55 protein-coding genes, 2 tRNA genes and 4 pseudogenes (1 of these 61 cut by a window edge) are annotated in these 57413 nt (G+C 63.4%); 28 read left to right on the forward strand and 33 right to left on the reverse strand.

The window, feature by feature from the left end:
• Positions 1-437: 437 nt before the first annotated feature.
• Positions 438-827, reverse strand: a pseudogene (locus E3N86_RS15995) (transposase); the annotation flags it as partial.
• Positions 823-1089 (reverse strand): annotated as a pseudogene (locus tag E3N86_RS16000) (recombinase family protein); the annotation flags it as partial. The pseudogenes E3N86_RS15995 and E3N86_RS16000, both read right to left, overlap by 5 nt.
• 416 nt (positions 1090-1505) lie before the next feature.
• On the opposite strand from E3N86_RS16000, the gene E3N86_RS16005 reads away from it, so the two are divergent.
• Entirely contained in the window at positions 1506-1766 is a 261-nt protein-coding gene (locus tag E3N86_RS16005; RefSeq protein ID WP_134512277.1) for a hypothetical protein, read from the forward strand.
• A 271-nt stretch (positions 1767-2037) separates the two neighbouring features.
• Here E3N86_RS16005 and E3N86_RS16010 read toward each other — a convergent pair whose 3' ends face one another.
• From E3N86_RS16010 to E3N86_RS17930, 4 genes are all read right to left on the reverse strand, one after another.
• Complete coding sequence (locus E3N86_RS16010) at positions 2038-2436, reverse strand: ester cyclase (RefSeq protein ID WP_198411506.1); 399 nt, start codon at positions 2434-2436, stop codon at positions 2038-2040.
• Between the two features lie 87 nt (positions 2437-2523).
• Complete coding sequence (locus E3N86_RS16015) at positions 2524-2991, reverse strand: GtrA family protein (RefSeq protein WP_158250215.1); 468 nt, start codon at positions 2989-2991, stop codon at positions 2524-2526.
• A 100-nt stretch (positions 2992-3091) separates the two neighbouring features.
• Complete coding sequence (locus tag E3N86_RS16020) at positions 3092-3568, reverse strand: glycosyltransferase (protein WP_134512278.1); 477 nt, start codon at positions 3566-3568, stop codon at positions 3092-3094.
• Positions 3569-3658: 90 nt separating this feature from the next.
• Positions 3659-3733 (reverse strand): hypothetical protein, encoded by a 75-nt coding sequence (locus E3N86_RS17930; protein WP_338145491.1) that lies wholly within the window; start codon positions 3731-3733, stop codon positions 3659-3661.
• A 396-nt stretch (positions 3734-4129) separates the two neighbouring features.
• Here E3N86_RS17930 and E3N86_RS16030 point away from each other — a divergent pair, with 396 nt between their 5' ends.
• The 4 genes and pseudogenes from E3N86_RS16030 (at position 4130) to E3N86_RS17690 (ending at position 6626) form a co-directional block, all read left to right on the forward strand.
• The gene (locus tag E3N86_RS16030) at positions 4130-4564 is read left to right on the forward strand and encodes a YkvA family protein (protein ID WP_104099776.1); all 435 of its coding nucleotides are present in this window, start codon (positions 4130-4132) and stop codon (positions 4562-4564) included.
• 233 nt (positions 4565-4797) lie between these two features.
• Positions 4798-5781: an acyltransferase family protein gene (locus E3N86_RS16035; RefSeq protein WP_255453081.1), complete on the forward strand. Its 984-nt coding sequence runs from the start codon at positions 4798-4800 to the stop codon at positions 5779-5781.
• A 275-nt stretch (positions 5782-6056) separates the two neighbouring features.
• Positions 6057-6440: pseudogene (locus E3N86_RS17685) on the forward strand (recombinase family protein); the annotation flags it as partial.
• Entirely contained in the window at positions 6438-6626 is a 189-nt protein-coding gene (locus E3N86_RS17690) for a helix-turn-helix domain-containing protein (protein WP_255453082.1), read from the forward strand. The pseudogene E3N86_RS17685 and the gene E3N86_RS17690, both read left to right, overlap by 3 nt.
• Positions 6627-7475: 849 nt before the next feature.
• Here E3N86_RS17690 and E3N86_RS16045 read toward each other — a convergent pair.
• On the reverse strand, positions 7476-8597 hold the full coding sequence (locus E3N86_RS16045; protein ID WP_304990913.1) for an IS30 family transposase: 1122 nt from the start codon (positions 8595-8597) through the stop codon (positions 7476-7478).
• A gap of 346 nt (positions 8598-8943) precedes the next feature.
• On the opposite strand from E3N86_RS16045, the gene E3N86_RS16050 reads away from it, so the two are divergent.
• Complete coding sequence (locus tag E3N86_RS16050; protein ID WP_134512280.1) at positions 8944-9630, forward strand: hypothetical protein; 687 nt, start codon at positions 8944-8946, stop codon at positions 9628-9630.
• Between the two features lie 204 nt (positions 9631-9834).
• Here E3N86_RS16050 and E3N86_RS16055 read toward each other — a convergent pair whose 3' ends face one another.
• The 10 genes and pseudogenes from E3N86_RS16055 to E3N86_RS16100 form a co-directional block, all read right to left on the reverse strand.
• Positions 9835-11919, reverse strand: a complete 2085-nt coding sequence (locus E3N86_RS16055) for a fructose-specific PTS transporter subunit EIIC (RefSeq protein WP_134512281.1) — start codon at positions 11917-11919, stop codon at positions 9835-9837.
• A 249-nt stretch (positions 11920-12168) separates the two neighbouring features.
• Positions 12169-12495 (reverse strand): ATP-dependent DNA ligase, encoded by a 327-nt coding sequence (locus E3N86_RS16060; RefSeq protein ID WP_134375295.1) that lies wholly within the window; start codon positions 12493-12495, stop codon positions 12169-12171.
• Positions 12488-12859 carry a hypothetical protein gene (locus tag E3N86_RS16065; RefSeq protein WP_134375293.1) on the reverse strand — a complete coding sequence of 124 codons (372 nt, stop codon included), beginning with the start codon at positions 12857-12859 and terminating at the stop codon, positions 12488-12490. The genes E3N86_RS16060 and E3N86_RS16065 overlap by 8 nt, the downstream gene beginning before the upstream one ends.
• Before the next feature lie 299 nt (positions 12860-13158).
• Entirely contained in the window at positions 13159-14550 is a 1392-nt protein-coding gene (dnaB, locus tag E3N86_RS16070) for a replicative DNA helicase (protein WP_104100664.1), read from the reverse strand.
• Between the two features lie 443 nt (positions 14551-14993).
• Positions 14994-15443 carry a 50S ribosomal protein L9 gene (gene rplI / locus E3N86_RS16075; RefSeq protein WP_104100663.1) on the reverse strand — a complete coding sequence of 150 codons (450 nt, stop codon included), beginning with the start codon at positions 15441-15443 and terminating at the stop codon, positions 14994-14996.
• An 8-nt stretch (positions 15444-15451) separates the two neighbouring features.
• Positions 15452-15715: a 30S ribosomal protein S18 gene (gene rpsR / locus E3N86_RS16080; RefSeq protein ID WP_035835236.1), complete on the reverse strand. Its 264-nt coding sequence runs from the start codon at positions 15713-15715 to the stop codon at positions 15452-15454.
• Between the two features lie 56 nt (positions 15716-15771).
• Positions 15772-16275, reverse strand: a complete 504-nt coding sequence (locus E3N86_RS16085; RefSeq protein ID WP_104100662.1) for a single-stranded DNA-binding protein — start codon at positions 16273-16275, stop codon at positions 15772-15774.
• Positions 16276-16470: 195 nt separating this feature from the next.
• Positions 16471-16839, reverse strand: a pseudogene (rpsF, locus tag E3N86_RS16090) (30S ribosomal protein S6); the annotation flags it as partial.
• 268 nt (positions 16840-17107) lie between these two features.
• Positions 17108-18112 carry a hypothetical protein gene (locus tag E3N86_RS16095; protein ID WP_134512283.1) on the reverse strand — a complete coding sequence of 335 codons (1005 nt, stop codon included), beginning with the start codon at positions 18110-18112 and terminating at the stop codon, positions 17108-17110.
• A gap of 226 nt (positions 18113-18338) precedes the next feature.
• A complete protein-coding gene (locus tag E3N86_RS16100; protein WP_134512284.1) occupies positions 18339-19769 on the reverse strand; it encodes a CCA tRNA nucleotidyltransferase in 1431 nt (476 codons plus the stop codon).
• An 80-nt stretch (positions 19770-19849) separates the two neighbouring features.
• Between E3N86_RS16100 and E3N86_RS16105 the strand changes: the two genes are divergently transcribed.
• The 6 genes from E3N86_RS16105 to E3N86_RS16130 all read left to right on the forward strand — a co-directional run bounded on the left by E3N86_RS16105 (position 19850) and on the right by E3N86_RS16130 (position 27731).
• Positions 19850-22243, forward strand: a complete 2394-nt coding sequence (locus tag E3N86_RS16105) for a DUF6049 family protein (RefSeq protein ID WP_134512285.1) — start codon at positions 19850-19852, stop codon at positions 22241-22243.
• A complete protein-coding gene (gene murJ, locus E3N86_RS16110; protein WP_347232697.1) occupies positions 22236-23855 on the forward strand; it encodes a lipid II flippase MurJ in 1620 nt (539 codons plus the stop codon). Before E3N86_RS16105 ends, murJ begins: the two co-directional genes overlap by 8 nt.
• Positions 23856-23956: 101 nt before the next feature.
• A complete protein-coding gene (gene trxB, locus E3N86_RS16115; RefSeq protein WP_104100657.1) occupies positions 23957-24919 on the forward strand; it encodes a thioredoxin-disulfide reductase in 963 nt (320 codons plus the stop codon).
• A gap of 43 nt (positions 24920-24962) precedes the next feature.
• Positions 24963-25286, forward strand: coding sequence for a thioredoxin (gene trxA / locus E3N86_RS16120; RefSeq protein ID WP_104100656.1), 324 nt, complete (start codon positions 24963-24965; stop codon positions 25284-25286).
• A 118-nt stretch (positions 25287-25404) separates the two neighbouring features.
• Positions 25405-26724: a PLP-dependent aminotransferase family protein gene (locus E3N86_RS16125; protein WP_134512286.1), complete on the forward strand. Its 1320-nt coding sequence runs from the start codon at positions 25405-25407 to the stop codon at positions 26722-26724.
• A 50-nt stretch (positions 26725-26774) separates the two neighbouring features.
• On the forward strand, positions 26775-27731 hold the full coding sequence (locus E3N86_RS16130) for an ATP-grasp domain-containing protein (RefSeq protein WP_134342732.1): 957 nt from the start codon (positions 26775-26777) through the stop codon (positions 27729-27731).
• Between the two features lie 2074 nt (positions 27732-29805).
• Here the strand turns inward: E3N86_RS16130 and E3N86_RS16135 are convergent.
• From E3N86_RS16135 to rpmH, 8 genes are all read right to left on the reverse strand, one after another.
• Positions 29806-30756, reverse strand: a complete 951-nt coding sequence (locus E3N86_RS16135; protein ID WP_134342733.1) for a ParB/RepB/Spo0J family partition protein — start codon at positions 30754-30756, stop codon at positions 29806-29808.
• Positions 30756-31694: a ParA family protein gene (locus E3N86_RS16140; protein ID WP_277613330.1), complete on the reverse strand. Its 939-nt coding sequence runs from the start codon at positions 31692-31694 to the stop codon at positions 30756-30758. The genes E3N86_RS16135 and E3N86_RS16140 overlap by 1 nt, the downstream gene beginning before the upstream one ends.
• 87 nt (positions 31695-31781) lie before the next feature.
• Positions 31782-32414 carry a 16S rRNA (guanine(527)-N(7))-methyltransferase RsmG gene (gene rsmG, locus E3N86_RS16145; protein ID WP_104194723.1) on the reverse strand — a complete coding sequence of 211 codons (633 nt, stop codon included), beginning with the start codon at positions 32412-32414 and terminating at the stop codon, positions 31782-31784.
• A gap of 11 nt (positions 32415-32425) precedes the next feature.
• Entirely contained in the window at positions 32426-32941 is a 516-nt protein-coding gene (locus tag E3N86_RS16150) for a R3H domain-containing nucleic acid-binding protein (RefSeq protein ID WP_104100650.1), read from the reverse strand.
• A 13-nt stretch (positions 32942-32954) separates the two neighbouring features.
• Complete coding sequence (gene yidC / locus E3N86_RS16155; protein WP_104100649.1) at positions 32955-33926, reverse strand: membrane protein insertase YidC; 972 nt, start codon at positions 33924-33926, stop codon at positions 32955-32957.
• Positions 33927-33933: 7 nt separating this feature from the next.
• Complete coding sequence (yidD, locus tag E3N86_RS16160) at positions 33934-34245, reverse strand: membrane protein insertion efficiency factor YidD (protein WP_134512288.1); 312 nt, start codon at positions 34243-34245, stop codon at positions 33934-33936.
• 3 nt (positions 34246-34248) lie between these two features.
• Positions 34249-34638 (reverse strand): ribonuclease P protein component, encoded by a 390-nt coding sequence (rnpA, locus tag E3N86_RS16165; RefSeq protein ID WP_134512289.1) that lies wholly within the window; start codon positions 34636-34638, stop codon positions 34249-34251.
• Positions 34639-34646: 8 nt separating this feature from the next.
• On the reverse strand, positions 34647-34784 hold the full coding sequence (gene rpmH, locus E3N86_RS16170; protein WP_104100646.1) for a 50S ribosomal protein L34: 138 nt from the start codon (positions 34782-34784) through the stop codon (positions 34647-34649).
• Positions 34785-35184: 400 nt separating this feature from the next.
• On the opposite strand from rpmH, the gene dnaA reads away from it, so the two are divergent.
• The 11 genes from dnaA to E3N86_RS16225 all read left to right on the forward strand — a co-directional run bounded on the left by dnaA (position 35185) and on the right by E3N86_RS16225 (position 46519).
• Positions 35185-36603, forward strand: coding sequence for a chromosomal replication initiator protein DnaA (gene dnaA, locus E3N86_RS16175; RefSeq protein WP_104100645.1), 1419 nt, complete (start codon positions 35185-35187; stop codon positions 36601-36603).
• Positions 36604-36966: 363 nt separating this feature from the next.
• Complete coding sequence (gene dnaN / locus E3N86_RS16180; protein ID WP_104100644.1) at positions 36967-38115, forward strand: DNA polymerase III subunit beta; 1149 nt, start codon at positions 36967-36969, stop codon at positions 38113-38115.
• A 22-nt stretch (positions 38116-38137) separates the two neighbouring features.
• Complete coding sequence (gene gnd, locus E3N86_RS16185) at positions 38138-39025, forward strand: phosphogluconate dehydrogenase (NAD(+)-dependent, decarboxylating) (RefSeq protein WP_134512290.1); 888 nt, start codon at positions 38138-38140, stop codon at positions 39023-39025.
• 5 nt (positions 39026-39030) lie between these two features.
• Positions 39031-40218 (forward strand): DNA replication/repair protein RecF, encoded by a 1188-nt coding sequence (recF, locus tag E3N86_RS16190; protein WP_134512291.1) that lies wholly within the window; start codon positions 39031-39033, stop codon positions 40216-40218.
• Positions 40211-40699, forward strand: a complete 489-nt coding sequence (locus E3N86_RS16195) for a DUF721 domain-containing protein (RefSeq protein WP_233194112.1) — start codon at positions 40211-40213, stop codon at positions 40697-40699. Before recF ends, E3N86_RS16195 begins: the two co-directional genes overlap by 8 nt.
• Before the next feature lie 121 nt (positions 40700-40820).
• Positions 40821-42797, forward strand: coding sequence for a DNA topoisomerase (ATP-hydrolyzing) subunit B (gyrB, locus tag E3N86_RS16200; RefSeq protein ID WP_134512292.1), 1977 nt, complete (start codon positions 40821-40823; stop codon positions 42795-42797).
• 49 nt (positions 42798-42846) lie between these two features.
• Entirely contained in the window at positions 42847-45405 is a 2559-nt protein-coding gene (gyrA, locus tag E3N86_RS16205) for a DNA gyrase subunit A (protein ID WP_104100675.1), read from the forward strand.
• Positions 45398-45805, forward strand: a complete 408-nt coding sequence (locus tag E3N86_RS16210) for a DUF3566 domain-containing protein (protein ID WP_104100639.1) — start codon at positions 45398-45400, stop codon at positions 45803-45805. The genes gyrA and E3N86_RS16210 overlap by 8 nt, the downstream gene beginning before the upstream one ends.
• Positions 45806-45889: 84 nt before the next feature.
• Positions 45890-45963, forward strand: a tRNA-Ile gene (locus tag E3N86_RS16215).
• Between the two features lie 47 nt (positions 45964-46010).
• Positions 46011-46083: transfer RNA gene (locus E3N86_RS16220), tRNA-Ala, on the forward strand.
• A gap of 106 nt (positions 46084-46189) precedes the next feature.
• Positions 46190-46519, forward strand: a complete 330-nt coding sequence (locus E3N86_RS16225; protein WP_134512293.1) for a hypothetical protein — start codon at positions 46190-46192, stop codon at positions 46517-46519.
• 77 nt (positions 46520-46596) lie between these two features.
• Here the strand turns inward: E3N86_RS16225 and E3N86_RS16230 are convergent, their stop codons facing one another.
• A complete protein-coding gene (locus tag E3N86_RS16230) occupies positions 46597-47136 on the reverse strand; it encodes a hypothetical protein (protein ID WP_134512294.1) in 540 nt (179 codons plus the stop codon).
• A 125-nt stretch (positions 47137-47261) separates the two neighbouring features.
• On the opposite strand from E3N86_RS16230, the gene E3N86_RS16235 reads away from it, so the two are divergent.
• The gene (locus tag E3N86_RS16235) at positions 47262-47801 is read left to right on the forward strand and encodes a peptidylprolyl isomerase (protein ID WP_104100636.1); all 540 of its coding nucleotides are present in this window, start codon (positions 47262-47264) and stop codon (positions 47799-47801) included.
• 12 nt (positions 47802-47813) lie between these two features.
• Positions 47814-48644, forward strand: coding sequence for a rhomboid family intramembrane serine protease (locus E3N86_RS16240; protein ID WP_104100635.1), 831 nt, complete (start codon positions 47814-47816; stop codon positions 48642-48644).
• A gap of 355 nt (positions 48645-48999) precedes the next feature.
• Here E3N86_RS16240 and E3N86_RS16245 read toward each other — a convergent pair whose 3' ends face one another.
• From E3N86_RS16245 to E3N86_RS16265, 5 genes are all read right to left on the reverse strand, one after another.
• Positions 49000-49719, reverse strand: coding sequence for a glycosyltransferase family A protein (locus E3N86_RS16245; protein ID WP_134512295.1), 720 nt, complete (start codon positions 49717-49719; stop codon positions 49000-49002).
• Positions 49716-51101: a bifunctional PIG-L family deacetylase/class I SAM-dependent methyltransferase gene (locus E3N86_RS16250; protein ID WP_134512296.1), complete on the reverse strand. Its 1386-nt coding sequence runs from the start codon at positions 51099-51101 to the stop codon at positions 49716-49718. Before E3N86_RS16250 ends, E3N86_RS16245 begins: the two co-directional genes overlap by 4 nt.
• Complete coding sequence (locus tag E3N86_RS16255; RefSeq protein WP_134512297.1) at positions 51095-52171, reverse strand: acyl-CoA dehydrogenase; 1077 nt, start codon at positions 52169-52171, stop codon at positions 51095-51097. The genes E3N86_RS16250 and E3N86_RS16255 overlap by 7 nt, the downstream gene beginning before the upstream one ends.
• A gap of 76 nt (positions 52172-52247) precedes the next feature.
• Positions 52248-52742 (reverse strand): Dps family protein, encoded by a 495-nt coding sequence (locus E3N86_RS16260; protein ID WP_104100631.1) that lies wholly within the window; start codon positions 52740-52742, stop codon positions 52248-52250.
• 267 nt (positions 52743-53009) lie between these two features.
• Positions 53010-53255: a cell division protein CrgA gene (locus tag E3N86_RS16265; RefSeq protein ID WP_134512298.1), complete on the reverse strand. Its 246-nt coding sequence runs from the start codon at positions 53253-53255 to the stop codon at positions 53010-53012.
• An 83-nt stretch (positions 53256-53338) separates the two neighbouring features.
• Here E3N86_RS16265 and E3N86_RS16270 point away from each other — a divergent pair, with 83 nt between their 5' ends.
• Genes E3N86_RS16270 through E3N86_RS16275 form a run of 3 tightly spaced genes read left to right on the forward strand, consistent with a single transcriptional unit; the run spans position 53339 to position 54978 of the window.
• On the forward strand, positions 53339-54172 hold the full coding sequence (locus E3N86_RS16270) for a class E sortase (protein WP_134375261.1): 834 nt from the start codon (positions 53339-53341) through the stop codon (positions 54170-54172).
• A gap of 9 nt (positions 54173-54181) precedes the next feature.
• Positions 54182-54343, forward strand: a complete 162-nt coding sequence (locus E3N86_RS16955) for a DUF4175 domain-containing protein (RefSeq protein WP_146067669.1) — start codon at positions 54182-54184, stop codon at positions 54341-54343.
• Entirely contained in the window at positions 54340-54978 is a 639-nt protein-coding gene (locus tag E3N86_RS16275; RefSeq protein ID WP_134342744.1) for an aminodeoxychorismate/anthranilate synthase component II, read from the forward strand. The genes E3N86_RS16955 and E3N86_RS16275 overlap by 4 nt, the downstream gene beginning before the upstream one ends.
• A gap of 24 nt (positions 54979-55002) precedes the next feature.
• On the opposite strand, the gene pknB is transcribed toward E3N86_RS16275, so the two are convergent.
• Both pknB and E3N86_RS16285 read right to left on the reverse strand, forming a co-directional pair.
• Entirely contained in the window at positions 55003-56712 is a 1710-nt protein-coding gene (gene pknB / locus E3N86_RS16280) for a Stk1 family PASTA domain-containing Ser/Thr kinase (protein WP_104100627.1), read from the reverse strand.
• Between the two features lie 63 nt (positions 56713-56775).
• Positions 56776-57413, reverse strand: partial view of a protein kinase gene (locus tag E3N86_RS16285; RefSeq protein WP_104100626.1) — the final stretch only. 1066 nt of this gene lie beyond the right edge of the window; the window shows 638 of its 1704 coding nt (coding positions 1067-1704); its start codon lies off the right edge, out of view — the gene reads right to left on this strand; its stop codon occupies positions 56776-56778.

Genomic DNA, 57413 nt, shown 5'->3' on the forward strand with positions numbered 1-57413 from the left:
TTTCGGGCGACGACCACAAGGAAGTGGCTGGATTCCATGTTCCTTAAATTGCCGAGAAAGCGTGGTTCTTCCGAATCCGGCGTCCTGTGCAATCCGGGTAAGAGTGTTCCCGGCGGCGGTCTCTGCGACGAAAGCACTCACCGTGAAAACTTCCCTCGCTGCGAGGTTACGGTGCCAATTCGAAGGGCGTTATTTCGGATCTCTGAAGCCGACGGCCGGTGGTTCGAGTTATCAAGCCCAATACCGTTCATTTAAGCGGTTGAGTGGCGATTTCTGGCTCGTGGAGGGGTTGTGGCCAGTGCGCGTGGTGGAAGCGTTTGGCGGGCCATTTTGAGACCTTGCGTTTGATGACGCGAGGGTTTGAACGCCGTCGTCGCGCGGGGTTCAGCCGTCGGATCAGGGCGCGTACCGCATGGCGCCAGACCGCTTTGGCGTAGTCAGGGCGCGGAGGGGAAAAAAGCGCCCTGAGCCACGGAACGGCGGGCGATGCGGAGTGCGGCGATGAAGGAGACCCGGTCAGGGTCGCGGTGAGCATGCTGGGCGGCCTCGACCATGAGGGTGCGGATCGCGTAGTGGCAACAGAGGTGCCCCCAGATTTCCTGCTTGACCAGGTCGGGGAATTTGGACCGCATCACCATGCGCGGACCGCGTTGGTGAGACTTCAGCTCGTCGAACACGGACTCGATCTCCCACCGTTCGGAATACACGGTCGCGAGTTCTTCCGCGGAGGCCTCGGCCGGATCAAGGATCGTGGTCAGCAGCCGGTCGGCGTCAGGGTTGTCGCGTCCGTCGTCGATCGTGTAGCCCACGACCCGCACGGTCAGTGGTGGTGTCGATTGCCGCCCCGGGCCCGAGGTCGGGATGATCGTGGTCTCGGCCGAGCCGGTCCAGCTTCCGAACCAGGAGCGTGTCACCATGACGCAGCGCCTTCAGGCGGGCCGCCAGGTGTGGCCGTCCGTCCTTCTTGCCGGATACCCGGTCCTCGTAGAGATCCCCTGCAGGGACGCCGGCAGCCAGGAGTGCGTCTCGTTGTAGATCAGTGCTCTGCGAACCATCAGCTTTTGACACGCGCATGCATCCGACGTGCATGCTCGACCCCTGTCATCTAAACGTTCGATTACGTGACATCACGTCCGTATCACCCAGAAACCCGAAATTTGTCACATAATCCGCCAGGCATTTCACGTGTTGCAAAGGATCAGCGCGCAAGCCAAATTGACGAGAATTACTAATGTCCTGCAGATGCTGAAACCGAGGCCTGTGAGTCTCAATGGTCAAGGGCGTTGTTTCGGCAGTTATTTGTGACCGATTTCTGAGTCATCAACCGGCTTGACACACCCCATTTGAGTCACATAGATTTTTTGCGTTGCTCTAGGCCCTGTCAGCGGATTCACTCACCACATCCAGGGAGTGCCTTGTCTACACTCGTCATTCGAGCGTCCGGGACCGCACCATGGCCAGCGCCGAGACGGAGCCGCGTCCCCCGTGACGGTGCAGGCGACCATTTGCTTCTCGAACAAGTAGCCGCCGGTGACGCACTCGCCTTCGGCTCCGTGTATGACGCCTCCGTCGCCGAAACCTATGCAATCTGCATGTACAAGTTTGCAATGCCGTCGTCGGCCGACACAGCCATGGTCAAAATATGGATCTTCCTTTGGAGCCACGCCGCCGCACTCAACGAACTGGCGGGTACAACAAAATCCATCGTGCTGTGTCCACTGCCTGGGCCGTCATCTCGCAGCGCCGCAGAAGCCTCCGTCAGCTGATTACCCGTAAGATCCGCTAGGTCAGCTCGTCCTCATAAGACCAACAAAACGCGCGGCAAAACGATACGCGCAATGTTGGTAGCGGCAACGAATTTACGAGCCACCCCTACCTACGCGCCAGCGTTGACGGATCGGAGGCGCTACCAGGCACACCAGTACAGTTCTGCCTGCGTGCCCAGTGCGCGATCAAGGCCGTCTCGCGTCATAAACCATAGTCAAATAAGCGTCCTCCGCCCTACTCCTTCTGATTAGGCACGCCAGTTATCGCAGGTTACGGTGCCAGGCCGAGTTGTTGGAGCATGCCCTGTTCGTCGCTGCTACCCCAACGCTCGACAAGTTTCCCGTTCTCGAACCGGCTGATTTGCATGCCACGAACAGACATCGTTTTCCCGCTAGCCGGGTGGCCCATGAGAGGGCCCTGGTGGGTGCCGGTGAGAGTGTACGCGAATGCGACGTCGGTGTCGTTCGCGACGAGGCGCTCGACTTCGATGTGCAGGTCGGGGAAAGCGGCAATCATCTCGCCGAAGAACGCTTTGTAGCCTGCGTGGCCCGGGCCCTGGCCCGGGGCCGGGTCGTTGTCGACTGCGTCTTCGGCCACGAGGTCATTGAGAAGGTCGAGTTCTCCGCTGTTCACGGCGTCACCAAACTTCTGCTGTGCAGCAATATTCACTTCTTGACTCATGTGTTCGCTCTCTTCCCAGAATTAATCATGGATGGGTTTGTGTGGGCCACGAGGTGACCATACCGCCGTTGACGTTCAACGTTGGGAGTGGTGAAAGAATCTGAGCATGAATCCGATGCCGATGAGGACGGCCTGCATTGCAATTCCTGGCAGTGTCGTTGTCTCGACGACGGCCCAGAGCACAGCGGTGCGAACCGTCGCCTCGACGCCGTTGAAGGCGAAGGATCGGGCAAATCGGATACATCCGGATGCGGCAGGTCCTCGGAGGTCTCGGAAGTCGAATCGCTCTTGGAGGAGGAAATTGCCGACGATTGTGACGGCTGCAGAGATGATTGCAGCAGCGATGTACCACACGCCGAGAGCCTGCAGTCCTGCCATGATGAGCAGGTTCGTTACCGCGCCAGCTGCGCCGATGTTGACAAAGCCGGAAAGGTGACCGAAGCGGAGTGCGGCAAGTTGCGTGACGAAGCGGACCCCTTGCTGGAAGTCGGCTCTGGATACACCGGCTTGTCGTTCGTCGAAAACGAACGGTTCCTCCACCACGGTGCCGTATTGCGGGCCAGAATCTCGAGCAGTATTTTGAATCCTCGTGGCTGCAACGCTGATATATCTATGGTGGCGCGGTGTACGGCGAAAAAGCCTGTCATCGGGTCGGTGCAGTTCTGCAGCCTGACGGGAGCATTGCGCGTGCCAGGAGGTTTGCTGCGGTGGAGACGATATGGCGGGATGCGCCTGCGAGCCCGCCGGATGAACCGTCGTCAAGGTTCCGGGAGGCGACAACCACATCTTCGTGTTCGCTAGCAGCTGCGGCTAGCAGAATCGGAATCATCTCGGGAGGGTGCCGCAGATCACCGTCCATCACGATGCACCCCTTCCCGTCGCTGGCGGCAATGCCCTCGAGGACCGCGCCCGCTAAGCCGCCGGTGGGTGTAATTCGGTGGATGATGCGGACGGGGAGGCGGGCGGTGTTGCCGACGTGAACTATTACCTGCGGTGTGTCGTCCGAAGAGACGAAGATGATTTCCGCGTCGTAATTGGTTGTGGCGTCACTAATCCGTGCGGCGAGCTCAGCGATGCTCGGTGCCACATTGTAGGTGGGTATCACGATCGAAACGGCCATCAGCGGGTCATTCCTTTCCTGTCCGGGGCGAGGCGAGCGTTCTTGTTCGCCGCTAGCGGGAGGCGAGGTAGAGCCGGTGGGCGGTGATGATTATCGCGAGCTACGCCAGTCCGACGTGGTCTTGCCCGCCCCGTTGTGCCCGAGCAACCCGAATACTTCTCCCATCGGCACCTCGAGAGCGAGGTCGGCTAACGCCGCCGGGAACCGAAGGACCGCAACAGGCCCCTGATAGTTATTGCCATCTTTGTCATAAAACTGACGCTATTGACACCACCGTGAGAAGAAAGTGAGAGAGCCAACGCTCACCGAGAGAGCCATCGACGCCCGTGTCAAGGGCGGGCTCCCCAGCGGTCGGCTCGACAAACGCCAAGCAGCACCGAGTGGGACACACTTGAGTCGGTACAACTGGTGGACCCCATCTCGGTTCACAGCAATAACCGCCAAGGCCGACGAGGAAGTGGGTGATAGTCGGTTGGAATGCGATTGGAGTTGGAATACTTTGCTGCGACGAACGCTAAGACGCTCGTGGTTTTCGTCACGGGGGGCGTGAATGATGACTGAATGGTGGCAGTTCGCGCTAGCGCCCTGGGAAGCCTCGCACTCTTCTGGCTCGCGCTCGTGCTTTTCCTCTGGATTGAATCCACGCGTCACCTAAGAGGTGCATCGCTCAAGGATTTGTTGCGGCTCGTGCCCGATACTTCGCATCTCCTTCGGCGGCTCGCGAGCGATCATTCAGTGTCCATGGGCGTGCGAATATGGCTCCACATTCTTCTCTTTCACCTTCTATTTCCCATTGATGTGATCCCTGACTTCATCCCGGTTCTGGGATATGCTGACGGAGCCCTTATTGTCGCGATCGCGCTGCAGTTCGCGACCCAACAAGCAGGTAGCGTCGCGATCAAACGCCACTGGCCTGGTGCGCCGGAAGGACTAGCCGCGGTACTGCGACTAGCTGGCCTGCACCAAGGGGAGGCATCTGATCATCATGGGGTTTGAGGCGCCGAAGGTACGATGCATCCGCACCGATAGTTGCGCTGGACAGTTTGTTGGACATTACCTATGTCCTCGTCCATGGTCGAACGATGACGACTTCCCAGTGAATATTGGGAGGAAGATCTATCAGCAGTAGCGGGCAAGACGACGGTGGGACCAACGAGAAAAAATTCCTATCGACGGGAGCGCGCGTCCGTGCTGGCTTCCACGGAGGCCGCTCCGTGTCCCTCGACGCTGTGCGCGTGTTCGCAATGCTCGCAATCGTGGCCGGCCACATCTGGGTAGACGGTCCAGCACGACCATTTCTTTACAGTTGGCATGTACCGATCTTTTTTTTGCTCTCCGGCTATCTCTGGAAGGTCGGTCGGTCGTTCAACCGGGAGGTTAGGAACCGGGTCAGGTCCCTCCTCATCCCCTACGCGGTCTGGCTCGTGCTGCTTGGAACGGTCACCTTAGGGACCGAAAGTGTGGAGGGCGGCTTCGATCCGATCAGGCTCGCGCACCTTCTCTGGGGCGGCCAGTTCGCGACCGATGGGCCCTTTTGGGCGATGTGGTTTGTGACAGCGTTGTTCTTCGCCGCTGTCATCTATTGGCCTGTGTCACGGTTGCCGCTACCCGGGCAGTGGGCCATCGCCGCGATACTTTTCATCGCGGCGGCGTACATCCCGGGACATCCTGCACGATTCCTGCCGTTGAGCCTGGGGCTCGCCCTTGCGTGCATCATCTTCATCGTTGCCGGGCGTTCGATGCGGCGGGCCCGGGGTATGGTGCGGCACCCGATTGTCACTGGTGTCGTGTTGCTTGCGGTTTCCTTTACCCTCATCGTTCTGGGATGGTCGCAGCCGCTTGATTTGAAGCGGCTCGATGTGGGTACCCCGGTCGTGAGCATAGTGGTGGCCGTCGCACTTTCCTTCGGCTTCATTCTCATTACAGAGGGTCTGCTGGGCGGCGATTCTGTTGGGGAGGATGCCAAACCCAGTGTCAGACGAAAGAGCCGAGTCGACGGCATTGGCCAGCTCTCGCGAGTGGTCACTCAACTTGCCCGGGCGTCATTAACGGTGCTCTTTATCCACCCTGCGGTGGTCACAGGCCTCCACTCATTGGGTCTATCGAAACCCGTGGTCTACCTGCTCACGATCGGAATCGCTTGGCCGGTGGGACTGCTGTTGCTGCGCCTCCCCCACAGCCGCGCTATCACCGGCCTCAAGCCAGCACACTGACCAGAGGAGAATGGCGTAAACATGCGAGCTCGGAACGCTGCGCCGCGGACGCCGCAACGACTTTCAATCCGAGTGCCGAACTGAACGTAAAACCTCGAAGCCGAACCGCTCCATATCCTTGAAAGTGGAACGCCTCCTACGGCGGAGTTTAGAATTTCGACACGCTGTGGAAATTCGTTCCAAAAGTTAGGTTCGAAAAGGTCTTTCGTTTCTCTCGTACAAAAACGACTTCCGGTACGGCCGCTGTGGATATTGGCTAAACTCGCGTCTCGACTGCCAAGCAAGACCTCGACCGGCAGCTCGACGCGCTCGGCACCGTCGGGATCCCCGCCGATCAGGTCTACGTCGACAAGAAATCAGGCTCGACGACAAACCGACCGGGGCTAACGGCGGCTCTCAAAGTCGCTCGATACGGCAATGTAATCGTGGTGCACACCCTGGACCGTCTCGGCCGAACTGTTCGAGACACGCTAAACATGATCCACGACCTGCGCGAACGTGGCGTCGGGGAACGAAACCTAGCCGATCCGATTCGGGTCGACTCCGCCAATCCGGATGATTCGATGTCGCAGCTAGCCGTAGTCATGCTCGCCTTATTCGGACAGATGGAGCGCATCTATTCGCTCGAACGTGCTGCCCATGCCCGTGCAGTTGCGATGAGCAAGGGCCGGCGCATCGGGCGCCCCAGCGTCGTGGATCCCACAAAACTCGCCTACGCTGATCACCTGCGCAACGCGGGGCACACAATCCCCGACATTGTTTCTAAGACCGGCATCACGAAATCGAGCCTGTACCGCATTCTGCCTCCACGACGGGCTGACCCTGCTCCAGGTGCAGACGAGTAGAACGCAAGATCGACGAACCTGATGCAAAAGATTTGCCCATGATCCCGAATGAAATAGCCGACGTCTTCAGCAAAATCGACGTTCCCGTGCTCGTCGCTCTCATCACGACTCTCGTCGTAGAGTACTTTGCTACGCCCGATTGGAGGCCAAAAAATCACGGCTCATCCGTGATCGCCAGCAGATCGATGAGGTCATCTTCGCATTTCAGAAGGCAGCGATGCTCGCTCCGGCATTGCTTCCCGACGAATACATAACTCATCACCCAAACACGAGCGCGGTGAAACGACGCCAAATTGAAAGGCTCGCGCCAGCGGTCGACGCGCTTTTCGACGCGACAGCGCGGTTGCCCTCGCAATTCATAGCCAGACATTCCTGGCAGGTGGGAGCGGCGAGCTTCTTCGTGGCCTACTTTGCTGGCTTAGTTTGGTCAGAGCTGGAGTCTGAACGGCCCAACGGCGATCACCTCCGCGCAGCTGGCAGTGACATCAGCGAGTTCGACGCGAGTTCGCGGCACACGCGAGTTTTCACGACAGTCAGGAGCCGTGGATCAAATGGGCCTTCTCGAGGCGCTTCATGCGGGTTGATTACAAAGAGCAAGCGGAGGCCGTAATTGCCAAACACGGCCTCGAACTATCCAAGTAGCGCTCACGCCGGGCGGAGGGGTGACGAATCCTTTAATGAGCAGGGTCTGAGACCCTTGCGTGTCAGTGCCAAGAAGATCGAGCTTGAACCCCATCTGGCAGGGTTTCTGTGGAGTTTGGAGATAAATGGCGGCGCCCTGTGAAGCTCGATGTCGCATTATCGGGCTTCGAGTCGTCTTACATCTCATGTGTTTCGACACAGGCGGATTCAAGTGGTGTCTGCAACACCGGTTTGATTTGTTGGGTTCGAGATTAGCGTGGCGAGGACTTCTGCGGGCGTTCGGTAGCCATGGCGTTTGCGGGGCCGGGGGTTGAGCTCCGCGGCAACGTTTTCCAGTATCCCGGGCCCGTGGAAGGACAGGTCGGTACCCTTCGGAAAGTACTCGCGCAGGAGCCCGTTGGTGTTCTCGTTGCTGCCACGCTGCCAGGGCGAGTGCGGATCGCAGAAATAGATCGGCATCCCGGTCGCCATCGTGATTTCCTGGTGTCGGGGCATCTCCGCTCCCTGATCCCAGGTGGTCGAACGGCGCAGCTGTTCCGGGAGAGTGTTCATCGCGACGATCATCGCGTCGGCCACCGTGCGAGCGGTGTGATCCCCGGGCAGATGCAGCAGCATCACGTATCCCGTGGTCCGTTCGACGAGTGTTCCGATCGCGGACTTCGACGAGGTCGAGCCGATGATCAGGTCGCCCTCCCAGTGCCCAGGAACGGCGCGGTCCTCGATCTCCAGCGGGCGGTCGGAGATCATCACCATCTCCCGGAATCTCTGCGGCCGCGGACCCTCCGGCCTCTGCGGCCGCCGTGTTACGCGCCCTGAGCGCAACGCGGTGGCAACTTCCAGGCGCAACGATCCGCGGCCCTGCACGTAGAGGGCCTGGTAGATCGTCTCGTGTGACACCTGCATCTCCGGATTCTCCGGATGCTCGACTTTCAGTCGGCCCGTGACTTGTTCCGGGCTGAACCGATCGGTGAGCATCGTGGTGACCTGTTCCCGTAACGCTAACCCGTCCAGCTTCTGGGCTCTGGGCCGGCGAGCCCGCGCCCAGGTTTGCTCCTGCGCGAGCGACGGCACGTAGCGGCCAGTGACCTTGTTTCTGGCCACCTCCCGGCTGATCGTTGATGGCGCCCGGCCCAGAGCCGCGGCGATGCGGCGCACCCCTTGACCGCGGGCGAGCTGGAATCCGATCTCTTCGCGCTCTCGCAACGATAAGAGTCCGGCACGGGCAACACTGAAATCCTGAACCGGTGATGGCAGCACCTTCTGATGCTGGCTTAACCAACGATACCCAGTCGGTCGCGACACCCCAGCAGCCTGCGCCGCGACGGCCACCGATAGCCCCGCGTCCAGCCCATCCCAAAACGACAAACGGACGCTCAAAGGCGACCACGGTCGAGCCATCGACAACACCCCACAGAACTCAGGGTGTTGCTCTCACCACCTGAACTCGACACACCGAGGTTACGGGACACCCCACACATGAATCTGACTGCATTTGGCGAATTGGGCGGTGCCTAGTGTCTCAAGGGTTGCCGGACGCAATCTCACCGCTGCCCCCATCACCTTGGTGAGCAGCAATGCTGCCGCGTCATGACCGCATCACCAGCCCTAACGGCGTGTGATTTCCGACCCCTGTTGTTGCTACCGCTCCGGGTCACCCCATGGGTAGGCTCGGCTCATGACCTCTGGAGCGGTAGTCAACACGTCGTCGCTCGGCAAAGCCGTGCGGTTTGTCGACGTGCCCACCTCGCTGCCAATGAAGATCGGGATCTGGGGCCTTGCAATCATCGCGATCGGGTTCATCGCCGTGGTCCTCAGCGACCTGTTGGTTGGCGCAGATGGCCAGTTCGCCGATCGAATGTCGTTCCAACAAACAGGCCGGATCGGGCTGGTGGGGCTTGGAGTGCTTGTCGCCCTGATTTTCTTGGGCACCGCCGTATTCCAGCGCGCCAAGTTGCGAGCGGCAAAGGCGGTTCGACCCGACGCCTTTGTCTTCATGACGCAGCGCACCCCGGCACTCATCGACGCCCTGAAGACGATTGGGACCGACCGACCGCGACTGCGCCAGCATTTCGTGGTCACGCTCGGACCGAAAGGAATCGAGCTTTGGGGTCGCGGACGAACCGATGTCCCTCGAATGGCCCTGCCCTGGAACGACATTGATTACGCCCATCCCGGCCGACACATGGTCGAAATAGGAAATATCAGCGTCGCGGTTCTGGCCCTCCGCATTTTTCAGACTGTCGATGGGCGCCGGCTAGATCTACCGTTTCCGATTTTCGGTCCGCAAGGCATCAATCGCGCAGGAACTCATGATGCCAACAAGGTGCTCGATGCCTGCTCCCGCTATACGAGCATCGCCTGACCGACCGCAGCGACCTGAATCAGTCGCGGTTCCCGACAACAAATTCGGTAAACGAAAACATCAGCCAGTGCCCCGCTAGACGTTCCTTCGTGACACCCAACCTGGCAGGCCGAAATCGTTGAGTTTTCGACCCGAAGCCGCGGCGTTTCTGGTCTGCTGGAGACTAAGCGCTCGGGTTTGCCGATGCGTACCATCGGCAGGCTCCTAGAACGCGTCGGGTGCGACCGTCTTCGCGCCGACTTGCAGGGCCAGCGCCTCGAGTACGTGCGCGGGGGTCGTGGCGGCCTGGAGGGCGTCGCGGAAGGTGGGCTTTATCAGGGCGCGGGATAGCTGGGCGAGTACCTTCAGGTGCTCGGTTCCGGCCTCCGCCTCCGGGACGGCGATCATGAAGATCAGCGTGGCCTTGGAGCCGTCGGCTGAGTTCCAGTCGATGCCTTGCGTGCTGCGGGCGAAGGCGAGTACCGGGGCGGTTACACCGTCCGACTTTGCGTGGGGGATCGCGATGCCGTCGCCGATGCCCGTCGTGCCGTGCTTCTCGCGGGCGAGGGCGGCCTGGGTCACCAGGGTCTCGTCGGTGACGCGGCCGGTCTTGCTCATCAGGCTGGCGAGGGTGCTGATCATCGCATCCCGGTCGGTCTCGTCGACGTCGAGCACGATCGTGCGTTCGTCGATATAGTCGAGCACCGTCTTCTTCGCCGGGGGCATAGGCGACGATTCGGACTCGGACGCGACCGAGCCGACCGTGCCGGCATCCGCGTCCGATGGGCCCGTGGGCGCGGGGACAGGACCGGAAGCCCCGGCGGCGGTGCCCGTGGCCGCACCCGTCGCTGCAGCGTGGCGGGTCGACTTGCGCGCGGAAATGCCGAGCAGCAGCACCGAAACGAGGGCGGTGACGACGGCGCCGGTGAGCAAGGCCGCGAAGTACATCGGCACCCCGGAGACCGCACCGAAGACGGCGACGATTGGGCCACCGTGCGGTACGGAGTTGGTGACCCCGAACAGGGCGGCAATGCCTCCGGCCATGGCGCCACCGATCATGTTCGCCGGGATGACCTGCAGCGGCTTGGCCGCGGCGAGCGGAATCGCGCCCTCGGTGATGCCGAAGAATCCCAGGAACAGTGCGGCGATGCCGGCTTCACGCTCTGGTTTGGAAAAGTAGCGGCCGCGGATCAGGGTGGCCAAGCCCATCCCGAGCGGCGGGACGGCGATCGCGGCGGCGACCATGCCCATCGGGGCTGAGTTCCCCTCCGCGATCAATGCTCCACCAAAGAGGAATGCGGTCTTGTTGATCGGGCCGCCCATGTCGAAGGCGACCATGGCGCCGAGAATCAGGCCAAGCACGATCGCGCTGCCACCCTGCAGGCCGGTGAGGAACGTGGTCATGCTGGAGAAGACCCAGCTGATCGGCTGGCCGAGGGCGAGCACGAAGGCGCCGCCGACGATCACGGTGGTGAGCACGGGGATCACGAGGATCGGCATGATCGGCTTGATAAAGCGGTGTACGGGAATTTTCTTGATGCCGAGGGCGACGAAGCCGACCAGGAAACCGGTGATGATGCCGCCAATAAAGCCGGCGCCTGATTCGGAATTGTAGAAGGCCCCGGTCGTGGCGATCCAGCCACAGATCATGCCCGGTGCGAGCCCGGGCCGGTCGGCGATGGCGTAGGCGATGAAGCCAGAGAGGATCGGCACCATCAGGGTGAAACCGAGTCCGCCGATCTGGTTGAGCGTCAGCCAGAAACTGCCCTCCGGGATGACGAGCCCATTCGGGGTCGCCTCGCCGCCGAAGGAGAGCGAGATGGCGATCAGGAGCCCGCCGACCACAACGAACGGGATCATGTACGACACGCCGTTCATCAGTGCGCGGTACAGGGTGCTTCCGAAGTCGGCCTTGCCGCTGTTCGAGGGCGTGGCGTCCCGGCTGGAACTGTCGCCGACGGTGGACGGCTCGGCGGCGAGGGCGTCCCGGATCAGGGCGGCGGGGCGGTGAATGCCGTCGGCGACCCCGACGGAGACGATCCGCTTGCCCACGAAGCGCGAGGCATCGATCTTGGTGTCGGCCGCGATCACGATTGCGTCCGAACGGTCGATGTCGTCCTGGCTGAAGGTGCCTTCGACGCCGACCGAGCCGTGCGTCTCGACCTTCATCTCGTAGCCCAACTCAGCCGCTGCGCTCTCGAGCTTCTCGGCCGCCATGTAGGTGTGCGCTATGCCCGTGGGGCAGGCGGTGATCCCGAGAATCAAGAGTCTCGGTGGCACCGTGCTCGCTTCGAAGAGAGGTTGGGACATGGCTAAGCCGTCCTTCCGGGGCGAGGCCGACCGGAACTTCCGCGGACACCACAGCCCAAGTTCATAAATTTAGCCGAGTTTATCACTGCCACGAAAGTGGGTGCGTGCCCTAGCCCTTTGACCTGATGGAGCCCCTGAGGGCGAGTGCGTCCGTCGCAATCCGGGCCATCGACACGACGTCACGCATCCATTGGCCCTGACCCCGCTGGCAGGCTTCACGCCGGGAGCCAGGGTGGAGTAGTCAGGCAATTATCGATCGCGTGCGGGCGTCTCCAACTCGGCCGGTTCCGGCGTTACCCGCAGGCCGCCTGGTGTGTTTGACAGACGCACCAATTCCTCGACCCAAGCACGGTTTAGGAGAGGTTCCTTATTGCCGAAAAAGTCGAATTGAAGCGGAATCGTTGGGTGGATCCAAATGGTGCTGTGACCGTGTCCTGATGCCGCCGAGTATTCCCACGAAAACGTGAAACTTTCCCCTCGGCGTACCTTGGACAAAATGACGATCTTGAGGTGAGCGAGCACCCGGTCGTCGAAATCGACGGAGATCGACGGAGTCCCGTAGATAAATTTACCCATGAATGCTCCCAAGTCCGTTGTCGATTTCGTTAGCGACAAGGTTAAAGTCCTTGGCCGTCCGACCAGCGTCGCCTGTGGTTTCGACGGTGCCGGTAATTCCGATCATCGGCATTTCAGGTAACGGGAAACGCGTCGCCTCATCTTCCTCCGTCATCCCTTCGACGTCGACATCGACGACGTCGAATTGACTGGTTGGGCTGAGAGTTAGCGTGTGCACGGATGTCTCGTCGTTCTCGTCGAGCACGGTGACATCCACAGCCACACTATTGTCGCTATCGGCCACTGAGGTGACGTAGTCGAGAAGCGCTGATGTGATGCTGTTGCTCGTGACAATGGAGCCGCCGATATATGTTATGCGCTTCATGCGGTGATGCTAGCTGATTGTTGTGCCCCGCGCACGCCGATGGTCCACCGGCGCAGGCCAGCGGGAGAAGGCTGGCCTCGCGAAAGGCTGCCCCGACGCCGGCGGGCCCTGGCGATTCCCGCGAGTGAAGGTTGAAGCCGTGCGGCGCTCCAGTCCATCCACAGGGCCGCTACTGACTGACGCGGTGGGCGAGTCACGCCAAGCTGTTTCGACTTTCGAGGTTTGCTAGTTGTCATCACTGACAAGCGATGGACAACAAGATCAGGATTATGACATGTAGATCAGGAACCTAAAGGGTGTCAGGCGCCCGGCACCATATCGGCGAAGCGGGAGTAGTGGCCGTGGAACGCGACCGTGACGGTGCGCGTGGGGCCGTTACGGTGCTTGGCGACGATCAGGTCCGCCTCGCCGGCGCGCGGATTGTCCTTCTCGTACGCGCTCTCGCGGTGCAGCAGGATGACCATGTCGGCGTCCTGCTCGAGCGAACCGGACTCGCGCAGGTCTGAGATGGCCGGCATCTTGTCCGCGCGCTGTTCGGGACCACGGTTGAGCTGGGAGAGGGCAATAACGGGAACCTGTAGCTCCTTGGCCATCAACTTGAGCGCGCGGGAGAACTCACTGACCTCCTGCTGGCGCGACTCGACTTTCTTGCCCGACGTCATCAGCTGCAGGTAGTCGATGATGACCATCTTGAGGCCGACCCGTTGCTTCAGCCGGCGGCACTTGGCCCGGATCTCGACCAGGGTCATGTTGGGGCTGTCGTCGATGTAGAGCGGGGCGTCGTTGATGCGACCGCGGGTGGCGGCAATGGTGGTCCAGTCGCGCGCGTCGACGGCGCCCTTGCGCATGCTCTGCAAGGGCACGGATGCTTCGGCCGCGAGCAGACGCATCGCGATTTCGCTGCGGCCCATTTCCAGGGAGAAGAAAATGCTGGGCATGTCGTGCTTGATGGAGGCTGCCCGGGCGAAGTCGAGGGCGAGCGTGGACTTACCCAGCGCCGGACGCGCCGCCACGATGATCAGCTGGCCGGGATGGAAGCCGTTGGTGAGCTCGTCCATATCGGCGAAGCCGGTGGGAACACCGGTCATCTGACCGTCTTTGAGCTTGGCAGCCTCGATCTCCTCGATCGCGGCTGTGACCGCGTCGGTCAGCGGCACATAGTCTTCGGTTTCGCTGCCACCCGTGACGGCATAGACCTCGGCCTGGGCGGTATTGACCAGATCCAGCACCTCGCCCTCACCGGAGTAACCCATCTGGGCGATGCGGGTGCCGACCTCGACGAGGCGCCGGAGGAGAGCGCGTTCGGCGACGATCGAAGAGTAGAAACCGGCGTTGGCCGCGGTCGGCACGAGGCTCGTGAGCGTGTGCAGGTAGTCCGCGCCGCCGGCCCGGGACAGCTCGCCGAGCTTGGTGAGCTCGTCGGTGACGGCGATAACGTCGGTCGGCTCGCCCTGCGCGTAGAGCGACAGGATCGCGTCGAAGATGATCTCGTGCTTGGGGATGTAAAAGTCTGCGGCGCGCACGGTCTCGACGACGTCGGCGACGGCATCCTTGCTCAGCATCATGCCGCCGAGCGCGCTCTGCTCGGCCAGGAGATCGTGCGGGAGCGTGCGCTCGGTGTGCCGGGCTTCCAGTCCGCCGCGTGAGTCTGCCCCGCGTTTGTCCGCCAGACCCAAGTGAGAGATCGACACTCGTGCCTCCTTTACTCGTGGTGCAGTTCTATCAGGGCCCACCGACATCGCTGCCGGGCACTGTGCACACCTCGATTGCGGTCGCGTGCCCACCATACGGACCCGGCTCGGCAGAGAACAAACCGCCCTGTGGATAAGCCTGTGGGCAATCTGGGCGAAACGCCGCGTGTCTTGTGCACAACCTGTGGAATCAACTGTGGACAACTTAAGTTTTTTGTCGGATAAATACAGTTTGATCAGGTATTAATTTTATTCACAGTGTCGTGTAGAAAACCTGTCTAAAGTACGTGTTGAATCTTGTCGAGCTGTGAGAAAACCTGTGTACAGCGCCTCATGTTTTGGGACTAAAATCACCCCCGATTGGGTGTGTGGCATCGCTTAAACAGGTGTGGCGGTGGGTTCCTTTCGGAACCCACCGCCACACGGGTGTAAAGCTGTAGAGCTTACTTGGCAGCTACCACCAGCAGTGTGATGGTCGCACTCAGTTCGTCACGAAGACGAACCGTTGCCTGGTGTTCACCCGTCATCTTGATCGGGCTGAGCTCGATTTTGCGCCTGTCGAGGGCACCGAGACCCGCTGCGGCAACTGCATCCGCAACATCCGTGGTCTTGACGGAGCCGAAAAGGCGTCCGCCTTCGCCGGCCTTGACGACCAGCTTGACCTTGGCGTTCTCGAGTGCAGCCTTGAGAGCCTGCGCCTCTTCGAGGGTGGCGTGCTCGCGGGCTACGCGAGCGGCCTTGATCTGCTGAATCTGCTTCTCGCCACCGCGAGTCCAGGAAACAGCAAATCCCTGCGGGTAGAGGTAGTTGCGGGCGTACCCGTTCTTGACCTCGACGATGTCACCGGGTGCACCGAGGCCGGAGACCTCGTGCGTCAGAATGATTTTTGACATGAGGTGTCCTACCTGCCTGAACCGGCGTAGGGCAGCAGCGCCATTTCGCGAGCGTTCTTGACGGCGCGGGCGATAAGACGCTGCTCCTGAACGGAAACACCGGTGATACGACGGGCGCGGATCTTTCCACGCTCGGAGATGAACTTGCGGAGGGTGGGGACATCTTTGTAATCGATGACACCAACCCGGATCGACTTCGCGGGAGCGGCATTCTTGCCACCCTTAGCACCGCGGAGCGGCTTGCGGCGGTCGCCGCTCGACTTTCCAGCCATGATTTCCTTACTTTCTCAAAGAAGTGTTTTTCAGCCAACAGCCTGTAGGGCTCGGCTTAGAAGGGTGTCTCGTCGCTGAAGTTTCCCGGAGTGTTCCAGACATCTCCACCGGTGTTCGCGGCGGGGGCGCTGGCAGCCCAGGGCTCGTCGTTCGAGGCAACGGCAGGTGAGCCACCGCCTCGAGGAGAAGACGATGACTGCGCGCGAGTGAGCTGAGCGGTGGCGTATTTCAGCGAAGGACCGATTTCATCGATCTCGAGCTCCATGCTCGTTCGCTTCTCGCCTTCCTTCGTCTCATACGAACGCTGCTTGAGACGCCCGGAAGCGATGACACGGGTACCCTTAGTCAGTGAACCAGCTACGTGCTCGGCGAATTCACGCCAAACGCTCGCGCGCAGGAAGAGCGACTCGCCATCTTTCCACTCACTGGTCGCGCGATCGAAATTGCGCGGAGTGGATGCGATGGTGAAGTTGGCAACCGCCAGCCCGTTCTGCGTGTACCGCAGCTCCGGATCGCTGGTCAGGTTGCCCACCACGGTAATTACGGTCTCGCCGGCCACGGGCTACTTGACGCTTGCCTTGTCGGCGGACGCGGCCGGCGCGGGAGCAACAGCTTCTGCCGTGGCAGGAGCGTCGACAACCGGGGCTTCGACCTTGGTCGGAGCAGCCTTGACTGCGGCGGCAGCAGCTGCCGATGCGGGCTTCACGGACGCGGCGACCTTGGCGGTCGGGGCGGCAGCAGCGGCTTCAGCCTTCGCAGCGATTACCTTCGGGTTGGCTGCCTTGCGGGCGGCCTTCTCGGCGGCGAGTTTGCTCGCGACGGCGACCTGGGCAATGCCTTCTTCTGCTCGAAGCACTTTGGTGCGCATGACGGCTTCCGACAGCTTCAGCTGGCGGTCGAGCTCGGCCGTGGCAGAAGCGTTGGCGGTGAAGTCGACAACGGCGTAGATGCCTTCGGACTTCTTGTTGATCTCGTAAGCGAGACGGCGGCGACCCCAAACGTCAACCTTGTCAATGGTTCCACCATCGTTGCGAACAACGTTGAGGAACTTGTCAAGGCTGGGAGCTACGGTGCGCTCATCGATCTCGGGATCGAGGATAACCATCAACTCGTACTGATGCATGACTAACCCACCTCCTTCGGACTAAACGGCTGCAGAATCTCTGCAACAGGAGGGTTGTGCATGTGTTGTAAGCGGAGGCCGGGAATCCGGCGCACAGACAACCTGCCAAGGCTACCCGAAACGGCGGCCCTCCGCCACCGCCTCCGCCCGTTCACCCGTTTGGCGCCCTCGTCGCCGCCGAGTCCGTCACCGCTGTCGCGAGAATCGCCAACTGTGCCGACCATCGCCGTTCTATCGGAGATTATGGGCACGAACGGCGACGGTCGCTTCACCTGTTGGGGCATTTCCCTGGTTCGGGAAGCAGTCCGGCGGCGACCAGGAGCCGTTTCAGGCTCTCCCGGCGCAGCGCTACCGCCCAGATCCAGAGCGCCATTCCGTGCCCCGTCCCGCGAAGCCGGTCCTCGCGAAGCTTTTCTGACCACACAGCTTCTTCACTGGTACGCCCATACAAGAAGGCGTCCCGCGTGTACTTGACTTTGCCGTCAAATTCGACGAGGAGGCGAAGTGTGCGGTTCCCCTGTTTCTGAACCCACCGGAAGTCCGTGATGTCTTCCTGCCCGTCCTCACGCGCGAAGGACACCTGCAATTCGGGGGGCGGGAATCCGCACAGGTGAATCTGTCCTCGGCTGAGGGACTCGCCCACCGAACCGGATCGACTGTCGCAGAAGACAATGGCGATCCGAGCGGCTCGTGCCCCACGGGTTGGTCCGTCGGAGTCGAGTCGATCAAGCAGAATGTCGCGGTCGATCCCGAGCGCAGCCATGCCGTTCGGCAGGATGAATTTAGGTTTCGTTCCGTAATCGAGCGTGGCGACTGCCGACAGGAATCCTGCCGTTCGTGCAACATCGATCAGCGTACGCAGCAGACCCGTGACCAGCATCCCTTCGATCTCCACGACGTCTTCGTCGGGCAATCGGTCGTGATGCCAGGTGACCCCGTTCTTCGAATGCACGCCGGTTTTACCGGCAGCCATGAGGTGGACCTCGTCGGGCCATCTGCCGACGATGGGCAGTCCCCACAAAACAGCAGCCGATTCATAAGAGTAGACGGGCTGGGACTTTCTGGTGGCCTCCACGGCGCGCATACGCAAGAAGTACCGATCACGATCGCTGATGGTGTCCCAGCCGGTCGCGTCAACGGCAACGCCACGTCGTAGGCGAACGGCTTGACCGGATCCGACCAGCCGTTGAACAGGACGCCCATCGCTGCCGAGAAACCGAGCGTCACGACCGAGATACAAGGGCCGCCAGTCATGCGGGGAGTAGAGATTCATAGCGCCATGCTGGTGGTGCGGCCTACTGGCTCCGATCGCAAGGGCGGCTCCTGTGGCCAAGATCGGCGGCGGAGGTCCTGTGGCGGGATGGTGACACATCCGCTCGCGAAGTGCCACCGGGTCTCGACGCTCGCCGTTTGTGCCGAGAGTCGTCACCCGTGCGGCGACTCTCGGCACAAACGGCGAGCCTCGGCGAATAGACGGGCCCGGAAGGCGCCGGGAGGGCCTACTGTGCGCGCTCGGCCCACCAGGCGATAAGGCGGCGGGTGGCCTCGTCTTCGCCGAGCGGCCCATCATCCAGCCGCTGCTCGAGCAGGTACCGGTAGGCCTCGCCGACGTCACGGCCCGGACCCACTCCGAGGACGGCCATGATCTGCTCACCGTCGAGATCGGGGCGCACCGCCGCCATCTCTTCCTGTTCGTTCAGCTCCTCGACGCGCTGTTCCAGGTCGTCATAGGCGAAGCCGAGCCGGTCCGCCTTGCGGCGGTTACGGGTGGTGACGTCCGCACGAGTCAAGATGTGCAGTCGTTCGAGCTGGTCCCCCGCGTCCCGCACGTAGCGCCGCACCGCAGAGTCCGTCCAGGCACCCTCGGTGTAGCCGAAAAAACGCAGGTGCAGTTCGATCAGGCGTGCCACGGCGGCGGTCGTGTCGTTGTCGAAACGGAGGGCTCGTAGCCGCTTCTTCGCCAGCTTCGCGCCGACCAGGTCGTGGTGGTGGAAACTGACCACGCCGCCCGGCTCGAGCTTGCGAGTCGCGGGCTTGCCGATGTCGTGCAGCAGCGCCGCCAGGCGCACAATCAGGTCGGGGCCGTCGAAGCTGCCGCGGGACTTCTCGTAGCCGATGGCCTGGTCCAGCACCGTCAGGGTGTGCTGGTAGACATCCTTGTGGTGGTGGTGCTCGTCGACTTCGAGGCGCAGGGCGGGGATCTCCGGCAGCACCCGGCTGCAGAGCCCGGAGTCCACCAGCAGCTCGAGCCCGGCATGCGGGTTGTCCGCACACAGCAGCTTCGAGAGCTCGTCGCCGATGCGTTCGGCCGAGATATTACGGATGCGGTCCGCCATCGCTTCCATCGCTTCCGCGGTGTCGGCGTGGAGGGCGAATCCGAGCTGGGCGGCGAACCGGGCCGCCCGCATCATGCGCAGCGGGTCGTCGCCGAACGAGATCTCCGGGGAAATCGGCGTGCGCAGAACGCCGGCCAGGAGGTCGTCGATGCCGTTCGCGGGGTCGACCAGAGTCAGCCCCGGAAGGCGCAGAGCCAGTGCGTTCACCGTGAAATCGCGGCGTAGCAGGTCATCCTCCAGGCGGTGGCCGAAAACCACCTCGGGCTTGCGCGTCTGGCCGTCGTAGCTCTCCGACCGGTAAGTCGTGATCTCGACCTTTTCGCCGGCGATTTGGGCGCCGATTGTTCCGAAGGCGCGGCCGATATCCCAGTGGGCATCCGAGATTGGCTTCACGAGCTGCAGGATTTGGTCCGGCGTGGCATCCGTCGTGAAATCGAGGTCGTTGAACGGCCGGTCGAGGAAGGCGTCGCGGACCGGTCCGCCGACGAGGGCCAGTTCGTGTCCAGCCGTCTGGAACGCGGTCGCCAATCGGGAAACGGTCGGGGTGGCAGCCAGGTCGCCCAGCCGCTTGAGGGCTGTCGCAACGCTTTGCATGACCCCATGTTAGTTGCTGGAGCTACGCCGGCTGCCCCGGTGCGGCGTTACCCCCGCGTCGAAGCCGTAGAATCCCCTACATGGTGGCCGAGTCTGTTCTCAAGCGTCGGCCCGCGCTCCCTGGAGCGATGCGCGGCCTCTGGTCACGCACGAAGAGGCCGATCGGCGCCGTTCTGATCGGCCTGCTGGCCGGGGTTCTGCCGGTCGCCTCCGCCGGTCTACCCGCATCCGCAACCGCGTCTGAAATCACATCTGCATCTGCCCCAGCGGCCCCGACAGCGAAGACCCCCGCCGCAGTAACGGCCAATGCGGTGAACCTGCGCGTGTCGCCCGCGACACTGGCGCCCCTCCAGGCCGGCCAGGACCTCACGGTCACTGTCACCGTCGAGAACGCGACCCTTGACACCATCTCACCGGGCACCATCAACCTCTTCCTCGCGGAACGGGCATTGATCAACCGCAACGCCCTCAACAGCTGGCTGGATCCGGAGAAGAACAGCAAACCCGGCGATCTCATGCTGAGCGAGCCCACGATGGCGTCCATTCAGCCGGACAGCACCGAGATCTTCACCTTGACCGTGCCGGCCGGCTCCGTGGGCCTCACCAGCGGCAACGCGTGGGGTGCCCGCGGCATTGCCGCCACCCTGAGTACAGACGACAGGGTGCGGGCAGAGGGCAGAGGCACCTTCGTCTGGTATTCCGACGAAGAGGTCACCCCCGTCAACATGTCGGTGATCATGCCGATCACCGTCCCCGCGCAGTCGACGGGCCTGATTACGTCAAAGGCACTGGAAACGTTTACGGCGCCGACCGGTGTTCTGAGCCGCCAGCTCGACGGCGTCGTCGGCCGCCCGGTCACCGTTGCCATCGACCCGCTGATCATTGTTTCCATCCGAATCCTCGGTTCGGCGGCACCGCCCAGCGCAATCACGTGGCTGAACCGGCTGGACGAGGCTCCGAACGATATATTCCCGCTCAGCTATGCTGATGCCGACCTTGCCCTGCAGGCGCAAGCCGGCGCCGGGCCGCTGCTGACGCCCACCACGTTCGGCCAGGCGATCGACCCTGCCTTGTTCGCCGCGACGGACCAGTCCGCGACGCCGAACTCCGACCCTGCCCTCCCGCCTGGTGCCGAGACACCGGCGCCGTCAACGGACCAGCCCGCACCCCCCAGCGATGGCACACCACCCACCACGGAAGAATTGCTTGCTTGGGAATATAGCGCCACTGACATCGGCTGGCCGGCCGAGGGTGACGTTGCGAGTGCAGACCTGGACGTATTCGCGGCCAGTGGCCTCAACACAACCATTTTGGGCGGATCGAACGCATCCGGGGCCGCCGGCGACTTCACCCCGAATGCATCCCTTGATCTCGGCACCGGCCACGGTTTGGGTCTGGTCGTCGATGATTCGTTGGCCGCCGCCCTGCGCACCGCCGCGGCCGCGACAACGGATGACGCGTGGCGCGAAGCCATGTCCCAGGTCAGCTCGCAGCTGGCGGTCGTCTCGGCCGAGCGCCCCGGAACCGCGCGCACCCTCCTGGCCACTTTCGACCGCGGGTGGCCGCCCAACGCAGACCGACTCACCGAGACCATCGACGCGCTGGCCGGGTTGCGGTGGTACGCGCCGTCCACCCTGCCGGAGGTGCGGGCATCCGTCCCAGCCGAGGAGGTCGAGTTTGACAGCCAGGCCGAGCCGGAGGATCGCGTGGCCCTGGCCGCCGAGCTCTTCGAGGCCGAGAAGACAATCACCGACTTTTCCTCCGTACTGTCCGACCCGGCGATCGTCACAGGCACGCAGCGCCTGGACCTGATGGCTCTGCTATCCAATTCCTGGGCATCCCAGGAGGCCAGTTGGGCGGATGCCGTCGGCACCAGCCTCGCGAACTCCTCGGCGCTTGTGGGCTCCATCACGGTCGCGACCAAGGGCCCCATCAACGTGGTCGGCAGCCAGGTCGACATTCCGGTGACCCTGGACAACGCCCTGAGCCAGGCCGTGACGGTGATGGTGCAGGTCGTTCCCTCCAACGGGCGCCTCCTGGTCGGCGAGGCGGTGGAGTCCACCATCGAAGCCCAATCCGCCCGCACCGTGACCATCCCGGTGACGGCCGCAGTGGGAAACGGCGCCGTCACCCTGCGCGTGACCCTGCTCACTCCGGCGGGAACGGTCATCTCGCAGCCCGCCCTCATCCCGATCAACGTGCGCGCAGACTGGGAAGGCCTCGGATCCCTCCTGTTCGCCGCGTTCGTGGTGCTGTTCTTCGGGTTCGGGGTGTGGCGCAACATTCTGCGACGCCGACGGGAACGTGCCGAAACTGAGACTGCGGACGCCCCCGAGCCAGAGGCAGAACCGGCCACAGTCCCTGAAGCCGAAGCACCCCCAGAAGAAGATCCCGAATCCGGGGCCGCCGGCGCTGCGCCCGGCCCGCTGACCCCCGCCAGCGCGGCCGATGCCCCGACGGAGCCCCGTGCCTAAGACCGACAGCATCGGCCGGGCGAGCGCATTCCTCGCCTCCGGAACCATTGTTTCTCGCATCCTCGGCTTCGTGAAGCTGATTGTGCTGGCGGGGGTGATCGGCCAGGTCGGTCAGAGCACCAACGCGTTCGCCGTGGCGAATCAGCTTCCGAACACGGTCTACGTCATCGTGGCCGGTGGGGTGCTGACGGCCGTCCTGGTGCCGCAGATCGTGCGCGCCAGCCTGCACGCCGACGGTGGCACGGCGTACATCAACAAACTCCTCACGCTGGCCCTGGTCATCCTCGCCGCGACCACCATCGCAGCCACCGCCCTTGCTCCGCTGTTGACCCTGCTCTACGGGTCCAACATGAAGCCGGAATCGCTGGCCCTCGCCACGGCGTTCGCCTTCTGGTGCCTGCCACAAATCTTTTTCTACGGCCTGTATACGGTCCTCGGAGAGGTTCTGAACGCCCGCAAGTCCTTCGGCCCGTTCACCTGGGTTCCCGTGATCAACAACGTCGTGGCCATCGCGGGCCTACTCACCTTCTCGGCGTTCTACGGAGCCGACCCGAACGGGACCCGGCTGGCCACCGAGTTCACGCCCGCGATGATCGCCGTCCTCGCCGGGAGCGCCACGCTCGGCGTCGTGCTGCAGGCCGTCGTGCTGTTCTATTTCTGGCACCGCATCGGTCTGCGCTTCCGCCCCGACTTCCGCTTCCGCGGCGTCGGGCTCGGCGTGGCCGGCCGGATGGCGAGCTGGACCTTCGGGATGCTCCTGCTGACCACCCTGGCCGGCGTCGTCGAAACCCGGGTGGTCACCCTCGCCGGCGACTCCGACGCCTCGGTCGCCGCACTCAACACGGCCTGGCTCATCTTCATGCTCCCGCATTCGGTGATCACCGTCTCAGTCACCACCGCCTACTTCACCCGGATGAGCGAGCACGCCTCAGTGGGCAAGCTGGCCCTGGTCAGAACGGATGCCTCCTCCGCCATCCGCGGCACCACCCTGATCATCGTGCTCGCCTCCGCCGTCATCGCGGTCTGCGCCTACCCGTTCGCCCGGGTCTTCGTCGCCCCCTACGAACAGGTGCAGAGCATCGGCAACGTCATCGTCGCCTACGTGCTCGGCCTCGTTGCGTTCTGCGTCCTGTTCGTCGTACAACGCACCTTCTACGCGCTCGGCGACACCCGTACGCCGTTCTACTTCACCCTGTTCCAGGTGACGCTGGTCATCATCGGCGTCCTTGCCTGCTCGCTCCTGCCCAGCGCCTGGATCGCCGCGGGCGTCGCGCTCACGGTCACCGTGTCCGGCATTGCGCAGGCCCTGCTGGCGGCAGGGCTGCTCCGTGGGCGCCTCGGCGGCATCGACGGGCGGCGCATCCTGCGCAGCCTCGTGAAGTACTTAGTCGCCGCCGTGCCCGCGATCACGGCCGGCGTTCTCCTCCTGCTCGTGCTTGGTGGCACCCAGGAGGCTGGATTCGCCCTGTCCGGGAAGCTCCAGGCCGTTCTCACCATGATCGTCATCGGCCTCGCCATGTCAGGCGTCTACTTCGGCCTGCTGCTGCTCATGCGCACCGCTGAGCTGCGCGGCTTCATCGACCCGGTGATCGACCGCATCCGTCGTCGTTGACCGGTCCCCAGCCGGCGTGGAATAGCATCCGATTAGGATGTGTTGTATCCGGAAGCGAGGCAATCGAGATCGCTGCCCCCACAATCTGAAGGAGTCTACGCGTGCGTCAGATCATCATCATAGGCTCCGGACCGGCCGGTTTCACGGCCGCGATCTATGCCGCCCGGGCGAACCTGAAGCCGCTTCTGATCGCCAGTTCGGTCGAGGCCGGCGGCGAACTGATGAACACAACCGAGGTGGAGAACTACCCGGGCTTCCCCGACGGCATCCAGGGACCGGAACTGATGTCCAAGATGCAGGAGCAGGCCGAGCGGTTCGGCACCGAGGTCGTCTATGACGACGTCACCGAGCTCGAGCTTTCCGGCGACACCAAAACCATCACGCTGGGCAGCGGCGAGAAGCACGAAGCTCTCTCCGTGATTTTTGCCACGGGTTCCGCCTACCGCAAGCTGGGCCTGGACGACGAAGAGCGCCTGTCCGGCCGCGGCGTGTCCTGGTGCGCCACCTGCGACGGCTTCTTCTTCAAGGAGAAGACGATCGCCGTGATCGGAGGCGGCGACTCCGCGATGGAAGAGGCCACCTTCCTCACCCGCTTCGCCAGCAAGGTCTACGTCGTGCACCGCAAGGACACCCTGCGGGCCTCCAAAATCATGCAGGAGCGTGCGTTCGCCAACCCCAAGATTGAATTCCTCTGGAATTCCCAGGTCGTCGGCATCACCGGCACGGATGCCGTCGACGGCTTGGTCCTGCGCAACACCGTCTCGGGTGATGAAACCTTGCTCCCCCTCGGCGGAATCTTCGTGGCCATCGGCAACGACCCGCGCACGCACCTCGTGCACACCAAGCTCGATTTGACCCCGGAGGGCACCATCGCCGTCGCCGGTCGCAGCTCGAAAACCAGCCAGACCGGTGTTTTCGCCGCCGGGGACGTGATCGACCCGACCTATCGCCAGGCGGTGACCGCAGCGGCATCCGGAACCGTCGCCGCACTCGACGCGGAGCACTACCTGGCCTCGCTTCCCGAGAACCTGCTGGCCAGCGCCGGCGAACCCGCACTCGCGTAACCCCTCACCGAAGTCACATAACCCGCAATCAAGGAGTAACCACATGTCTGCACGCGCCGTCACCGACGTCACCTTCGACCAGGAAGTCATCAACAACGAAAAAACCGTTCTGGTGGACTTCTGGGCGGAATGGTGTGGCCCGTGTCGCGCCGTCAGCCCGATCCTCGACCAGATTGCCAGCGAGAACGCTGACAAGCTCGACATCGTCAAGCTGAACGTCGACGACTTCCCGGCGCTGGCCGCCAAGTACCAGATCACCTCCATCCCGGCGATGAAGGTGTTCCAGAAGGGCGAGGTCGTCAAGACCGTCATCGGCGCCAAGCCGAAGGTCGCCCTTGAGAAAGATTTGGCCGCCTACCTGGCCTAACCGTCCCTGCCTCTACCGAGGCCCTGACCCGTCCGGCTCACGCCGGGCGGGTTTTTCGGGATTCGGGCCGGATGGTACCGACCGCATACGATTGAAACCTCACCAGATCGGAAGTGACGTGACAGCGAAGCGCTCCCCCCAGACCGGCAACAACCTCGACCCGTGGTACCACCACTACGCCGAGCGAGCCGCGGGGTTGCGCGCCTCCGAGGTCAGGGCTCTCTTCGCGGTGGCCTCCCGCCCCGAAGTCGTCTCACTGGCCGGCGGCATGCCCTACGTGGCTGCCCTACCGCCCGACCTGGTTATCAACGCCATGGACCGGGTCATGCGCCAGCAGGGCCCCGTCGCTCTCCAATACGGCTCTGGTCAGGGCGTTCCCGTTCTGAGGGAGCAGATACTCGAGGTGATGGGGCTTGAAGGCATCCGTGCGCACGCCGACGATGTCGTCGTGACAACGGGGTCGCAACATGCCCTCGAATTGGTCAGTAAACTTTTTCTCGACCCGGGCGACGTGGTGCTCTCGGAGGGCCCCAGCTACGTCACGGCCATGGTCATCTTCAAGTCGTATCAGGCCGAGGTAGAACACGTGCCCATGGACGAGCATGGCCTGATCCCTGAAGCGCTCCGCCAGCACATCCAGCGCCTCAAGGCCGCCGGCAAGACCATCAAGTTCCTGTATACGATCCCGAACTTCCACAACCCAGCCGGAGTGACCCTGAGCTGGGCCCGTCGCCTCGAGATCCTCGAGATCGCCCGGGCGAACGACATCCTGGTGTTGGAAGATAACCCCTACGGACTGCTCTACTTCGACCAGCCGGCACCGGATGCGATGCGCTCGCTCGAAGAGGACGGAGTCGTCTACCTAGGCACGTTTTCCAAGACCCTCGCCCCGGGCTTCCGGGTCGGTTGGGCGCTGGCCCCGCACGCCATCCGGGAGAAACTGGTGCTTGCCAACGAGGCCGCGGTGCTCTCCCCCAGCTCGTTCAGCCAGCTGGTGATTTCCGAGTACCTGGCGACGTCCGATTGGAAGGGCCAGATCAACACCTTCCGCGGGGTCTACCACGAGCGAAAGAACGCACTGCTGGACGCCCTGGAAGAGTACCTGCCCGGCCTCACCTGGACCAATCCGAACGGAGGGTTCTACGTCTGGGTCACTCTTCCAGAGGGACTGGACTCCAAGGCCATGCTGCCGCGGGCGGTCAAGGAACTCGTGGCGTACACGCCCGGCACCGCCTTCTTCGCCGACGGCGACGGGCGGCGCAACATGCGCCTCTCGTTCTGCTACCCGACGCCGGATCACATCCGGGTCGGAATCCGTCGCCTCGCATCCGTCCTCCGTGATGAGCTCGACCTGCTCGAGACCTTCGCCGGCACCGGTTCCCTGAACCCGTTGCGCGTAGAAGGCCGCTTCAACTCCCCACCCCCCGACATTTCGTAGTTCGTCTCCGTCGGTATCCACACCAGCCAAAGCAAGGAAAAACCCTGACCATGAGCGATTTTTTGGCACTTGACATCGTTGTTCTCGCGGGCGGGATCTCGCACGAGCGGGACATCTCACTGCGCTCGGGTCGCCGGGTCGCGGATGCACTGACGAGCTTGGGCCATACCGTCACCGTTCTGGACCCGCAGGCCGGCCTGCTCGCCGATCTGACCATCCGGAAACCCGATGTGATCTGGCCGGTCGTGCACGGCGCCACCGGTGAGGACGGTGCACTCCTGGCCCTGCTGGAGACCACCGGGATACCCCACGTGGGCTCGCTAGCTGGACCGGCCCGTCTGGCCTGGTCGAAGCCGATCGCCAAGGAGCTCGTGCGCCGGGCCGGCTACGCCACCCCCGACGCAATCGCTCTGTCCACCGAAACGTTCCGCGATCTCGGTGCCGCCAGCGTCCTCGAGCACCTCCTGACGGCCATGCCCACGCCGCTCGTGGTGAAACCGGCCGAGGGTGGCTCGGCCCAGGGGGTCAACATCATCGACTCCCCCGCCGGACTGCCGCGTGCCATGGTCGACGCCTACACCTACGCCACGGTCGCCCTGGTGGAGGAGAAGGTCGAGGGTACCGAACTCGCGGTCACGGTCATCGACATCGGAGACGGCCCCATTGCACTGCCCGCCGTGGAGATCGTGCCCATTGACGGCGTCTACAGCTTCGAGGCCCGCTACAACGCGGGAGAGACGCTGTTCTACACACCGGCCCGGATCCACGCGGAGATTGCGGAACTGGTGGCACAAACCGCGGTCGCCATCCATGAACTGCTCGGCCTGCGCCACATCTCCCGCATCGACCTGATCGTGGACTCGGATGGCGTTCCCTGGTTCCTGGAAGCGAACGTGCTTCCGGGTCTGACCGAGACGTCCCTGGTGCCCCAGTGCATCGAGGCTTCCGGTCAGTCTCTCGGCGCCGTCTACGACGCCCTCGCCCGAGCCGCCATCGCCGGCTCGTAGTCCGCGCCGTGGGCCGTGTTTCACGTGAAACATGGTTCTGTCGCCACTCGAGCCCGTCGGTGGACGAGCTCATCGAGACCACGCCGACCAGCCCCCCCCCCTCACGCTGGTGAAGGCTATCGAGCACCCACCCCGCTCCCACACCGCCCGCCCTGCCGGCATGGACGCCTTGCCCCCCGTACCTGCCCGAATGCCCGGACGGCACCGACGTCGTTGGCTGCACCTGGAAGTTAGGTCGCATACTCTTTCATTACACCGTCGGAGATGGTGACGAGTGCACACGCACCCGACGCTCGGTGTCGCTCCTCTGCGTCGATGAACACTACTTGATCGACGATGCTCTCGCGAGGGACAGCCCCGGCCACACTTGCCACCGTCCGCTCACCGACCGTCATTCGCGGGATCCAACGTTTCACGTGAAACGCTCACGACACATCCACTCGCTGACCGCAGTAGACGCTAAACCACCGAGTCTCCACGTACGAACCGGCCCGAGAACAACCACGGGTGAGCAAGCTCGGACTGACTGGCCCTCTCCCCTACCCCTCCCCTCTGGCAGTGTGACGCCTTCGCGGATTCGACGGATGTGACGCAAGCTAACGGAATGAGACCAGACCGCAGACGAACCGCCGTGCCTCCAGGGAGTCGGCACGCCGCGCGCAAGGCAGGACATTCTCACCGTTCCGCCGCACCGTGTGCCCGGGACTAGGCGCAATCCAGACAGGCAACATCGACCATATCGGCCTAGGTGGCGGATCGAACTCGCGACTGTGACAGATGCCATGCCGTGGGCGGATGCATCCGCTGACGATCCCCGATCTCACGAACACACTCATTTCGGCGGTCGATCCTGTCAAGACTGGAATGGGAACCGGCGCAGGTGCGCGGAGGTGTCGACGCTGCGGAACTGCTCCAGCCGAACTTTTAGAGACCAGATCCGAACCCGGCATGTGTTTCACGTGAAACATGACCATGTCGGGACGGGGAAACGATATTCTTCGCCCACGCAGTGCCCTGGAACCCGTTCGCATGGCGACCCGCCCGATCTGGACGTCGTGTCTTCGGGTCTGCCTGTCGGGGTTCTTGCGCTCGACGCGGTTGGATTTCGGCAATGTCGATCAGGGACGAGGGGATGCCGATACTGCCTCACCCAGGTCCTGTTGGGTTTGCGCAGCGCACGGGGCAGGCGACTCCCCGTCGTGTTGCACAAACGGCAGGACCAAACCCACGAGCCGTGGGGAACAAGTCATCAGTTGACGGGGGCCGAGGGTCGCTCCAGTGATTGACCTCACCCGCGCAACACTCATGATTTACCAGGTTGACCCGCGTCATGCTCGGTCACGCGGAAGGACCCCAGGAGCCCGGCACGTGACGAACCCGACCACCGAAGCGGATCGACGAGAACCAGTCCCGCCACGCTTGACCACCGGAACGGGACGGGGGGCGACGGTCGTCGAGCCTGTCGCAACCTGTGCACACTGGAACGCTCCATTCTCTGCAGGCAAGAATCTGACCGCGGATGTCGGCTGCTCACTCGAAATGAGCGCCGTGGCTCAAGCCGTGAATCCAGGGTGGGCTGGTCAGTGCGCTTCTTGAGTGCACGATCTCTGAAACGCAGAATTTAGGCCTCATAAGGGCCGTAACGCGGATTTCTGTTCTGCCACCTGAATGCTTAGGTTGCTTCCTGATGACGTCTAATGTGCAGTTCATGGCTGATTTGATCGCCCCGGAGACTCAGCTGGCGATGACCGGAGGTCGGTTTGACGAATCGCAGGCCCGCACGCGCGGGAGGACCAGCGTATCTAGATGGACGTGCGACCAAGATGTCGGGTCGCGGGTCTCGGGTCTCGGGTCTCGACAGGCTCCACCACCGGAAAAGGTGAGGGGACAGAAGTCTGGACAGGGTCGAACACCGCGGCCCGGTTCGACGCACGGGTGAGGGCCGATGCTCATGTTTCACGTGAAACACTAATGGGGTGGGCGGGTGTCGACCCACTCGACCACGGGGTGATCGGTCACCGGCCGGTCGACCACCGAGCGGTCGATCAGCGGGGCGCTCGACACTCGGGTGAGGCTAGCTGGCTCCGAAACCGGGTTCACCGAGGACGTCGAGAATGCGATTGAGATCACCGATCGTGGCAAAATCGACCATGATCTGGCCTTTTCTTGCGCCTAAATGGATCTTTACGCGGGTGTCGAGTCGGTCACCGAGGCGTTCCGCGATCTCGTCGAGGTGTCCCTGACGACGTCCGCCCGTTGGCTTGGCGGAATCGACACGTGGCTGCATCGCGGCCGCGGCCTCTGCTGCCCGCACGGAGAGATCCTCGTTGACGATTTTATCGGCCAGCTTGACCATGCCCGCCGGATCCCCGACAGAGAGGATCGCGCGCGCGTGCCCGGCGGACAGAACACCGGCGGCAACGCGCATCTGCACGGCCTCGGGGAGCTTCAGCAAACGGATGGTGTTGGTGATCTGCGGCCGCGACCGACCGATCTTCTGTGCGAGCTCCTCCTGGGTGATGCCGAAATCGGCCAGCAACTGCTGGTAGGCGGACGCCTCCTCGAGCGGGTTCAGCTGTGCGCGATGCAGGTTCTCCAGCAGCGCGTCACGCAACATGTCGGCATCCGCCGTTTCACGGATGATCGCCGGAATGGTGGTCAGTCCGGCCACCTTCGTGGCACGGAGCCGACGCTCCCCCATCACCAGTTCGTATTTGCCGGGCTGCTCCACGATGGAACGAACCACGATGGGCTGCAGCACGCCGACTTCCTGGATGCTGTGTACCAGCTCGGCCAGGTCAGACTCATCGAAGGTGCTCCGCGGCTGGACGTGGTTCGGCACGATGTCACTGGGATTGAGGTGCGCGAGCCGCGCACCCGGAACCGGGAGAAGTCCCTCGGTCTCGTCCGGGCGCACCGCATTGGCGTAGGGGAAGAACACATCGACTGGACGCGCCTGAGTCGGGTCGTCCTGAATGGGGATGAGTGCACCGATCCCCCGGCCAAGCCCAGTCCTTTTAGCCATTAGAGTGCGACTCCTGTCTTGGGGGCGCCCCGATGGGCGATCTCTGCTGCTGCTTCGAGGTATGAGAGTGATCCGGCAGAGTTGAGGTCGTAACTGATAACGCTCTGACCGTAGCTCGGCGCCTCAGAGACACGCACGGAACGCGGTATAAGGGTGTTCAGAACCTGCTTGGGGAAGTGTTCACGCACATCCTGGGCCACGTGGTTCGCCAGGTTGGTGCGGCTGTCGTACATCGTGAGCAGAATCGTGGACACCTCGAGGTCCGGGTTCAAGTGCTTCTCGATCAATTCGATATTCTTAAGCAGTTGACTGAGACCTTCGAGCGCGTAGTACTCACACTGAATCGGGATCAGCACCTCGCGGGCCGCGACAAACGCGTTGATCGTCAAGAGTCCCAGAGATGGGGGGCAGTCGATGAAAACGTAATCGTAGGGGTCATCCATCGTTTTCAGGTGCGATTCGAGGGCGCGGTTGAGACGCTGCTCACGGGCGACCAGGGAGACGAGCTCTATTTCTGCACCCGCGAGGTGGATGGTGGCCGGCACACAGAACAGCGAGCCGAACTCCGGGCTGTTCTGAACGACCGCAGCCATTTCCTCGTCGTTGACGATGACGTCGTAGACGCTGGGTGTTTCCGCGCGATGTTCGACGCCCAAGGCTGTAGACGCGTTGCCCTGGGGGTCCAAGTCGATCACCAGAACGCGCGCGCCCTGACGGGCCAGAGCGGCCGACAAGTTGACCGCGGTCGTGGTCTTGCCGACGCCACCCTTCTGGTTCGAGATGGTGATGACGCGCGTCTTCTCCGGCCTCGGCAGCGTCTCGGAGGCAATCCGCTGTCGGCGCCGCGTCAGATCAGAAATCTCACGCGCAAGCGGGGTTGTATCGTCAAACACCGCGGCCGCCTTGCTTGATTGCTGGTCTTCACCAGGTTGTTTCACGTGAAACCTTCGCGTTCGACGATTGATGAGCCACCCCCACAGGGACTCCGGTTGTACCTCAGCACTGATAAGAGCAGACACCAGGGACTAATCCACTGTAGCCCTTATGACTCGAGTCACATCCTGCAGCACGCCCTCGCCGAGGGTGATCACCTCGACATTGCTGAGCCGGAACTTACGGATGGCCTTCGCCGCGGCTTCGACCTCCGCCGCGGCGCCCGTGCCCTTCATCAGCACCAACTCACCGCCGGGATTCAGAAGGGGGGCCGTGAGAGGGATCAGGGTGCGGAAGGCACTGACCGCACGGGCGGTCACCTGGTCAAGCCGCCCGGGCAGCCGAACGTCTTCCGCCCGAGCCCGGAGTACGGTCGCATTGGTCAGGCCGAGCGCGGCCACTTGGCCGGTCAACCACGCGACCCGGCGCTCCATGGGCTCGATGAGTACGAACGTCACGTCCGGCCGGGCGATCGCCAGCACCAAGCCGGGTAACCCGGCCCCGGAACCGACATCGCCGACGAGTCCGGGTCGGAGCAGCGGCGCCACGATCGCACAGTTGAGGATATGTCGACTCCATAGCCGTGGTACTTCCACCGGGCCGATCAGGCCCAGTTCCTCGCCCTGCGCAGCCAAACTGGCCACGAAGGCGCGGGCACCCTCGATCTGGCCACCGAAGAGATCCGCGGCAACGGCTGGCTCCGCCTCGAGAGTGTGAGTCACAATATTTCGATGTACTACGCGGCGGAGATGACCGTGTGACGGTCCCGGCCCTCGCCTTTGGACTCAGAGACGAAACCCGCCTCCGACACCAGGTCATGCACGAGCTTGCGCTCGTAGGAGGACATCGGCGGCAGTGATGCCTCGGCGGCACCCGCCTGGATGCGTTCCACGGCGCGGGACACCAGCGAGGCTAACTCGGCCTGCCGGGCGTCGCGCGAGCCGCCGATATCCAGGATCAACCGCGAGAAAGCTCCGGTCTTGTTCTGCACGGCCAGTCGCGTCAATTCCTGCAAGGCATTGACGGTTTCCGGCTTTGAGAGCAAACGCAGGTTCGCGACATCCGAGGAATTGACGGACAGGTATGCCCGCCCATTACGCGCGTCAATGTCGATGTCCCCGTCGAGGTCGCAGATATCGAGGAATTCCTCGATGTAGTCCGCGGCGATGTCCCCCTCCTGCTCGAGCTGGCCGAGCGTGGGGGAATCGTCCGCCGGTCCAGGTGCGGCGATCACGTCAGTGTTCTCAGTCACGTTGGGTCTCTTCTTATTTTTTAGGGCCGGATTGCTTTTTGGCACGATTCTTTGCGACCGGCTGCTGACGCTGAGGCTTCTTGGGTTCTTCGACCACAATAACGTCACCATCCGTGGCGATGAGTTTACCCTTTCGGGCCAGTCGCTCTTCGCGCGCCTTGGCGGCCTCGCTGCCGGGCGTGGGCATATTCCGGATGACCAGGAACTGCTGGATCATGGTCCAGATGTTCGAGGTGAGCCAGTAGAACATGACGCCGAGGGGGAAGGCAACACCGGAGAAGGCAAAGACGAGGGGAAGCAGGTAGAGCATGATGCGCTGCTGCTTGAACATGGGGCTCGCCTTGGTTTCCGGCGACATGTTCTTGGAGACGATCTGTAGCTGGGTGATGAACTGTGAGGCAGTCATCAGAACCACCATGATGGCCGCGATCCACATAACGACGGCATTGAAGTCCTGACCAGCGACCATTTTCGTCCACTGAGACGCGAACGAGTCATGCAGCGGCGCGTCGCCGAATAGGGTGGCGTTTCCGAAGCTCTTCGCGAGATCGTCGTTGAGTGGGCCGACTCCAGCCTGACTGCGTTGCGCGTCATTCAATACGGAGAACAGGGCGAAGAAGATCGGCATCTGCAGCAACAGAGGCAGGCAGGAGCTCAGCGGGTTGGTGCCTGTGCGCTTGTAGAGCTCCATGGTCTCGCGGGACATGGCCTCGCGCGAAAACTGGTCTTTCTTGCCCTTGTACTTGTCCTGAATCTTCTTGAGTTGCGGCGCGACCTCCAGCATCTTGCGCTGGCTCTTGATCTGCCGCACGAAGATGGGAATCAGGGCGGCCCTGACGACAATCACGAGTCCGACGATCGAGAGCACCCATGTGAGGCCGTCGTCGTAGTTCATCCCCATGACGGAGAAGAGCGAGTGGAATGCGACGAGTAGAGCCTCGACGACCCATTTCAGCGGCCAGAGAATCGTACCTAGGAGATCCATCTTTGCGTCAGCCCTTTCCGTGGCTCGCTGCGATAACAAAACCAAACGACGTCACGATGACGCGACGCTTCCGCCTGAGGGGAACGTCATCGATCCCGCCTTCGGCCCACGGATGGCATCGGCCCAGCCGCAGCGCGGCTCGGGCTGATCCCACGACGAGTCCGTATTCCTGAACGGTGCCGAGTGCATACGCCGAACAGGAGGGGTAGTACCGGCAAACATCGCCGTAGAGCGGGGAAATCACGGCTCTGTACGCACGCAGTACGAGAACCCCCGCATTGCGTGGGAGGAGTATGAGTGTAGTCAAGATCCTGTACATCAGTCAGCGATCCGATCGGATCGCTGCCGGGGCCTTACCGGCAACGGATGTAACCGAGATGCGCTGAAACTTCTCCAGCGCCACGGACAGTTCCGCATGCAGTGTCGACCACGGCGCATCCGCTGCTGACGGCAGAGCGCGGATGACGACATCCGTGCCGGGCCGCGCAGAGGTCAGCACAGCGTAGCTCGCCGCCTTCAAACGACGTCGGACTCGATTGCGCCGCACGGCGTCACCCACGTTTTTCGCCACAATGAAACCGAACCGTGCCGGAGCCTCCTCCGGATTCCGGCGCAGATACGTCACCAGGTGCGGGCCGACGATCCGCGCACCCCGGCGCACGACCGACTTGTAGTCGTCACCGGCGGTGATGCGATTGGCCCCCGCGAGCACGAGAGTACTTAAGCGGAAAGTTCGATGCGACCCTTGCGACGGCGAGCACCCAGAATCGCGCGGCCGGCACGGGTCTTCATGCGAAGGCGGAAGCCGTGCACCTTGGCGCGACGGCGATTGTTCGGCTGGAACGTTCTCTTGCTCATTGTTTTGTCTCCACGTGTTAAATCTCCGTAGGCCAAACTGAGCGGCCGGGAAAGAGTGAGGTAGCCCTCGGGCTGGGGTCAACTGATTAAAACTACGGCTTTGGCCGGTGATGGTCAAACTCGACCTCCCGAAATCATCGGTTGAACACACAATCGCACCCATTTCGAGCATCGACACGCGCACGAAATGCGAACGAATTTGGCCGGACTGGCGGTGATTGACTACCGTGAGGACAAGTTATCCACAGGTTTTCAACAAACCCTGTGAATTGGGGCTTATTTGCCCACAGGCGGTGGATAACCTTGTGGATGCTTTGGCTGGATTATGCGTTCAGAGACGAGCCCAATCCTCGATCTCCGTCGTTGTAGAAGGCAACAATGAGAGAAAAGCGGAGAAACCATGGCCACCGAAGAACAGCCCATCACGGAGACCTGGCGGTCTGTCCTGACCAGCCTGGAATCCGACGACAGCATCACGCCCATGCTGTACGGCTTTCTCAACCTGGTCGAACCCAAGGGTATCGCCGCCGGCACGTTCTACCTCGAGGTCCCCAACGAGTTCACGGCCAGCATGCTCAATCAGCGCATGCGAGTGCCGCTCCTGACGGCGATGGGCCACCTGGATGAGGCGTCCGCGGTGTCCACCTTCTATGTGGTCGTCAATCCCGAGCTGGAAAAGGAATCCATCCGGCCGGTGCACGAATCGAGTTCTCCCCCCGATGTGGAAACCCCAGCCGCACCGCAATCGGTGTTCGAGAGCAGCTCGCCCGAGCGGCCCCATGACACCCGGTTGAACTCGAAGTACAGCTTCGACAACTTCGTGATCGGCCAGTCCAACCGCTTCGCACACGCCGCGGCGGTCGCGGTAGCGGAGGCGCCGGCGAAGGCCTACAACCCTCTCTTCGTCTATGGGTCGTCCGGCCTCGGTAAAACCCACCTTCTGCACGCCATCGGCCACTACGCGATGAGCCTGTACCCCGGCATCCGGGTGCGTTATGTCAGCTCAGAGGAATTCACCAACGACTTCATCAACTCGATCGCCAACAACCGTGGTTCCGCATTCCAGTCGCGTTACCGCAACATCGACATCCTGATGATCGACGACATCCAATTTCTGCAGGGCAAGGCGGAAACGCAAGAAGCCTTCTTCCACACCTTCAACACCCTGCACGATCACAACAAGCAGGTGGTCATCACGAGCGACCTCCCGCCCAAGCACCTCACCGGTTTTGAGGACCGAATGCGGTCACGCTTCGAGTGGGGCCTGATCACGGATGTCCAGGCACCCGACCTGGAAACGCGAATTGCGATCCTACGCAAGAAGGCGCAGAGCGAGAAACTGCAGGTCCCGCACGATATTCTCGAGTTTATGGCCTCGAAGGTCTCCTCGAACATCCGTGAACTCGAGGGAACCCTAATCCGGGTGACGGCCTTCGCGAGCCTCAACCGCACCCCGGTCGACATGGACCTGGTCCAGACGGTGTTGAAGGACCTGATCACCCTCGATGAGGACAACGTGATCGCGCCGGTCGATATCATCACCAACACCGCCGACTACTTCAAGCTCTCCGTAGATGACCTCTACGGGTCATCCCGGTCGCAGGCGATCGCCACGGCGCGCCAGATCGCGATGTACCTGTGCCGTGAGCTGACCAACCTCTCCTTGCCCAAGATCGGCCAATTGTTCGGCAACCGCGACCACACCACGGTGATGTACGCGAATAAAAAGATCAGCGAGCTGATGAAGGAACGCCGGTCGATCTACAACCAGGTGACCGAGCTCACGAACCGCATCAAGCAGAACCACCGTTACAAATAGCGGTATTCCTTCAGTTTTCACACCTGTGGATAACCCTGTGGAAATTGTTTACACAACTGGGCACAACCTGTAGAAACTCAGCACGTGGTTGTGCAAACTCCCCTCCTTGCCAAACCGGCACGACACCGAAGTGTGCTGGGCACTCACAGGCTGCCAACAAGTTACAAGTTTGTAGTTCCCAGTCGCGTGGCGGCATCCCACAAGTTATCCACAGTTTCCACACCGGTTAAGAAGATTAACAATTAACTTCTCTTTCTCTCCATCCGACAACCTTGAGTGCACGACGGTTGCAAAAATTTGCTCCGTGAAACACGGCTACCATTGAGGCCGTATCCAGGTCTCTAACCGAACAGGAGTGACTTCGTGAGATTTCAGGCCAACCGGGACGTCTTCAGTGAAGCCGTCTCTTTCGCTGTCAAGCTCCTTCCCCAGCGGACGACGCTGCCGATTTTGAGCGGTGTGCTGATTGAGGCGACGGCAACCGGGCTGATCCTCTCCTCGTTCGACTACGAGGTCTCCGCGCAAACCGAGATCGCCGCCGACGTCGAAGAAGTCGGCAAAGTTCTCGTCTCGGGACGACTCCTCGCCGACATCGCCAGTCGGATGCCCAACGCACCGGTGCGGTTCTCGACCAACGAATCCCGGATCACGGTCAGTTGTGGCAGTGCGAGTTTCACGTTGCTCTCCATGCCGGTTGAGGAATACCCGAGCATCCCGCAGGTCAGCGCGCAGTCCGGTCTCGTGCCCGCCGAAGAGTTCTCGGCCGCTGTCGCCCAGGTAGCCGTGGCTGCCTCCCGTGACGATGTCACCCCCGTGATCACCGGCGTACAGCTGCAAGTCACGGAAAACAGCCTCAGCCTCGTGGCCACGGACCGGTACCGTGTTGCCGTGCGCGAGATCGACTGGGATAAAGGCAGCACCACGACCACCGACACCATCACGGCCCTGGTTCCGGCCCGCACTCTGCAGGAGGTCGGCAAGACGTTCGGTCACAGCGGCACGATTTCTATCGCGATCACTCACACCGACGACCGCGAGCTCATCGCCTTCACCGCCGATAAGAAAACCGTCACCTCCCTTCTGATCAAGGGAAACTATCCACCCGTGCGGCGCCTGTTCCCCGATAACGTGGACAACTACGCGGTCATGAACACGGCGGACCTGATCGAGGCGACCCGTCGAGTGCAGCTCGTCCTCGAGCGCGAAGCAGCCCTGAGGTTCACCTTCACCGCCGACGGTCTCACCCTCGAGGCGGTCGGATCGGAGCAGGCCCAGGCATCGGAGACGATCGACGCGATCCTGTCCGGTACAGACACGATCGTTTCGTTGAAACCTCAGTTTTTGCTGGACGGCTTGGGCGCGGTGCACTCGGAATTTGTGCGAATCTCTTTCACGAAGACCGAGAATCCCAACAAGCCGGGCCCGGTTCTGATCACCAGCCAGACCTCTCGGGATCAGCCGGGCGCCGACAGCTACAAGTACCTGCTCCAGCCCAACCTGCTGTTGCGCTAGACCAATCTCGAAAGGAACAGCCATGCACATCGGCATCATCGGCCTGGGGAAAATGGGCGCGAACATGCGCGACCGTCTGCGGGCCAATGGCGTCGAGGTCACTGGTTTCGACCGGAACCCCGAGATTTCGGACGTTGCCGGCACCGCTGAGCTGATTGCCGCGCTGCCGGCTCCGCGGCTTGTTTGGGTAATGGTCCCGGCCGGTGCCGCGACGGATGCTGTGATCGCCGAATTGGCCAATGAGCTTAGCACCGGCGACCTTGTCATCGACGGTGGAAACTCGCGCTTCACCGATGACTTCGCCCATGCCGCCCTTCTGGCGGCATCGGGCGTGCATTACGTCGACGCCGGGGTTTCCGGGGGCGTGTGGGGGCTGTCCAATGGATTCGGGCTGATGGTCGGTGGCGCCGCCGAGCAGGTCGAGCGCGCCATGCCCGTCTTCGACGCTCTGCGTCCCGAGGGCCCACGCGACGAGAGTTTCGTGCATGCCGGAGCGGTCGGCGCCGGGCATTACGCGAAGATGGTGCACAACGGAATCGAATATGCCCTCATGCAGTCATACGCCGAGGGCTATGAACTGCTGGAGAAGCGCAGTGACCTGATCACCGACGTTCCCGGCGTGTTCAAGGCCTGGCAGCGCGGCACCGTGGTGCGGTCCTGGCTGCTTGAACTTCTCGTGCGAGCCCTGGACGACGACCCGGAACTTCAGAACATCGAGGGTTTCGTCGAGGACTCCGGTGAGGGCCGCTGGGCCATCGAAGAGGCCATCAATAACGCGGTACCCGTACCGACGATCAGCGCGGCCATCTTCGCGCGGTTCGTGTCCCGGCAGGACGACTCCCCCGCGATGAAGGCGGTCGCGGCCCTGCGCAATCAGTTCGGCGGCCACGCCGTCAAAACAACCGACTGACCCGAGTGCGGGTCCAACACCTTTCTCTGACCGACTTTCGCAACTATGCGCAGGTCGAGGTGCCGTTCGCGCCGGGACCCAATCTGATCGTGGGCCGGAATGGGCAGGGAAAGACCAATCTCGTCGAGGCCCTGGGATTCCTCAGTACCCTCAGTTCGCACCGGGTCTCCAACACGTCCGCCATGATCAGGGCCGGTCGCGACGCCGGCATCATCCGGGCAAAGCTCGAGTTCAACGGCCGCGAGATCCTGACCGAGGTGCAGATCAACCGCTCGGGCTTGAACCGGGCCCAAGTCAACCGGTCGGTGATCAAGACTCGAGAACTCCCACGTTTTTTCTCGAGCGTGCTCTTCTCCCCTGAAGACCTGGCGCTGGTTCGGGGTGACCCGTCCGGGCGCCGGCGATTCCTCGACCAATTGCTCGTGCTGCGCACCCCCCGGCTTAGTGGGGTTCTGGCCGACTACGACCGGGTGCTGCGCCAGCGGAATACGCTTCTGAAGTCGGCGCGGGCCTCGGGGGTGCGCACCACCCAGCTTGGAACACTCGAGATCTGGGACGATCGCCTCGTTGCTCTCGGCTCCGAGATCATCGACGAGCGGGCCGAACTCGTTCGCCTGCTCGGGCCACCCCTGGGTGCTGCGTACCGGGCGGTCGCGGGGGAAGACCATGGGCCGATGCTGGTTCCATCGCTCAGCATCCTGGGTGCAGACGAGGATGCAGCGATGGAGGCGATGGCCTCGATGGGCTCGGTTCCCACCGGTTCGGTTTCGTCAGCCTCGGTTTCGACAGGATCGACCACCGGGGATTCGTTTCGCACGGCACTGGCCGCCCTTCGTCGCAAGGAGCTCGACCGGGGTATGACCCTGGTCGGACCGCATCGGGACGACCTGGTCTTCGCGCTCAATGCACTGCCCGCCAAGGGCTATGCCAGCCATGGTGAGTCGTGGTCGTTCGCCCTCGCCCTGAAACTCGCCTCGGCGGAGCTGCTGCGCCGGGACTCGACGACGGGCGACCCGGTCCTGATCCTCGACGACGTCTTCGCCGAACTGGATCTGAGCCGCCGGAGACGTCTGGCCGCCGCCGTCACCGGTTTCGAACAGGTCCTGATCACCGCGGCGGTGCTCGAAGACGTGCCGGAAGAACTCACCGAGCACACCATCCACATCCATGCCGGGGCGGTCGTCGATGGCTGAGCCGAGCGAGGCCTCCCGGGTCTACCTGCGCTTCAAGGATGTATTCGGTGACCCAAACGCCAAGCGCAGCCGCGCCCGACGGCGTCCTGGAGCCGAAATCGGCTCGAGCGTTCCGTTCGGTGCGGGCCGGGATCCTCGAGGACTGAGCGATACGATCAACTCGCTCACGCTGCAGCTGGGTTGGAATTCACCACTGGCCCAATCGGAGCTGCTTGCTTCCTGGACCCTGCTGGCCGGCGAGGAGACGTCGAAACACTCGACCCCGGTCGGAATCGACGAGGGCGTTTTGACGGTGCAGTGCGAGTCGACGGCCTGGGCGACGCAGCTGCGCATGATGCGGGTGGAGATAATGACGCATATCGCCGTGAAGTATCCGGACGCAGGCATCGAGTCGATCCGTTTTCAAGGACCTAACGCCCCCTCTTGGAAAAAGGGTCCCAGATCAATTCCAGGGCGCGGTCCACGCGATACCTATGGGTAACTGGACAAAACAGGTCAACACGGTGCATTAAACGCCGCAGATGCCCGATTTGGCCCGCAGTGCTTGGCGTCTTTGGTAGGCTAAAGGGTCGCCCGCGCGACGGTCAGGAGCCCCATTACAGATGTCAGTTGACCCACAGATCGAGCCGGAGCACGGATACGGCGCAGACGATATCCAAGTTCTCGAGGGACTTGAAGCCGTTCGCAAACGACCCGGAATGTATATCGGGTCCACCGGACCTCGCGGTCTGCATCACCTCGTCTACGAGATCGTGGACAACTCAGTCGACGAGGCCCTCGCCGGTTATTGCGACACCATCGACATTAAGATCCTGTCGGATGGCGCGGTTCGCGTCGCCGACAACGGCCGAGGAATTCCGGTCGACATTCACAAGGCGGAGGGCCGCTCGACCGTCGAGGTCGTGCTCACCGTGCTGCACGCCGGAGGCAAGTTCGGCGGCGGAGGGTACGCGGTGTCCGGCGGTCTGCACGGCGTGGGCAGCTCGGTTGTCAACGCGCTGTCCAGCCGCCTCGAGGTGGAGGTACGCCGTCAGGGTCACGTCTGGCGCCAGAGCTTCCACGACGGCGTGCCCAACGCTCCCCTCACCATGGACGAGCCGTCGGATGCAACCGGCACCACCATCACGTTCTGGCCAAGTTCGGAGACCTTTGAGACCACGGACTTCGACTTCGAGACTCTGCGAGCCCGCTTCCAGCAGATGGGCTTCCTGAATAAGGGACTCAGCCTCACGCTCACCGACGAGCGCCCGCAGAACTTCGACGACGAGGGCACGCCGGTCACCAGGACCTTCCTCTACGAGAACGGCCTTGTCGACTACGTCGAATATCTCAACCGGGCCAAGAAAGCCGACCTGGTCAACGACGAGATCATCTCGTTCGAGTGGGAAGATCACGAACGCAAGATGGCGCTTGAAGTGGCCATGCAGTGGACCACCGCCTACACCGAGAGCGTGCACACCTACGCGAACACGATCAACACCCACGAGGGAGGCACCCACGAGGAGGGCTTCCGCGCCGCGCTCACCACCCTCGTCAACAAATACGCCCGGGAAAAGGGCATCCTGAAGGAAAAAGACGACAACCTCACCGGTGACGACGTGCGCGAGGGCCTGACCGCCGTGGTCTCGATCAAGCTCGCCGAACCGCAGTTCGAGGGACAGACGAAGACCAAGCTGGGCAACACCGAGGCGAAGTCCTTCGTGCAGAAGGTCGCCAACGACCAGCTATCCGACTGGTTCAACCGCAACCCCAACCCGGCGCGGGAAATCATCCGCAAGGCGCTTCAAGCTTCGAACGCACGGATGGCCGCCCGCAAAGCGCGAGAGACCGCCCGGCGCAAGGGACTCCTCGAGGGTGGCGGCATGCCCGGCAAGCTTAAGGACTGCCAGAGCAAGGACCCATCGCTTTCCGAGATCTTCATCGTGGAGGGTGACTCGGCCGGCGGATCCGCCGTGCAGGGCCGCAACCCCGAGTTCCAGGCGATTCTGCCCCTGCGGGGCAAGATCCTGAACGTGGAGAAGGCCCGGCTCGACCGTGCCCTCGGCAACGCCGAGGTTCAGGCCATGATCACGGCCTTCGGCGCCGGCATGGGCGAAGAGTTCAACCCCGACAAGGTGCGGTACCACAAGATCGTTTTGATGGCCGACGCCGATGTCGACGGCCAGCACATCACGACCCTGCTGCTCACATTGCTCTTCCGGTATATGCGGCCACTTATCGATCTCGGATATGTCTACCTGGCCCAGCCGCCGTTGTACCGCCTCAAATGGGCGAACTCGGCACACGAGTACGTCTACTCCGACCGAGAGCGCGACGCGCTCCTCGAAGACGGAGCCGCGGCCGGCAAGCGCATTCCGAAGGACAACGGGATCCAGCGCTACAAGGGTCTGGGCGAGATGGACTACAAGGAGCTGTGGGAAACCACGATGGCACCCGAGTCCCGCACTCTGCTGCAGGTCACCCTCGACGATGCTGCCGCCGCCGACGAAATCTTCTCCACTTTGATGGGCGAAGACGTCGAGTCCCGCCGTAACTTCATCCAGAAGAACGCGAAGGACGTGCGTTTCCTTGACATCTGACCACTCCAACACCGGCGGCACCTCGGGCGAGGGCCCCGACGGGACCGACATGGACGCCGCGTCCGTGGCAGCAGACACCGCGGCCAAGGCTGCGCACCTCGTGCAGCACGGCAAGATCGATCAGGTCGACCTGCAGCTGGAAATGCAACGCTCCTACCTCGACTACGCGATGAGCGTCATCGTCGGGCGCGCGCTGCCCGACGTGCGCGACGGCATGAAGCCCGTGCACCGTCGCGTCATCTACGCCATGTTCGACGGCGGCTACCGTCCGGACAAGGCGTTCTCCAAGTGTGCTCGCGTGGTGGGCGACGTGATGGGGCAGTTTCACCCCCACGGTGACTCCTCGATCTACGACGCGCTCGTGCGCCTCGTGCAGCCTTGGAGCCTTCGTTATCCGCTGGCCCTCGGGCAAGGCAACTTCGGCTCCCCCGGCAACGACGGCGCCGCAGCCCCACGGTACACCGAAACAAAGATGGCCCCGCTCGCTCTCGAGATGGTGCGCGACATCGACGAGGACACCGTCGATTTCCAGGACAACTACGACGGCCGCACACTCGAGCCCACCGTATTGCCCTCCCGCTTCCCTAACCTGCTGGTCAACGGCTCGGTCGGCATCGCCGTGGGTATGGCCACAAACATCCCGCCGCACAACCTGCGCGAGGTGGCGGCCGGCGCCCTGTGGTACCTGCAGAACCCCGACGCGACCCGCGATGAACTGCTCGAAGCGCTGATCCAGCGCATCAAGGGCCCCGACTTCCCCACCGGCGCTCAGATCCTCGGCATCAAGGGCATCCAGGATGCCTATCGCACCGGCCGTGGTTCCATCACCATGCGTGCCGTGGTGAGCATCGAGGAGCTCCAGGGTCGCACCTGCCTGGTGATCACCGAGCTGCCCTACCAGGTCAACCCAGACAACCTCGCGATCAAGATCGCCGACCTGGTCAAGGACGGCAAGATCGGCGGCATCGCCGACATCCGTGACGAAACCAGTGGCCGCACGGGCCAGCGCCTTGTGATCGTTCTCAAGCGCGACGCGGTGGCGAAGGTCGTGCTGAACAACCTCTACAAGCACACCCAGCTGCAGGAGAACTTCGGCGCGAACATGTTGGCCATCGTCGACGGGGTGCCGCGCACCCTGTCCCTCGACGGCTTCATTAACGCGTGGGTCGCCCATCAGGTCGAGGTCATCGTGCGGCGCACCCAGTTCCGCCTGAAGAAAGCCGAAGCGGATGCGCACATCCTGCGCGGCTATCTCAAGGCCCTCGACGCCCTCGACGAGGTGATCGCCCTCATCCGTCGCTCCCCCACCGTCGACGACGCTCGTACCGGCCTGATGGAACTGCTGGACGTGGACAAGCTCCAGGCCGATGCGATCCTGACCATGCAGCTGCGACGTCTAGCTGCTCTGGAACGTCAGAAGATCATCGATCAGGCTGCCGAGTTGGAACTGCAGATCGTGGAGTTCCAGTCAATCTTGGCCAGCCCGGAGCGTCAGCGCACCATCATCAGCGATGAGCTCACCGAGATCACCGACAAGTTCGGCGACGACCGGCGCACCGAGATCATGTTCGGCTTCGACGGTGACATGTCGATCGAGGACCTCATCCCCGAAGAGGAGATGGTGGTCACGGTTACCCGCGGCGGCTACATCAAGCGCACGCGCAGTGACAATTACCGCAATCAGCACCGCGGCGGCAGGGGTGTCAAGGGAGCCCAGCTGCGGGCGGACGACGTGGTCGAGCACTTCTTCGTCACGACCACGCACCACTGGCTGCTGTTCTTCACGAACACCGGACGCGTCTACCGGGCCAAGGCCTACGAAGCGCAGGAATCCGGTCGGGACGCGAAGGGCCAGCACGTCGCCAACCTACTGGCGCTGCAGCCGGGTGAGGAGATCGCGCAGATCCTGGACATTCGCGACTACGGCGTGGCCCAGTACCTGACGCTTGCGACCCGCGACGGCCTGATTAAGAAGACCGAGCTGCGCGAATACGACACGAACCGCACGGGCGGCATCATCGCGATCAAGCTGCGCGAGGGCGACGAACTTGTCTCGGCCCTGCTGGTCGAAAACGACTCCGACCTGCTGCTCGTCTCCAAAAAAGGAATGTCGATCCGGTTCACGGCGTCGGATGAGGCGTTGCGCCCGATGGGACGCAGCACCTCCGGCGTCATCGGAATGCACTTTCGCGGCGAGGACAGCCTGCTGGACGCATCCGTGGTCTCGGGCGACGGCTATGTGTTCGTCGTGACCGAGGGCGGTTACGCCAAGCGCACCGCAGCCGACCAGTACCGCCTCCAGAACCGAGGCGGCCTGGGCATCAAGGTGGCCAAGCTCAACGACGACCGTGGCGACCTGGTGGGTTCGTTGATCGTCGACGAGGAAGACGAGGTGCTCGTGGTACTTGCCAGCGGCAAGGTGGTACGCTCTGACGTCTCCGAAGTCCCGGCCAAGGGACGGGACACAATGGGCGTTGTTTTCGCTAAGTTTGCGGATGAAGACAGAATCATCGCCATTGCGAAAAACACCGAGCGCAATCTGGTGGCCGAGATTCTCGCGGCCGAACCGGAAAACGCCTTGGGAGAGGAAGAACCTGTAAATGAGTAGTGTCGCCGAAAAGCTCGCCAAGAAATCCAGCCGCAAGCCGGCCGCGACCAAGCAGGTGCGGCTCAAGCTCGTCTACGTGGATTTCTGGTCGGCTGTCAAACTGTCTTTCCTGATCGCTCTGTGCCTGGGCATCGTCACGATCGTGGCCACGTTCCTGATCTTTACGATCCTGAACGGAACGGGCATCTTCGGCAAGGTCGATGACCTCTACACCGATATCGCCGGCGCCTCGTCCGATCTGGCCAGTATCCTGTCCATCGGGAACGTGATGGGCTTCGCCTTCGTCGTGGCCATCTTGAACACGGTCGTCATCACTGCGCTGGGAGCCGTGTACGCGGTTCTGTACAACCTGAGTGTGAAAATCACCGGCGGCTTGCTCGTCGGATTCACCAACAACTAGTCGTCGGATGTTGCCGGTCGGGTCGCTTTGCGGCTCGATTGGGACAATCCCGCCGAATCGGGTAGTCTCAAACCTGCCCATTAGGGGGATATAGCTCAGTTGGTTAGAGCGCTTCGCTGATAACGAAGAGGTCCCAGGTTCAAATCCCGGTATCCCCACGCAAGAAAAGTTTTGACACCGCGGCATGCAATCCCCGTGATCATGCGGGGCCATAGCTCAATTGGTAGAGCGCCTGCTTTGCAAGCAGGAGGTCCGGGGTTCGATTCCCCGTGGCTCCACAAGGAAGAACGCCCGGCCCCTTTCTTTGGGGCCGGGCGTTCTCCATTTATCGGCCCTCAGTCACTTTCGCACAGCTTCACCCTGCGATTTGGTACGGTGAGGCGCATGTCAGCCAGCAACCGCCCCGCACCAGCCGCCGCAATGCCGCCCTCCCGGCCCACGGCTGACAGGCTCGCGATCACGGCCCTCCGGATGGGCATTGTGGCCTTCGCCGGCGGCTGGCTCCCGGTTCTCGGCCTGTTGCTCGCGATCGTAGGGAGTGTGCTCGGCATTATCGCGCTGCGGCGCTCGAATCGCCGGGAGCTGGCACAGATCGGGCTGATCCTCTCGATCGTCGCTGCGCTGTTCAATGTGGTCATCGACGTGATTGTCGTCATGTCGATTCTGACGCAGCTCGAAGAACTCGAGGGTGCCTCGACGACTCTTCTCGGCTGAGCCGGCAACCCGAAAAAAAAGGGGAGGGCCCGCATCCCCTGGATGCGGGCCCTCCCCTGGTATTGCGGTGCTGCGGTCTACTCTTCGACTGATGTGGCGGCGGCGGGATCATCTTCAGCGACCCACAGCTCGTCGTCGGCGCGGAAGGTCTGCCAGACGGCGTAGGCGACGCCTGCGGCGGCGGCCAGGGCAACGCCGAGTGCGATGTAGGTGCCGGCGCCAGGACCCTTGTTCTCTAGCACGACAGGCTTCTGGAACCGCACGCGGTTCAGTGCCGCACGAACGCGGGCGTCGCGGGCAACGTCCCCGACGCTCATCACCGAGCCGATGGCCGTGCCGATTCCGCTGCCGATTCCGGGCAACACCCGGTCGATGACCTGGTGGCGAACACCTTCGGCGAGATCCTGAGTGGCCTGCACTCCAGGGCGCAAAAGGTGCTCATAGCTTTCACGCACGCGCGGAGCTACTTCTTCACGGGTGAGGATGCCGGCCTGGCGGCTGGCCTCCCTTGCAATGGCGTTGGCACGCTCGAGCACTTCCTGCTGGTTGTTCCATAATTCGTCTGCGCTCTTACGCAGCCGAGTAAGTTCCTTGCGGCGCTTGCGTGACAGGCTCATCTGGACCCTCCATCGATGTCATGTGGCGAACACTGTCCATCTTGCCACGCAATCGTCTGGGAGGGCTCTGGGTGGAGCCGGTGTTGATCGGAATCCACTAATCCGGCTGTGCAAGAATTGATTCCATGTCTAAGCACACCGCCGTCGCAACGCTCAATACCACCCTCGGACCGATCAAGGTCAACCTCTTCGGCAATCACGCGCCGAAGACCGTCAAGAACTTCGTCGGTCTCGCAACCGGCGAGATCGAGTGGAAGCACCCCGCCACCGGTCAAACCTCCAACGCACCTCTCTACGACGGTACGGTCTTCCACCGCATCATCAAGGACTTCATGATCCAGGCCGGCGACCCGCTCGGCCAGGGCACCGGTGGACCGGGCTACCAGTTCGACGATGAAATCAACTCGGACCTCGACTTCACACAGCCGTACGTGCTCGCAATGGCGAACGCCGGTATCCAGGGTGGACGCGGAACCAACGGTTCGCAGTTCTTCATCACCGTCGTGCCGACGACTTGGCTGCAGGGCAAGCACACCATCTTCGGTGCCGTCGAAGACGAGGAGTCCCGTGCGATCGTCGCCAAGCTCGCGACCGTGCCCACCGACGGCCGCGACCGTCCGCAGACCGAAGTCGTCATCGAGAGCGTCACCGTCGAGCAGGTCTAGGCTCCGCCTACGATGACAGGCCTGCCCGGAACCGCCGCTAACTTCTGCTACCGGCATCCGGGCAGGCAGAGTTACATCCTCTGCCAGCGCTGCGGCCGCACAATCTGCCCTGACTGCCAGACTCAGGGCGCCGTCGGCGTGATCTGCCCCGAGTGCATGAACGAACAGCGCAGGAATGCCCCGCGCACCAAGCCGGCCATCCTGACCCGGCTGAAGAGCACCTCGCACCCGGTGACCACAGTGATCATCGGCGTCACACTGGCGATATACCTGCTGCAGTTCATCCTGGGTGCTGGTTTCACCAGCCTCCTCTGGTACGCGGGCGTTTACTCCTCTCCCGGGAGCTTTGAGCCCTGGCGCATGCTGACGAGCGTGCTCGTGCACGGCTCCATCTTCCACGTACTGCTGAACATGTACACGCTCTGGATCTTCGGTCAGATCCTTGAGGGAATGCTCGGTCGTGGCCGTTTCCTCGCCCTGTACGTGCTGAGCGGCCTCGCCGGATCCCTGGGCGTCCTGTTCCTGTCCGACCCCCGGATTCCCGTTGTCGGCGCCTCCGGCGCCATCTTCGGCCTGATGGGCGCGTTCCTGATCATCCAGCGACGCCTGGGCGGCAACGCGACCCAGCTTTTGATCCTGGTCGGCATCAACCTGGTGATCGGATTCCTACCGGGGCTGAATGTGGCCTGGCAGGCGCACGTGGGCGGTCTGATCGCTGGTGCGGTGGTCGGGCTGATCTTCGTGCAGACCCGCCGCATCAAGCAGCAGCGGCTGCAGACCGTGCTGATAACGACTTTCGGGGCGTTTCTGGTGGTCGTCAGCGGTGCGATGTTCCTGACCTAGCTCGCCGAGTGAGCCCCGGTTGCCCGGGGCAATGTGGGTTCGCGGAGGGTGGCGGAGAAGGTTGTTCCCGATACCGACGCAGGCGCGCAGGGGACCGCGGGGCGGGCGGTACGTGCGGCCCAACCGCCGTGTCTGTCGAGCCCGAGGCCTGCAGCTACTCTGCCCGAACGAATTCGACGGAGATTCTTCGCTAAACAGCCCGTTTGGGCTGAGGAACAGGTGTTGGACCCAGAATCTCCGTCGAATTGGTTCGACGCCGGGCACGGCGCTCCGCCGGGGATGAACGCGTGCCCGCAGTGCGGTCAGCCCGCGACCTTCCGGGAGCGACACAACCAAACGATGAGGACTCACTCCCCTAGGAAGTGGCTTCGGCCGCCTGATCACGCAGATAGCCGGCGAATCCTTCTGGAGTGCGCCCGGCGAGGCGACCGGAGGTAACAACGGGGATCAGTTCGGTGCGAATCTCGCTCACCCTGAGACCACGCAGGGCGGAGACCAGCCGCACGTCCTCATGCCCGTCGACGCGCGCGAATTCTCCGGCGTGCAAATACCGGTCGGCGCGCACTCCGAGGTTCGCACCGTGCACATAGGTGTGGCCCTCGACCAGGCGGTGCTGGGCGTCCCACCGTTCCCTGCCTCCGTCGGACAACCCCTCGTCGGGAACCACGGTTCCCAGGACGAGATCGATGGAGTTGCGGGCGAATGCGAGCTGAACGGTCAGCCAGTTCGGCGGCACAGCGGAGTCGGCATCCGTCGTCGCGATCCACGTCGCCGAGGTGAACCGGTCAGAGGTCGGCACAAGGTGCCGCACCCCGGCGCGGCGGGCAACGCCGACGGCGCCACCGTTCGTCTGGATGCTCGCGAATATCGGCCACTCCGAGGCGACGTCGGCTGTACCATCGCTGCACCGGTCGAGCACGACCACGACGTCGATGACCGGCGGCGCCTGACCGGCCACCCCGCCGACCTCTCCGACGGCCACGGCCAATGCCGACAGGCATCTCGGCAGGAGCTCCTCCTCATTGCGGGCCGGTACCACGACGATGATTCTGTCGATCGCGCCGCGGCCGCTCACGGAACCAGGCCTTCATGTTGTGCGACCGAGCGAGCCGGCGCGGCTTCGAACACCTCGAGCAGGAAGTCGCGTTCCCGATGCTCAACCGTGCGCTCGAACCCGGCCAGCCTGCCGAGCTCTGCGTGCACCTGGTCGCCGGTCAGTGGATATTCCGGCACCGGATGCCGCCAGTGGCAGGCCACGAGCACACCACCGGCAGCAAGGCTATCGCGGCATCGCCCGAGAACCGCTCGCAATTCCTCCGCCGAGAAGTAGTACCCGACCTCGGAGAACACGATGAGATCGAAGGAGCCCTCCGGCCAGTCGGTGGGCAGGGTGAGCCGTGCGAAAGTGACGCTGGGGCGTGATACCAGCCGGGCGCGGGCGACTTGGAGCGGCTGCTCGGCGATGTCGACCGCGGCGACAGTGTCGCACCGGTCGGCAAGACCAGCCGTCAGCATGCCGATCGAGCAGCCCAGTTCCAGCGCCGCTCGGTAGCGTTTCCGAGGCAGCGCCGACAGGGTCAGTGACCGCTTGCGCTCCTCGTACCAGCGAGTTTCGAAACTCCACGGGTCACGGTTCCCGGCGTAGAACTCCTCGAAGAAATCCCCGGCCAGACTCGCTCTATTCCCCGACCTTTTCTCAGTTTCGATCTCGATGAAAATCTCATACTCGCGTTCGAAGTGCGCACCGAAGGCCGCCTGGATGATCGCTTCGTCGCCGGGCAGCTCGGACAGCGGCTGCACCTGACTGATGTGCAGAGCCATTGCCCTAGATTTACGCCGACGGTCTTCGGGCGCCAGGTCAAGGGTTCGCAGCACGCCGTCCGACCAGATCGGGTCCCCCGGGGTGGACCAGTGCCAGGCCCAAATCGGGTATTCGAAGAGGCTGACACCTCGGCCGCGGGCCGCGTGGCGGGCGGCCTCGGCCGCCGCCGCATGGTCAGGATGGCCGTCCAGGCTCCAGGGGGCGACCAACCAGGTTCCCGGCCCGCCGGCCCCGAGTTCGACGGAAATCGCCCGGGACGCCTCCTCCGGGCGCTCGGCGAGGGATCCGTCGGGGAGCTCGACCAGGCGCACCAGGGCCGTGGGCGCCAGGGCGGTGACGGCAGCCGTCACCTCAACCCGGCGCAATTCCGCAAGCCGCCCGGGGTCGTGCGTACGGGACCGGGGATGGGAGGCCTCACCATTGGTGAGCACCACAACCGTCACCGGAACTCCGGCTCCCCCGGCCCGGGCGATCAGCCCGCCGGCACCGAGCGTTTCGTCGTCGGGATGCGACGCGACCACGACGAGTCGGCGCAATCCGTCGATGCGCAGTGCCTGCACGCCGGCCGCATCACCGTGCACCGCCGTCCACACGGTTTCGGCCGTGCCAGCATCCGTGTGACTGAAGCTCACCACGGGGATACCCCGGCGTCCCGTAGTCGGCGGCCGAGCGCCGCGTCGTCCCGTTCGGCGTGGTGCTGGCGAACGTAGAGCTGCAGATCGGCGATGCGCCCGGCGTGCCGAGCGTCGAAGGCGAGCGGCGCGGGGCCGAGCGCGTGGCCCGTGCGGGTGATCACCTCGTCGACCGTGCGCGCGACCTGGCCGCGCACCCGCGCTGCCAGGAGTGCGCCCTGGTCGCCGACGGCGTCCCCGGCGTCGATCGCCGCCGCGGCGGCAGCCAGGGAGGTCCCGGCGGCGGTCAGTGCGAGGTCGAGGGCGCCCAGGTGCGCGAGCGCGATCTGATCGGGCTCTCGCTCGAGTACGGACTCCCAGACCCGCCTGGCCAGACCCACGGCGCCACCCCACCAGCAGGCCGCGACGCCGATCCCGCCCCAGGCGAAGCCCGGTCTGCGGAGGTACCAGCCGTCGTCGCCGACCGGCCGGGCCATAGTGCCTCGGAACTCGACCGGTCCGCTCGGCACGGCGGGGAGCCCTCGGCTCACCCAGGCGTCCGTGCGGACGGTGATGCCGGGGTCGGCCAGGTCGACCACGAACAGCCGCTGGGTGGTGGCCGCGGTGTTCGCCGTGACCAGGGCGTGGCTGAGCGAGCCGGCGAGCGAGCACCAGGGTTTCGTGCCGTCGAGACGCCACCGTGCGCCGCCGACCGGTCTCGCCTCGAGACGAGACCCCGCGGCCTCGGCGGCGAAGACGCCCCAGCTCGGTTCCGGGCTGCCCCCCGCGACGAGCCCGGCCGGATGCAGGGCGGCCTGGTCGAGGATGGCGAGGGCGTCCAGGTGCGCCTCGGCTACCCGCGCGGCCGTGAGGTCCGCGGCGGCCAGGGAAGCCAGGGTTTCAAGCAGGCGCAGCGTTCGCCCTGACCCTGGTCGGGGAACGGAGCCGCCGAGCGCGCGGGAGAGCTCCAGGGCCCGCCCCGCGTCTCCGTTCACTGCGAAGGCAGCCGTTGCGGCGTCGCGCAGGCTGGACTCCGCCGTGCGTTTCCCGGGCACGGTCAGCCAGGTCGGTCCCGGACTTTCTATCCTCGTCAAACCGACCTCCTGGTTTGGTACCGACCACACCAGGCTCCGTGTGCAGGTGCGTGAAACAGGAGGCGCAGCTTCCGTCTCAGGCCCTGCCGGCTGGCCTGGTCGGGGCCTTGGCCGGCGCCTTGCGCGGGGTGCGGTTCTCGGCGCTGACCATCCAGGCGTACTGTTCCAGCTTCTCGATAAAGCCGTGCAGGATGTCGGCGCTCGTCGGGTCTTCCTCGTCGACCGCGTCGTGAACGGCACGGATGTTGTCGACCGCCGCGTCGAGGCGTTCGGTGACCAGGCCGACGGTCTCCGAGGTGTCCACCTCTCCGGCGGGGAACTTGGGCAGGTGGGTGGTCGCCGTGACCGTCTCGCTTCGGCCGTCCGGCAGGGCGTCGAGCGCGCGCATCCGCTCGGCCAGCTGGTCGGTGAATAGTCGGGCATCGTCGATGATCTCGTCGAGCTGGAGGTGCAGGTCCCGGAAGTTCTTGCCCACGACGCTCCAGTGCGCCTGCTTGCCTTGCACGTGCAGCTCGATCAGGTCGACGAGAACGGACTGAAGGTTGGAGCCGAGTTCTGCTGATGCTTTCATGAGTTACGCCTCTTCTCACACAGCGGAAACACGTCTCGACCGCGTCTCGGCCGGTGCCCCCGCTTGGTTTCACACAGCACCTTAGCAGGTGCACAATGTGAGACACAGTGCCGGGATTCAGCGAGCGGTTCGGCCGCGGTCGCCTCCCGGAAAAGTTATCCACAGGTTTGTCCACATGGGGATAATTACACCGTTGTCATTATCCCGTCGCGGGGGTGCGGGACGGGGTCTCGACAGGTGTGACAACCGGGCCGGATAAGGGCGGGATCAGCGCCAGCGGGTGGTCATCAGGAAGCCGACGAAGGCGATCCCGAAACCGACCAGAATGTTCCACGACCCGAAACCAGCGACGGGCAGCGTTCCCTGGCTCACGTAGAAGACGATGATCCAGGCCAGCCCGATGAGCATGAAACCGAACATCACCGGCTTGAACCACACGGCGTTCGGACCGGCCTCGCCGGAGCGGGCGACCTCGGTGCGGGCGGGCTTGCTGCGGGGATTCGCGCGTGACATGCCTGCGATTCTAGCGTCTTTGGCTGGATCGACCGGCAGGCGCCCGGCAGAGAGGACCCACCTCCCCGATTAGAATTGAGACCATGTCCGAGCGAGCAGATCAGCCTCCCGCAGAGGCGACCCGCCACGCCCCCCGCCACAAGAGTCGCCCGCGACTCAGTGCCGTGGGGATCATCGGCGAGGTGCTTATCACGGCCGGCGTTCTCGTGCTCGCATTCCTGGGCTGGCAACTCTGGTGGAATGACATGATTATGGCCGGTCAGCAGTCGAAGGCGGCGGCCGAGATCAGCCAGACCTGGATTGACGACGAGCGGTCCAGTCGCGATCAGGCCGCGGATACCCCGCAGACAACCGACCCGGGGGAGTCGGCCCCGGCCGACTTCGGTGACCCGGTCGTCCGTGAGGCTCCCCCCAGCGCCCAATCCTTCGCCGTGCTCTACGTGCCGCGATTCGGGGCGGACTATCACCGGTCCATCGCCGAGGGGATTGGTAACAATGTGCTCAACAGCTCCCGGTCGGGGATCGGCCACTACCCCGACACCCAGATGCCCGGTGAGGTCGGCAACTTCGCCCTGGCGGCGCACCGCAGCGCTAACGGCGGTGGCATGCACCTGATCAACGAACTCCAGCTGGGCGACGCGATCTACGTTCAGACCGCCGATGGCTATTACACCTACCGGTTCCGCGACCTCGAGTACGTCGCCCCGACCGCGGTCGATGTGATCGCGCCGGTGCCGCACAATCCGGATGTGGCGCCCGTCGACCGGTTCATCACGCTCACGAGCTGCAATCCCCTGCTCTCCACGGACGAGCGCATCATCGCGTACGGTGTTCTCGAGGCGTGGCAACCGACATCTGCCGGCCCGCCGGCCGAAGTCGCGACCGTTATCAATGCCCAGGCCCAGGCCCAGGGCTAGGAGGCTCGGATGTACGCTGCTCTCTGGCGGGTTCTACCCGGACCGGTCTGGCTCCGGATCGTGCTGGTGTTCGTGTTGCTCACAGCCATGTTGTTCGTGCTTGCCACCTGGGCGTTCCCATGGGTGGATTCCATTGTCAACAATCAGGAAGTCACGGTAGGAAGCCCATGACCCGCATCCTCGTCATCGATAACTACGACAGTTTCGTCTACACGCTCAACGGCTACCTGATGGAGCTCGGAGCCGAAACGGTCGTGCTGCGCAACGATGCCTTCGAGCCGGAGGAGGCCGCGGCCCGCATCGCGGAATTTGACGGCGTGCTCATCTCACCCGGTCCCGGCAAGCCGTCCGACGCCGGCGTCTCCGTACCGATCGTGCGCGCCGCCCTCGGTTCCGGTCAGCCCCTGTTCGGCGTCTGCCTGGGGCACCAGGCGATTGCCGAGGCCTTCGGGGCCACGGTCACCAACGCCGAAGAACTCATGCACGGCAAGACCAGCCTGATCACGCACGACGGCAGCGACTTCTACGCCGGCGTGCCGCAGCCGTTCTCGGCGACGCGGTATCACTCGCTCGCCGTCGTCGACGGCACCGTGCCGAGCGACCTGATCGTCACCTCACGCACGCAGGGCGGCGTGATCATGGGGCTCCGGCACGTGAGCGCCCCCATTTTGGGTGTGCAGTTCCACCCCGAGTCGGTGCTAACCGAGGGCGGCTACCTGATGGTGGCCAACTGGCTGGTTCTGGCCGGACTGCCCGGCGCCCGGAAGACGGCCCAGGGGCTCACTCCCCTGCTGAAGCTCAGCTGAGGCAGTCAGCCGCCGGGCCGGGACTCAGTCGGCAGCCGGGCCGGTGCAGTAGACCAGCGTAACCTCGGACTTCTGGGGCACGTCGCCCGGAGCCAGGGACTGCTGGGTCACCGGCGAGCCATCCTGCTGGGGACATGTCTCATCGGGTGTGGGGATGGGGAACAACTGCACGTCGGCTGCGGCGAGCATATCGATCGCCGCGCTCAGGAGCTGACCCTCGAGGTCGGGGAGGGCTACGAGGCCGCTGGAGACGATGAAATCGACCGTGACACCGGTTTTTTCCGTCGTCGCGGCGACTGGGTCGGTTCGGAGCACCAGACCGGCGGCGATGGTCGGAGAGTTCTCCCGAGTGACCGACCCCGCGGTGAGGCCGAGGTCCGTCACCGCGGTCTGGGCGTCGGCGAGGGGCAGGTTGGTGACATCCGGGACGTCGACCGGCTGGGCGCCGGTGGAGACATAAACCTCGATCAGGTCGGTCGGCTGGGCGATCGTGCCTGCCGGAGGGTCTGTGCGGATCACCTGGTCCTTGGGCACCGTGGCGCTGGCCTCCTCGGCCCGGATCGCGGCCAGGTCACGGTCCAGAAGTGAATTCTGGGCGTTCTCATAGCTGAATCCGGTGAGCGACGGCACCCGGCGCGAGTTGTCGGGCAGATCAACGCTTGGCGTGAGGCTGAAGGCCCAGATCATGACGGAGAGCACGATGACGATGACGCTGAGGATACCGGCCCAGATCCAGATCACGGGTGGGCGGCGCTGCGTGCGCACCATGGTTTCGTCTTCGGTGAGCTGCTTGAGCGCGAGCTCGGAGCCGGAAGCCGCCAGCGGGGCAGCAGCGAACAGCCCGCCGCTGGAGTCATCGGACGTGTGGTACTCCGGAATCTGCCCTGACCCGGCCAGCTCGACGTCGGTGCGGAACTCCACGGCACTCTGGTAGCGCGTGAAACGGTCCTTCGCCAGGGAATGCAGCACGACGGCGTCGAGTGCGGGGGACACCCGGGAGTTGATCGAGCTCGGTTCGACCGGGGCTTCGCTGACGTGCTGGTAGGCGACGGCCACGGCGGAGTCACCGCGGAATGGAGGGCGACCGGCGAGCATCTCGAACAGGACCACGCCCGTGGAGTAGAGGTCGGTGCGGGCATCCACCGATTCACCCTTGGCCTGCTCGGGGGAGAAATAGGAGGCGGTGCCCAGGATCGCCGTGGTCTGCGCCACGGTCGTCGAGGAGTCGGAGATGGCCCGGGCAATGCCGAAGTCCATCACCTTGACCTGACCTGTCTTGGTGATCATGATGTTGCCGGGCTTTATATCGCGGTGCACGACGCCCGCGCGATGAGAGTATTCGAGGGCTGTCAGAACGCCGACGATGATGCGAACGGCCTCGTCGGGCTGAACCGCGCCCTCGCGGATGATGTCCTTGAGCAGTCGACCGTCGACGTATTCCATCACGATGAACGGGATCTGCGATTCGTGGCCGCCGATCTCGGAGACAGACTCCTCGCCCGCGTCGAAGACGCGCACGATGGTGGGGTGAGCCATACGGGCGGCCGCCTGCGCCTCCTGGCGGAAGCGGGTGCGGAATGCCGGGTCGGCGGCAAGCGATGACTTGAGCAGCTTGATCGCGACCGTGCGGCCGAGCCGGGAATCGGTGCCGATGTGCACATCGGACATTCCACCTCGCCCGAGGAGCGCACCCACCCGGTAACGACCGGCGAGCAGACGGCCTTCATCAGTCAAAGCATTACTCCCAGCTCGCGCACACAGTTCACCGTATTTTAGCCGTACCTTCCTGAGCCTCCGCTACGCCGCCGGGGTGACGGTGACAGGTGTGCTGGACTTCGAGTAGGCCGATGCGACCTGGCCGCAGATGTAGCGGAACTTGACCGTGAAGGTGCCGGCGTCGGGACCCGCGGTGATCTTCGTAGAGGTGGCGTCCGGGCTGATCGGGCCGGGGGAGACGGCGTCGCCGTCGGCCACGACCTCATAGCCGGAGAGGGTCTGGCCGCTTGGGCAGGACTGTGCAGCCCAGGTGACCGTGGCCTCTGCTCCGGCGGCGACCGAGGCGGGGGCGACGGTGGGCGCCGCGGTCGGGTCGTCGGGGGTGACGGCGGGGGCGTAGACCGTGACCGTGATCGTGGAACCCTTCGTCACCGGGCCGGTGGGGTTCACGTCGTAGACGGTGTCGGCGATCTGCTCCGGGGTGGTGGCCGCGTTGCCGGCTTGGACATCCGCTACGAATCCCAGCCCGGACAGCTTGTCGCGCGCCTCCGTGCTGGTCAGTCCCTGGTAGTCGGCCAGACTGACTTCGACGGTGTTGCTCGTTGGGGTCGGCGATGGCGCGGGGGTCGCCGAGGGGGTGGGCGTTTTGCTCGGGGACGGAGTCACCGATGCCGGTGCCGACGTGGTCGGCGTCTCCACCGGCGTCGTGTTGTCCTGTG

It is taken from the genome of Cryobacterium sp. Hz7, from assembly GCF_004402815.1.
Lineage (GTDB): Bacteria > Actinomycetota > Actinomycetes > Actinomycetales > Microbacteriaceae > Cryobacterium > Cryobacterium sandaracinum.

Excerpts from the sequence above, each read along its gene's own strand:
- E3N86_RS16105 (WP_134512285.1), top strand. The coding sequence starts at position 19,850 with ATGGTGGCCGAGTCTGTTCTCAAGCGTCGGCCCGCGCTCCCTGGAGCG.
- rpmH (WP_104100646.1), bottom strand. The coding sequence starts at position 34,784 with ATGAGCAAGAGAACGTTCCAGCCGAACAATCGCCGTCGCGCCAAGGTG.
- E3N86_RS16210 (WP_104100639.1), top strand. The coding sequence starts at position 45,398 with ATGAGTAGTGTCGCCGAAAAGCTCGCCAAGAAATCCAGCCGCAAGCCG.
- gyrA (WP_104100675.1), top strand. The coding sequence starts at position 42,847 with ATGGACGCCGCGTCCGTGGCAGCAGACACCGCGGCCAAGGCTGCGCAC.
- E3N86_RS16100 (WP_134512284.1), bottom strand. The coding sequence starts at position 19,769 with ATGCAAAGCGTTGCGACAGCCCTCAAGCGGCTGGGCGACCTGGCTGCC.
- E3N86_RS16195 (WP_233194112.1), top strand. The coding sequence starts at position 40,211 with ATGGCTGAGCCGAGCGAGGCCTCCCGGGTCTACCTGCGCTTCAAGGAT.
- rpsR (WP_035835236.1), bottom strand. The coding sequence starts at position 15,715 with ATGGCTGGAAAGTCGAGCGGCGACCGCCGCAAGCCGCTCCGCGGTGCT.
- E3N86_RS16270 (WP_134375261.1), top strand. The coding sequence starts at position 53,339 with ATGTCCGAGCGAGCAGATCAGCCTCCCGCAGAGGCGACCCGCCACGCC.
- yidC (WP_104100649.1), bottom strand. The coding sequence starts at position 33,926 with ATGGATCTCCTAGGTACGATTCTCTGGCCGCTGAAATGGGTCGTCGAG.
- yidD (WP_134512288.1), bottom strand. The coding sequence starts at position 34,245 with ATGTACAGGATCTTGACTACACTCATACTCCTCCCACGCAATGCGGGG.
- E3N86_RS16130 (WP_134342732.1), top strand. The coding sequence starts at position 26,775 with ATGAGCGATTTTTTGGCACTTGACATCGTTGTTCTCGCGGGCGGGATC.
- E3N86_RS16265 (WP_134512298.1), bottom strand. The coding sequence starts at position 53,255 with ATGTCACGCGCGAATCCCCGCAGCAAGCCCGCCCGCACCGAGGTCGCC.
- E3N86_RS16065 (WP_134375293.1), bottom strand. The coding sequence starts at position 12,859 with ATGAAGCGCATAACATATATCGGCGGCTCCATTGTCACGAGCAACAGC.
- dnaA (WP_104100645.1), top strand. The coding sequence starts at position 35,185 with ATGGCCACCGAAGAACAGCCCATCACGGAGACCTGGCGGTCTGTCCTG.
- E3N86_RS16225 (WP_134512293.1), top strand. The coding sequence starts at position 46,190 with ATGTCAGCCAGCAACCGCCCCGCACCAGCCGCCGCAATGCCGCCCTCC.
- rplI (WP_104100663.1), bottom strand. The coding sequence starts at position 15,443 with ATGTCAAAAATCATTCTGACGCACGAGGTCTCCGGCCTCGGTGCACCC.
- E3N86_RS17690 (WP_255453082.1), top strand. The coding sequence starts at position 6,438 with ATGAGCAAGGGCCGGCGCATCGGGCGCCCCAGCGTCGTGGATCCCACA.
- E3N86_RS16095 (WP_134512283.1), bottom strand. The coding sequence starts at position 18,112 with ATGAATCTCTACTCCCCGCATGACTGGCGGCCCTTGTATCTCGGTCGT.
- E3N86_RS16135 (WP_134342733.1), bottom strand. The coding sequence starts at position 30,756 with ATGGCTAAAAGGACTGGGCTTGGCCGGGGGATCGGTGCACTCATCCCC.
- E3N86_RS16020 (WP_134512278.1), bottom strand. The coding sequence starts at position 3,568 with ATGGCCGTTTCGATCGTGATACCCACCTACAATGTGGCACCGAGCATC.
- E3N86_RS16240 (WP_104100635.1), top strand. The coding sequence starts at position 47,814 with ATGACAGGCCTGCCCGGAACCGCCGCTAACTTCTGCTACCGGCATCCG.
- trxA (WP_104100656.1), top strand. The coding sequence starts at position 24,963 with ATGTCTGCACGCGCCGTCACCGACGTCACCTTCGACCAGGAAGTCATC.
- E3N86_RS16275 (WP_134342744.1), top strand. The coding sequence starts at position 54,340 with ATGACCCGCATCCTCGTCATCGATAACTACGACAGTTTCGTCTACACG.
- E3N86_RS16030 (WP_104099776.1), top strand. The coding sequence starts at position 4,130 with ATGGTGGCAGTTCGCGCTAGCGCCCTGGGAAGCCTCGCACTCTTCTGG.
- gnd (WP_134512290.1), top strand. The coding sequence starts at position 38,138 with ATGCACATCGGCATCATCGGCCTGGGGAAAATGGGCGCGAACATGCGC.
- E3N86_RS16230 (WP_134512294.1), bottom strand. The coding sequence starts at position 47,136 with ATGAGCCTGTCACGCAAGCGCCGCAAGGAACTTACTCGGCTGCGTAAG.
- E3N86_RS16055 (WP_134512281.1), bottom strand. The coding sequence starts at position 11,919 with ATGTCCCAACCTCTCTTCGAAGCGAGCACGGTGCCACCGAGACTCTTG.
- gyrB (WP_134512292.1), top strand. The coding sequence starts at position 40,821 with ATGTCAGTTGACCCACAGATCGAGCCGGAGCACGGATACGGCGCAGAC.
- E3N86_RS16060 (WP_134375295.1), bottom strand. The coding sequence starts at position 12,495 with ATGGGTAAATTTATCTACGGGACTCCGTCGATCTCCGTCGATTTCGAC.
- E3N86_RS16955 (WP_146067669.1), top strand. The coding sequence starts at position 54,182 with ATGTACGCTGCTCTCTGGCGGGTTCTACCCGGACCGGTCTGGCTCCGG.
- E3N86_RS16050 (WP_134512280.1), top strand. The coding sequence starts at position 8,944 with ATGACCTCTGGAGCGGTAGTCAACACGTCGTCGCTCGGCAAAGCCGTG.
- E3N86_RS16235 (WP_104100636.1), top strand. The coding sequence starts at position 47,262 with ATGTCTAAGCACACCGCCGTCGCAACGCTCAATACCACCCTCGGACCG.
- E3N86_RS16260 (WP_104100631.1), bottom strand. The coding sequence starts at position 52,742 with ATGAAAGCATCAGCAGAACTCGGCTCCAACCTTCAGTCCGTTCTCGTC.